At 68.0% G+C, this 43,375-nt stretch carries 42 protein-coding genes, 1 pseudogene and 1 riboswitch; of the genes and pseudogenes, 26 read left to right on the top strand and 17 right to left on the bottom strand.

Annotated elements, in window-relative coordinates:
* The 3 genes from pglX (IE250_RS21970) to pglW form a co-directional block, all read right to left on the bottom strand.
* On the bottom strand, window positions 1–3,084 hold a 3,084-nt coding region (gene pglX / locus IE250_RS21970), incomplete at its 3' end, for a BREX-2 system adenine-specific DNA-methyltransferase PglX (protein WP_189671457.1).
* A gap of 73 nt (window positions 3,085–3,157) precedes the next feature.
* A complete protein-coding gene (gene pglX / locus IE250_RS21975) occupies window positions 3,158–6,826 on the bottom strand; it encodes a BREX-2 system adenine-specific DNA-methyltransferase PglX (protein WP_189671458.1) in 3,669 nt (1,222 codons plus the stop codon).
* Window positions 6,823–11,037 carry a BREX system serine/threonine kinase PglW gene (gene pglW / locus IE250_RS21980; RefSeq protein ID WP_189671459.1) on the bottom strand — a complete coding sequence of 1,405 codons (4,215 nt, stop codon included), beginning with the start codon at window positions 11,035–11,037 and terminating at the stop codon, window positions 6,823–6,825. The genes pglX (IE250_RS21975) and pglW overlap by 4 nt, the downstream gene beginning before the upstream one ends.
* A gap of 197 nt (window positions 11,038–11,234) precedes the next feature.
* On the opposite strand from pglW, the gene IE250_RS21985 reads away from it, so the two are divergent.
* Window positions 11,235–11,339, top strand: a complete 105-nt coding sequence (locus tag IE250_RS21985) for an HAD family hydrolase (protein ID WP_189671460.1) — start codon at window positions 11,235–11,237, stop codon at window positions 11,337–11,339.
* Between the two features lie 137 nt (window positions 11,340–11,476).
* On the opposite strand, the gene IE250_RS21990 is transcribed toward IE250_RS21985, so the two are convergent.
* The gene (locus IE250_RS21990) at window positions 11,477–13,684 is read right to left on the bottom strand and encodes a DUF262 domain-containing protein (RefSeq protein WP_189671461.1); all 2,208 of its coding nucleotides are present in this window, start codon (window positions 13,682–13,684) and stop codon (window positions 11,477–11,479) included.
* 183 nt (window positions 13,685–13,867) lie between these two features.
* Between IE250_RS21990 and IE250_RS21995 the strand changes: the two genes are divergently transcribed.
* Both IE250_RS21995 and IE250_RS22000 read left to right on the top strand, forming a co-directional pair.
* On the top strand, window positions 13,868–14,896 hold the full coding sequence (locus IE250_RS21995; protein WP_189671462.1) for a TRAFAC clade GTPase domain-containing protein: 1,029 nt from the start codon (window positions 13,868–13,870) through the stop codon (window positions 14,894–14,896).
* A complete protein-coding gene (locus tag IE250_RS22000; RefSeq protein WP_189671463.1) occupies window positions 14,893–15,297 on the top strand; it encodes a hypothetical protein in 405 nt (134 codons plus the stop codon). The genes IE250_RS21995 and IE250_RS22000 overlap by 4 nt, the downstream gene beginning before the upstream one ends.
* A gap of 22 nt (window positions 15,298–15,319) precedes the next feature.
* Here IE250_RS22000 and IE250_RS22005 read toward each other — a convergent pair whose 3' ends face one another.
* Both IE250_RS22005 and IE250_RS22010 read right to left on the bottom strand, forming a co-directional pair.
* Entirely contained in the window at window positions 15,320–15,994 is a 675-nt protein-coding gene (locus IE250_RS22005; RefSeq protein WP_189671464.1) for a YdcF family protein, read from the bottom strand.
* Window positions 15,991–17,430 (bottom strand): hypothetical protein, encoded by a 1,440-nt coding sequence (locus IE250_RS22010; protein ID WP_189671465.1) that lies wholly within the window; start codon window positions 17,428–17,430, stop codon window positions 15,991–15,993. The genes IE250_RS22005 and IE250_RS22010 overlap by 4 nt, the downstream gene beginning before the upstream one ends.
* Window positions 17,431–17,706: 276 nt before the next feature.
* Here IE250_RS22010 and IE250_RS22015 point away from each other — a divergent pair, with 276 nt between their 5' ends.
* From IE250_RS22015 to IE250_RS24705, 7 genes and pseudogenes are all read left to right on the top strand, one after another.
* The gene (locus tag IE250_RS22015; protein ID WP_189671466.1) at window positions 17,707–18,546 is read left to right on the top strand and encodes an HAD family hydrolase; all 840 of its coding nucleotides are present in this window, start codon (window positions 17,707–17,709) and stop codon (window positions 18,544–18,546) included.
* A gap of 201 nt (window positions 18,547–18,747) precedes the next feature.
* Entirely contained in the window at window positions 18,748–18,948 is a 201-nt protein-coding gene (locus tag IE250_RS22020; RefSeq protein WP_189671467.1) for a hypothetical protein, read from the top strand.
* On the top strand, window positions 18,935–20,539 hold the full coding sequence (locus IE250_RS22025) for a polymorphic toxin-type HINT domain-containing protein (protein ID WP_189671468.1): 1,605 nt from the start codon (window positions 18,935–18,937) through the stop codon (window positions 20,537–20,539). Before IE250_RS22020 ends, IE250_RS22025 begins: the two co-directional genes overlap by 14 nt.
* Window positions 20,540–20,562: 23 nt before the next feature.
* The gene (locus IE250_RS22030) at window positions 20,563–20,943 is read left to right on the top strand and encodes a hypothetical protein (RefSeq protein ID WP_189671469.1); all 381 of its coding nucleotides are present in this window, start codon (window positions 20,563–20,565) and stop codon (window positions 20,941–20,943) included.
* 257 nt (window positions 20,944–21,200) lie between these two features.
* Window positions 21,201–21,371 carry a hypothetical protein gene (locus IE250_RS22035; protein WP_189671470.1) on the top strand — a complete coding sequence of 57 codons (171 nt, stop codon included), beginning with the start codon at window positions 21,201–21,203 and terminating at the stop codon, window positions 21,369–21,371.
* Window positions 21,368–21,688 (top strand): hypothetical protein, encoded by a 321-nt coding sequence (locus IE250_RS22040; protein WP_189671471.1) that lies wholly within the window; start codon window positions 21,368–21,370, stop codon window positions 21,686–21,688. The genes IE250_RS22035 and IE250_RS22040 overlap by 4 nt, the downstream gene beginning before the upstream one ends.
* Before the next feature lie 92 nt (window positions 21,689–21,780).
* A pseudogene (locus IE250_RS24705) lies at window positions 21,781–21,921 on the top strand (DALR anticodon-binding domain-containing protein); the annotation flags it as partial.
* A 43-nt stretch (window positions 21,922–21,964) separates the two neighbouring features.
* Here IE250_RS24705 and IE250_RS22050 read toward each other — a convergent pair.
* The 4 genes from IE250_RS22050 to thiO form a co-directional block, all read right to left on the bottom strand.
* Complete coding sequence (locus IE250_RS22050) at window positions 21,965–23,188, bottom strand: ThiF family adenylyltransferase (protein WP_189671472.1); 1,224 nt, start codon at window positions 23,186–23,188, stop codon at window positions 21,965–21,967.
* Window positions 23,185–24,009 (bottom strand): thiazole synthase, encoded by an 825-nt coding sequence (locus IE250_RS22055; RefSeq protein ID WP_189671473.1) that lies wholly within the window; start codon window positions 24,007–24,009, stop codon window positions 23,185–23,187. The genes IE250_RS22050 and IE250_RS22055 overlap by 4 nt, the downstream gene beginning before the upstream one ends.
* Before the next feature lie 2 nt (window positions 24,010–24,011).
* Window positions 24,012–24,257 (bottom strand): sulfur carrier protein ThiS, encoded by a 246-nt coding sequence (gene thiS / locus IE250_RS22060; RefSeq protein WP_189671474.1) that lies wholly within the window; start codon window positions 24,255–24,257, stop codon window positions 24,012–24,014.
* Window positions 24,254–25,492, bottom strand: a complete 1,239-nt coding sequence (gene thiO / locus IE250_RS22065; protein WP_229872691.1) for a glycine oxidase ThiO — start codon at window positions 25,490–25,492, stop codon at window positions 24,254–24,256. The genes thiS and thiO overlap by 4 nt, the downstream gene beginning before the upstream one ends.
* Window positions 25,484–25,587: riboswitch (TPP riboswitch) on the bottom strand. (Overlaps the previous gene by 9 nt.)
* Before the next feature lie 85 nt (window positions 25,588–25,672).
* On the opposite strand from thiO, the gene thiE reads away from it, so the two are divergent.
* Entirely contained in the window at window positions 25,673–26,344 is a 672-nt protein-coding gene (gene thiE / locus IE250_RS22070) for a thiamine phosphate synthase (RefSeq protein WP_189671475.1), read from the top strand.
* Window positions 26,345–26,417: 73 nt separating this feature from the next.
* Here the strand turns inward: thiE and IE250_RS22075 are convergent, their stop codons facing one another.
* Window positions 26,418–26,996 carry a hypothetical protein gene (locus IE250_RS22075; protein WP_189671476.1) on the bottom strand — a complete coding sequence of 193 codons (579 nt, stop codon included), beginning with the start codon at window positions 26,994–26,996 and terminating at the stop codon, window positions 26,418–26,420.
* A gap of 174 nt (window positions 26,997–27,170) precedes the next feature.
* Here IE250_RS22075 and IE250_RS22080 point away from each other — a divergent pair, with 174 nt between their 5' ends.
* Together IE250_RS22080 and cuyB are read left to right on the top strand one after the other, a co-directional pair.
* Window positions 27,171–28,433 carry a carboxylate--amine ligase gene (locus IE250_RS22080; protein ID WP_189671477.1) on the top strand — a complete coding sequence of 421 codons (1,263 nt, stop codon included), beginning with the start codon at window positions 27,171–27,173 and terminating at the stop codon, window positions 28,431–28,433.
* Window positions 28,426–29,319 carry a cysteate racemase gene (gene cuyB / locus IE250_RS22085; protein ID WP_189671478.1) on the top strand — a complete coding sequence of 298 codons (894 nt, stop codon included), beginning with the start codon at window positions 28,426–28,428 and terminating at the stop codon, window positions 29,317–29,319. Before IE250_RS22080 ends, cuyB begins: the two co-directional genes overlap by 8 nt.
* Here cuyB and IE250_RS22090 read toward each other — a convergent pair.
* Both IE250_RS22090 and IE250_RS22095 read right to left on the bottom strand, forming a co-directional pair.
* On the bottom strand, window positions 29,226–29,663 hold the full coding sequence (locus IE250_RS22090) for a nuclear transport factor 2 family protein (RefSeq protein ID WP_189671479.1): 438 nt from the start codon (window positions 29,661–29,663) through the stop codon (window positions 29,226–29,228). The genes cuyB and IE250_RS22090 overlap by 94 nt on opposite strands.
* A gap of 141 nt (window positions 29,664–29,804) precedes the next feature.
* Window positions 29,805–31,487, bottom strand: coding sequence for a glycoside hydrolase family 27 protein (locus tag IE250_RS22095; RefSeq protein WP_229872692.1), 1,683 nt, complete (start codon window positions 31,485–31,487; stop codon window positions 29,805–29,807).
* Window positions 31,488–32,239: 752 nt separating this feature from the next.
* On the opposite strand from IE250_RS22095, the gene IE250_RS22100 reads away from it, so the two are divergent.
* Window positions 32,240–33,724 (top strand): RICIN domain-containing protein, encoded by a 1,485-nt coding sequence (locus IE250_RS22100; RefSeq protein ID WP_189671480.1) that lies wholly within the window; start codon window positions 32,240–32,242, stop codon window positions 33,722–33,724.
* A 76-nt stretch (window positions 33,725–33,800) separates the two neighbouring features.
* Window positions 33,801–35,045 carry an RICIN domain-containing protein gene (locus IE250_RS22105; RefSeq protein WP_189671481.1) on the top strand — a complete coding sequence of 415 codons (1,245 nt, stop codon included), beginning with the start codon at window positions 33,801–33,803 and terminating at the stop codon, window positions 35,043–35,045.
* Window positions 35,046–35,088: 43 nt separating this feature from the next.
* Here the strand turns inward: IE250_RS22105 and IE250_RS22110 are convergent, their stop codons facing one another.
* A complete protein-coding gene (locus IE250_RS22110) occupies window positions 35,089–35,586 on the bottom strand; it encodes a GNAT family N-acetyltransferase (protein ID WP_189671482.1) in 498 nt (165 codons plus the stop codon).
* Window positions 35,587–35,738: 152 nt separating this feature from the next.
* Between IE250_RS22110 and IE250_RS22115 the strand changes: the two genes are divergently transcribed.
* Genes IE250_RS22115 through IE250_RS22125 form a run of 3 tightly spaced genes read left to right on the top strand, consistent with a single transcriptional unit; the run spans window position 35,739 to window position 37,014 of the window.
* Window positions 35,739–36,110 carry an ArsR/SmtB family transcription factor gene (locus tag IE250_RS22115; protein ID WP_189671483.1) on the top strand — a complete coding sequence of 124 codons (372 nt, stop codon included), beginning with the start codon at window positions 35,739–35,741 and terminating at the stop codon, window positions 36,108–36,110.
* Window positions 36,107–36,610 (top strand): SRPBCC family protein, encoded by a 504-nt coding sequence (locus IE250_RS22120; protein ID WP_229872693.1) that lies wholly within the window; start codon window positions 36,107–36,109, stop codon window positions 36,608–36,610. Before IE250_RS22115 ends, IE250_RS22120 begins: the two co-directional genes overlap by 4 nt.
* Window positions 36,607–37,014, top strand: coding sequence for a VOC family protein (locus IE250_RS22125; protein ID WP_189671484.1), 408 nt, complete (start codon window positions 36,607–36,609; stop codon window positions 37,012–37,014). The genes IE250_RS22120 and IE250_RS22125 overlap by 4 nt, the downstream gene beginning before the upstream one ends.
* Window positions 37,015–37,061: 47 nt before the next feature.
* On the opposite strand, the gene IE250_RS22130 is transcribed toward IE250_RS22125, so the two are convergent.
* Window positions 37,062–37,781 (bottom strand): ASCH domain-containing protein, encoded by a 720-nt coding sequence (locus IE250_RS22130; RefSeq protein ID WP_189671485.1) that lies wholly within the window; start codon window positions 37,779–37,781, stop codon window positions 37,062–37,064.
* Window positions 37,782–37,805: 24 nt separating this feature from the next.
* The gene (locus IE250_RS22135; RefSeq protein WP_189671486.1) at window positions 37,806–38,291 is read right to left on the bottom strand and encodes a DUF402 domain-containing protein; all 486 of its coding nucleotides are present in this window, start codon (window positions 38,289–38,291) and stop codon (window positions 37,806–37,808) included.
* 285 nt (window positions 38,292–38,576) lie between these two features.
* On the opposite strand from IE250_RS22135, the gene IE250_RS22140 reads away from it, so the two are divergent.
* Both IE250_RS22140 and IE250_RS22145 read left to right on the top strand, forming a co-directional pair.
* Window positions 38,577–39,038 carry an NUDIX hydrolase gene (locus tag IE250_RS22140; protein WP_229872694.1) on the top strand — a complete coding sequence of 154 codons (462 nt, stop codon included), beginning with the start codon at window positions 38,577–38,579 and terminating at the stop codon, window positions 39,036–39,038.
* A 174-nt stretch (window positions 39,039–39,212) separates the two neighbouring features.
* Window positions 39,213–40,493 carry an AAA family ATPase gene (locus tag IE250_RS22145; RefSeq protein ID WP_189671487.1) on the top strand — a complete coding sequence of 427 codons (1,281 nt, stop codon included), beginning with the start codon at window positions 39,213–39,215 and terminating at the stop codon, window positions 40,491–40,493.
* Between the two features lie 22 nt (window positions 40,494–40,515).
* Here IE250_RS22145 and IE250_RS22150 read toward each other — a convergent pair whose 3' ends face one another.
* Window positions 40,516–41,703: a GTP-binding protein gene (locus IE250_RS22150; protein WP_189671488.1), complete on the bottom strand. Its 1,188-nt coding sequence runs from the start codon at window positions 41,701–41,703 to the stop codon at window positions 40,516–40,518.
* Between the two features lie 127 nt (window positions 41,704–41,830).
* Here IE250_RS22150 and rpmB point away from each other — a divergent pair, with 127 nt between their 5' ends.
* The 6 genes from rpmB (at window position 41,831) to rpmF (ending at window position 43,301) form a co-directional block, all read left to right on the top strand.
* A complete protein-coding gene (gene rpmB / locus IE250_RS22155; RefSeq protein ID WP_108496538.1) occupies window positions 41,831–42,067 on the top strand; it encodes a 50S ribosomal protein L28 in 237 nt (78 codons plus the stop codon).
* A complete protein-coding gene (gene rpsN / locus IE250_RS22160) occupies window positions 42,067–42,372 on the top strand; it encodes a 30S ribosomal protein S14 (protein ID WP_189671489.1) in 306 nt (101 codons plus the stop codon). The genes rpmB and rpsN overlap by 1 nt, the downstream gene beginning before the upstream one ends.
* A 49-nt stretch (window positions 42,373–42,421) precedes the next feature.
* Window positions 42,422–42,544, top strand: coding sequence for a type B 50S ribosomal protein L36 (ykgO, locus tag IE250_RS22165; protein WP_189671490.1), 123 nt, complete (start codon window positions 42,422–42,424; stop codon window positions 42,542–42,544).
* 16 nt (window positions 42,545–42,560) lie between these two features.
* On the top strand, window positions 42,561–42,854 hold the full coding sequence (locus IE250_RS22170; RefSeq protein ID WP_189671491.1) for a type B 50S ribosomal protein L31: 294 nt from the start codon (window positions 42,561–42,563) through the stop codon (window positions 42,852–42,854).
* Window positions 42,854–43,021: a 50S ribosomal protein L33 gene (gene rpmG, locus IE250_RS22175; protein WP_189671492.1), complete on the top strand. Its 168-nt coding sequence runs from the start codon at window positions 42,854–42,856 to the stop codon at window positions 43,019–43,021. Before IE250_RS22170 ends, rpmG begins: the two co-directional genes overlap by 1 nt.
* A 109-nt stretch (window positions 43,022–43,130) precedes the next feature.
* Window positions 43,131–43,301 (top strand): 50S ribosomal protein L32, encoded by a 171-nt coding sequence (rpmF, locus tag IE250_RS22180; protein WP_189671493.1) that lies wholly within the window; start codon window positions 43,131–43,133, stop codon window positions 43,299–43,301.
* Window positions 43,302–43,375: the final 74 nt, after the last annotated feature.

Here is a 43,375-nt window from a genome sequence, read left to right on the forward strand (position 1 = left end):
CACCGACACGAGTTCGCGCAGCACCACGTCGTCACGCAGCGCGTCCGCCAGGTCCTGCACCGTCCGCGTTACCGGACCCTGCGCGTCCTGCCACAGCTCAGGCCCTTCCAGCCGGTCCAAGATCGCCGACCGCACGGCCTCATCCTGCTGCTTCGCCCACGGCGTCCGCGCCCACCGCCGCTTGTACTCCGGCTTCTCCAGCAAACGGATCGTCTTGTCCGACTCGATCAAATTCAACCGCCGCTGCACGACCTCGGCATATGCACTTGGCCAAGACGCTGGCAGATCTGTAATCGGCTGGAACTTGTGATTGTGGTGGGTAAACCACTTTGTGGCCGTGCCCCCAGCTTCAATCTCACGTGCGAGGCAAATCGCGAATGCCCGCTCTGACGGACCGAGCTCAATCACACCCTGATAGTTCAACTCTTCGTCGATCAGGCCATACAGGCGGTACACCTCCCAATCTAGCTCTTCCTGCTCAAAGACCATTTGGGCACCGATCTCCTCCGACCTGCGATGAGCGCTCTGCAGGCGGTCCACCAGTCCTCCGGTTGCCCCGGTGGTCGATCCAGTCGCGGCCTCATCCAGCCACCCACGCACGACGGTGGCCGGACTCACCTTCCCGAGCGCCGTCGCTGCTAGGTCGAGTCGACGCCCCCGCTCCAGCGGAAGGGCCCCCGGAAGAGGAAACTCCAGAAGTTTCGTACCAGTGAATTCCCAGTTCCAGGACCATGGCTGGTCGGGGATCCCGCTCGACGCGGTCGCGTTTCCCTTGCTATGACTGACCTGTTTGAGCCAGAAGCATGCCGTCGAGCTATTCAATACCCCTAGCATTTCCAGGTACTGCTCCTCGGACGACCCTTCAGGCAGCATGATTACCGGGGCATGCCGGTTGAAGACCTTTCCACCGCGACTGAGCGCAGCATGGAAGTGTGTTCCGATCGACGCAAAAGCCAGCAGTAGTGGGGATTGATACCTTTCAACGATCCACCGATACCACGTCCACCAATCATCACCGGCTTCCTTGCGAGTAATCCCCCCGAATCCGGTCGTCAACTCAAGAACGGCACGGAAACGCCATAGATGGCGCCCCCATGCAGACGACCCATCATATGGCACTGGCATAAATTCCGCGTCATACGGCGCGAGGGCCATTTCTCCATCCCGAAACGACCAATCACGGACGAGGTCGCCAGTAACATAGGGCCTGCCGAGGCTATCTCCATTTCTAAAGCGCCTAAACCAACTGGGACCGATCACGAACGGCTCGTCGCTTCCTGGAAAACTCGCCGGCCCAATATCTCTCGATATCCCGTCTCGCAAACGCCGCCGACCGCTCGAGTTGACCAACTCGAACACGTCGCCTGCTCCGCCACCAGTCAGTGACCAAGGAAACTTCCTCAGCACGTCCCGGCTCACGTCAGCGACCGACACATAGAGCCCGTCGAAGCCTGGCTCTGCCAGGTGCTCGACGATCTCGGTCCAGACCGCCCCCCTTGCCGGATCATCGGGCTGGCCTGGTTCACCGCGCACGCCCAAGACTGTTCGAACAGTCTCTTCCACCGGGCGTCGCCGCCGGCCCACAAGGATCACGGTGGGCGTGCTGTGGCCAGGAATGTACGCACCTGAGGTGTCGATGACCTCGGTAAGGTCCACCGGGTTGTCCTGGTGATACCCCGCAAATAGGTCTTCGATGAGCCTTTTGCCGAACTCGCGCTTCATGAACGAGTTGCTCGTGATCTGCCCAACATGGCCCGCAGGTCTGCCCTGGAAGCCCTTGGCGGCCAGACGGAAGAACAGCTCCATAAACGGGACGCTCAACGCGTACTTGCCCGCAGTCGTCGAGTACGCCGCTCGATACGCTGCATTGAGAGCCTTGTCCTTGACCGTGATGTACGGCGGGTTGCCGACGACCACGTGGTACTGGCCCGGCGTCAGGATTCCCCCGTACTCTGAGAGGTCCTCCGTGTGCTTCTGGAAGGCCGCACCGACAGGCTCGGCCTCCGGTGAGCCAGCCGTCGGCTCAAAGGTGTGCCCCAGGTCCAGCTGCCCGAAGATGACCTCGTCGGCCGTGCCCTGCTTGCCCTGCTCGCCCAGGAGGGAGTCGCCGATCGCCAGGTGGAAGCCCAGCGCAGGCACGTCAACCAGGGACTTCTCGCCCATCGCCAGGAGGCCCGCCACCGTGAGGCGGAAGCGGGCGATGGCCACCGCGAACGGGTTGACGTCCACGCCGTGGATCGAGTTCAGCGCTTTGCGGACCCGCTCCTTGGCGTCCATCGCAGGCGCCTTCTCGCGCCACGCCGCATCGATCCGCGCGAACGCACCCAGCAGGAAGTGACCTGACCCGCAGGTTGGGTCGATGAGCTTCAGGTCTTCCAGCGCCGTCTCGCGCAGCGCCGGTGTCAGCGTGCGGTCGAGGATGAATTCCTCAACGAAGTCCGGAGTCTGGAGCAGCGCGTAGGTCTTCTTCGCATGGTCGGACAGGTCCTGGTACAGGTCACCCAGGAAGCGGGTGCCGAGCTCCGGGTCGTTGAAGTCGTGCACCAGGTTCCCAGAGTCGTCCGTCCGGCGCCAGAACGCGATCAGGTCGGACGCCGCCTCCGGAGAGATCTCCGCCGACCAAACCGGGTTGTGCCGGCGGTCCACCAACGCCGCCCCCACGGGCTGGGCAGCGAGCACCGTGAACGACTGCTGCAGCCAGTGTCGACGGTTGTGTAGTGGGTTGGCGCGGAAGTACGCGTCCAGGTTCTCCTGAGCGCGCTGGGTCCGATCCCCCGGGCCCGCGATCCAACCCACGGCGACCTGCCTGCCGTCCAGCCACGCCCCTGCCAGGAGGTCGTTGTCCTCGCAGAACCGCACGAATGTCGTCGCGATCAACCATGCGACAGCGGCCTGGTCCACCTCGTCGTCGCGCCACGTGACCCACGACCGGGCGGTCCGCTCGGTGCGCAGCGCCTCAGCATGCTCGGACCGGAGCTCCTTGCCCCAGACGTTGTCCGCTTCGTCCGCCCGCTCGCGCAGGTCGGCCTGGAGGCGCTTGAGCTGACCCTGCAGGTCCTTCAGCAGGACGGGCGAGTTGATCACTGGGGTGCTCCGGGAATCTCGAGGCTTGCAAGTGTTTGGACAACAGCCTTGACACCAAGGAAGCGCCGCAAGGTCATCGCTTCATTCGCCTCACCGGTTCGGGCGTCCACGCCGTGACCTGGTCGCGTGTCATCTCCAACCGCGCCAAGTGCTGGTCGATCGTCCCAGACACCACGGCGGCCGCGCTCGTGCCGAACGCCGGCTCGATCTCGGAGTGCCACTGCGCCACCCACGGCTCCAGCTCCACGAGCCCGGCCACTAGCGGCACCACAGCCTCGTCCGACGCCCCCCGCGACTGCTGCGCCAGGATCTCCCGCGCCAACGCCAGCGCCTGGTCGCGGTGCGGCCAGCCCGCCCACCCGAGCAACACCGTGGGGTCGCCATCGTGCCGCACGTCCGGGTACGCGACGAACCGCTCCTTGGGCACGTCGAGCTTGCCGCGCGCCTTCCAGTACTCGACCTTCCGGAAGTCCGGCGTCGAGTACTTCGGCGGCACCGGAATCGTGACCTTCTCCCCCGCGTCCTCCCGACGCTGCAGATCCCACACCTGCTGCCACGTGCGGAACTTCTCCAGGCCCGACGGCTTGTACCGCTGCGCCGCCAGGTACGGCACGGCCTGTTCAGCAACCAGGCCTGACAGCACCGTCGCCAGGTTCGGCTCCGCATGCCCCGACAACACCGACACGAGTTCGCGCAGCACCACGTCGTCACGCAGCGCGTCCGCCAGGTCCTGCACCGTCCGCGTCACTGGACCCTGCGCGTCCTGCCACAGCTCAGGCCCTTCCAGCCGGTCCAAGATCGCCGACCGCACAGCCTCATCCTGCTGCTTCGCCCACGGCGTCCGCGCCCAGCGGCGCTTGTACTCGGGCTTTTCCAGCAGACGGATCGTCTTGTCAGACTCGATCAGGTCCAGCCGCCGCTGCACGACGTCGGCATACCCGCCCGGCCACGAAACCGAGAGCTCAGTGAGGGGCTGGGACCCGTGGCGTTCGAACCAGACAGTTTCCTCGGACCCGTCGGCCACATGCCGCGCGAGTGCGATCTCGAACGCCCGCTCCCCCAGCGCCAGCAGCGGTACGTCGCCCGTCGGAGCGGTCAGGTCCTCGTCGATCAGCCCGTAGAGCCGATAGACCTCCCAGTCCAGCTCCTCCTGCTCGCGAACCATCTGCCCACGGATCGCACCGACAGAGTACGCAGCAGCGGCCAACCGCTCCGCCAGCGAGTCGCTCCCGGTGGTCGAGCCCGTCGAGACCCCGTCCACCCACTCCTGCACAACGACGCCCGGGCTCACCATCGCGAGCTCCGTCGCCAACGCATCGAGCCGCCGCCCACGCTCGAGCGGCAGTGTCGCCGGAAGCGGGAACTGGCTGACCTTTGTGCTGTTGAACTGGTAGAACACCTCCCACTCGTCCTGCATGAACCCGCCGGTACCTGACTGGCTGCCCTTGTCGTGGCTGACCTGTTTGAGCCAGAAGCACGCCGTCGAGCTGTTCAGCACCGCGAGCAGCTCCAGGTGCCGCTCCTCCGGAGCACTCTCGGGCAACGTGATCACAGGCGCAGTCTGCTTGAATACCTTCCCACCCCGGTCCAGCACGAAGTGGTTATGCGTGGCAACCTCCGCAAACGTAATGGACAGCGAAGTCAAGTAACGTTCCCGTACCCAGCGATACCAGGTCCACCAGTCTTCCCCGCTCTCTGCACGAGTCTGGCCACCAAATCCAGTTGTCCCACCGAGGGTCGTTCGGAACCGCCACAGATGGCGACCCCAGGATTTCGAAGACTCGTAGGGCAGAGGTCGATAATCAGGCCCGTATGGCGCCAGCGCATATTCGTCAGGGCGCACATCCCAGTCGCGAACAACTTCACCCACAACAAGATCGCGCCCGAGATTGCGAGAATCCGGGAAGCGCTTGAACCATGGCAGCCCCAAGAAGAATGGCTCATCGTTTCCCGGGAAACTTGCGAATCCAATTTCCATAGCAAGGCGTTCACGAAGACTGCCAATCTGCACCGTCCGCATGGCTTCGAACACGTCGGCAGCGCCACCACCACTCAGGGACCACGGGAACTTCGTTAGCGTGGCACGGTCGAGGTCTGCAACAGAAATGTAGTTCCCGTCATACCCCGCTTCGCCGAGATGACCAACGATCTCAGTCCACACGAGCCCCTTCGCAGGGTCAACAGGCTGACCCGGTTCTCCACGCACGCCCAGGACCGCACGGACGGAGGCCGTGACCGGGCGACGCCTGCGGCCAACCAGGATGACGGTCGGCGTCCCATGACCAGGGATGTAGGCGCCTGAGGTGTCGATCACCTCGGTCAGGTCTACCGGGTTGTCACCGTGATAACCAGCGAACAGTTCTTCGATCACTTTCTTGCCGAACTCGCGCTTCATGAACGAGTTGGACGTGATCTGGCCGACGTGTCCTGCCGCCTGGCCCTGCTCGCCGCGCATAGCCAGGCGGAAAAAGAGTTCCATAAAGGGCACAGACAGCGCGTACTTGCCAGAAGTAGTCGAGTACGCCGCTCGATACGCCGCGTTCAGTGCCTTGTCCTTGACCGTGATGTACGGCGGGTTTCCCACCACGACGTGGTACTGGCCCGGGGTCAGGATTCCTGAATACTCGGAGAGGTCTTCGGTGTGCTTACGGTAGGGGGTATCGACAGGCTCGACCGTCGATCCGAGCGTGTCTCCCATGTCGAGCTGTCCGAAGAGGAGCTCGTCGGCCGTGCCCTGCCTGCCCTGCTCGCCCAGGAGGGAGTCGCCGATCGCCAGGTGGAAGCCGAGCGCCGGCACTCCAACGAGGGACTTTTCGCCCATCGCCAACAGACCCACGACCGTCAGTCGGAAGCGCGCGATGGCCACCGCGAACGGGTTCACGTCCACCCCGTGGATCGAGTTCAGCACCATCCGGACCCGCTCCTTGGCGTCCATGGCCGGCGCCTGCTCACGCCACGCCGCATCGATCCGACCGAACGCACCCAGCAGGAAGTGGCCTGACCCGCACGTAGGGTCGATTAGCTTCAGGTCTTCCAGAGCCGTCTCGCGCAGCGCTGGCGTCAGCGTGCGATCGAGGATGAACTCCTCGACGAACTCGGGCGTTTGCAGCAGCGCGTACGTCTTCTTCGCGTGGTCGGACAAGTCCTGGTACAGGTCGCCCAGGAACCGGGTCCCGAGGTCCGGGTCGGTGAAGTCATGCACCAGGTTCCCTGCGTCGTCCGTCCGACGCCAGAACGCGATCAGCTCAGACCCCGCCTCCGGAGAGATCTCCGCCGACCACACCGGGTTATGTCGCCGGTCCACAAGCGACGCACCGGCAGGCTGGGCGGCGAGCACCGTGAACGACTGCTGCAGCCAGTGTCGACGGTTGTGCAGCGGATTGGCGCGGAAGTACGCGTCCAGGTTCTCCTGGGCGCGTTGGGTCCGATCGCCCGGGCCGGCGATCCAGCCCACCGGGACCTGCGTGCCGTTCAAGGTGGCGCCGGCGAGCAGGTCGTTGTCCTCGCAGAAGCGCACGAACGTCGTCGCGATCAACCATGCGACAGCAGCTTGGTCCACCTCGTCGTCGCGCCACGCAACCCACGAACGAGCAGTCCGGTCGGTACGCACCGCCTCTGAATGCTCGGACCGGAGTTCCTTGCCCCAGACATTGTCCGCGTCGTCGGCCCGTTCCCGCAGGTCTGCCTGGAGACGCTTGAGCTGACCCTGCAGGTCCTTCAGCAGCGCGGGCGAGTTGATCACTGGGGTGCTCCAGGAATCTCGAGGGGTGCAACGGCGGCGAGCGCCGCAGGGTCAGACGGAAAAGTGAGCCAACCGCTCGGCCCCACAGGCACGGAGGCGCCTTCGAGGACCGGTGCTGGCTGGTCTGCGGACTTGGCAACGAGCAGCCAGCGGGTGGCGGGCCGCGGCGTGCCGACGTCAAGGAACTGCGCGAGCAGCGGGGTCATGCCGTAGCGGACGAGCGGGCCGGCATTGGTTACCAATAGTGGAACCGGACGCGCCAGCTCGTCCTCCCAACGCGGCCGCACGGCGTCACGTACGAGGGCAGCGAGCATGTTCCAGTCCGCACTGCCTCGGTCCAGTCCGTCGACTCCGACGACGAAGGACCAGTCGATTCCCTCGCGCTCAGCAAGTGTCTTTGTGGCCTGGACAAGCAGGCTGCCCACGTCGAGCAATTCCAAGCCCCGGGCGGCATAGCCGGAGGCAATGATGTGCGTCGCCCGCACATACCGGCGCGGGTCCACCGCCAGCGTCAGCGCAGCATGACGGGAGAATGAGTCGGCAAGCTTCCGAGCGACGTCGACATCGGGCGTCCCGGCGCCACCGTGTGTCGTCAGGCTGGTGCCAGTGGCCGTGGAGGCACGGTTGGAACCGGGCGTCTCGTACCGGCCGTCCACGTTTCGCACGCCTGGCAGGACCTTCGCGACCAGTTCGTCGAGGCGGACCTGGGTACCCGGCAGCCGTACCTCGGGGAACCTCGCCGATACACTGCGCCGCACTGCCTCGACGCTCAGGCTCCGCCCCGGCTTGCCGCGCAATGCATGCTCAAGCGCGATACGAACCTCAAGGTTGCGGGGGTAGAGCTCCTCGAAGCCGGAGACCGCTGCGTTGTCGCTCGCCGAGGCTGCCAAGCGCAGCAACCGATGGTCGGGTAGGTACGCGTCGCCCAGTGTCTCGCCGAGCACCGCGCGCAAAGCGCGTGCCGCGGGAACGTGCCCGATCACGCCGTCTCGGACGAGGTCGTCGGCCTGGCGGCCGAGATCGATCGCTAGGTCGCCCAGCTCGTCGGCTGTGGGCGCCGGCGCATCGAGATCCTCGGCGAGCACCGACTCGGTCAGGGCGAGCAGCGGGTCACGGCCTTGGGAGCGGCGGCGCAGGTTGAGCGCCGGGTTCGGCATCCGCAGGTCCAGCTCGTAGACAGCACGCAGCAGCGCGCGGCCCTGGCCGACGCGGGCCGGGCCTTCGAGCAGCGAGCCTCGCTGTGCGGCCAGAGCCGTGGCGAGCTCTGGGACGGTCATGATGCGGCCGGCGTCCGCGAGGATGCGCAGCACTTCGGCGTGTACTGCGTCGAGGACGCTGCCCTGCCCGGCAGGGGTGCTGGTCCACATCATGACGGCGGCTTCGATCTCGCTGTTGACCTGCTCGCGACTCAGGCCGAGCTGCTGGCCGGCCTCCGCGGGAGTAGGCCAGGTCAGAGTGAATTTCGGTGCCTTGTCGGACAGGCCGACCACTGTGCGAATGACAGTGGTGTCGCCATCGAGGCGGCCCAACAGGCCTTCAACCACGCGCTCGGTGCCCGACGCGTCGTCGTCGTTCGTCCGCGCGGGCGTGCTGAGCCGTTCGCGCCATTGGCGGATGCGGCCCTGGATCTCCTTGCGGTACTTCTCGCCGAGTCCCCGGATCGAGTTGACACGCATGGGGTGGATGCCGAGCAGGTCGCCGACTGTGACCGCTTCGTCAAGGCGCGCGAGGGCGGACAGGGCGCGGGCCGAGAGACCGGACTGTTCCAGGAGTGTCTCGACGGTCGCCCGTGCAGCGCGGGCGTCATCGGCCCCGGTGGTGTCGTCGTCGGCGTCGAGGGAGGCAAATGCCTCGTGCCAAGCGACGGCAAGCTCGTCGACCGTGCCGAAGCGGTCCTTGGCGTCGGGCGACAGGGCGCGGCGGAAGAGTGCGGTGAGCGGGACTGCAACGGCCTGCTCGAAGCCGCCGGGGTCGACGACGGGGGCGTCAGTGGCGTGGGCCGGGACGCCCGCGCCCTGGCCCCACCAGGGGAGTTGGCCGGTGGCCATCTCGAACAAAGTCGCCGAGACGGCGTAGATCTCAGCCGCACGGTCATAGACCGTACGGCGGCCGCGGCCAAGGTACGGGTCGAGATAGCCGGTTGTACCGGACCGCAGGTTCTCCACGGGTTCGGTGGCAAGCGAGAAGTCGAAGAGAACGAGGGTCGGGCGACGCGTGCCCGGGTCCTCGCGGATACCGAGGTTCGCCGGCTTGATATCCCGATGGAACACGCCCTTGCCGTCGAGATAGCTCATCGCTTCCAGCAGTTCGGAGCCAAAGCGTTCGAGCTGCCCCAGGGTGGCGCGCCCCTCGGTGGTGAGACGTGCAGCAAGAGTCTCCGGTCCGGCGTCGGACAGCAGGAGACCACGGCGGCCATCGAGGTCGAGCGGGCCTTCGAGGAGCCGAACGACGCGCTTATGGTCCAGCCCCTTCAGAATCTGCGCCTCGTTGTCGAGCGCGCGCGCCGCGACGTCAGTGCGGGCGATCTTCAGAATCAGCTCACGGTCACGACCTGCGTCATCGCCCACCGTGTCGTCGAGCACGGCGAGCGCGACGCCGCTGGAACCTTCGCCGCGGCGCCGTGAGACCAGAAAGCGGTCGGCGATCATGTCTGCGGTCTGAGCGTCGAGGGGGTCGGCAACAGGCGTCCGGACCTCGTCAACCGCTTGGCGCCGAACCTCGTCCCAGGCATCCCGGACCAGACCAAGAACCTCGTCGATCGTGGCCGGCCGGTCGGACTCGACCACGCTGGTGGCCAGCGTGACAGCCACGGCCAGGTCGTCGGGAACGCCCTGTGCCGCGCGTCGGGGGTCAAGCCCGCCGAGCTCTGCGTGAACCTGCTCCAGCTCGGCAAACGTGGCCGCGGGGGCGGTGCCGGTAAGGATGAGGTAGGCAAGTGCCCCGAAGCCATACACGTCCAGGGGGACGCCGGGCAGTTCCGTCGCGTTCTGCCGCGCCTCGGGCGCCAGGTAAAGCCAGTCCTCCTGGTTGGACGCGCCCATCAGGTCGGCGAGGCCCCCACTGATGGCGGTCCAACGAGAGGTCGCGTCCGTCGAGCGGTCCTTCTGGCCGAAGTACCAGTCTCGGATTGTCACGCGCGGCAGGCCACGCTTGCGCGGGGTCACCCAGATGCGCGCCGGCGCCAGCGCGCGGTGCAGGAGGTGACGCTGGTGTGCGTACCGCAGGATCTCGCCGAGCCGGGTGATCAGACCAACGCGCTCCTCCATCGTGAGGTTCGCGCCATCCGCCGCAAGGTAGTCCGACAGTGGTGTGGAGGCGTCGTCGTGGTCGAAGACTAGGGCCGGACCATCGTCGGTCTTCTTGAAGTCGACCGGAGCCGCAATGCCGTCGTTACTGATGCCGTAGGTCAGCTGGAACTCCCGCTGAGCCAACTGCTCGATCCGGGTGCGTTCGCTCGTCGGCGCCTTGGGCGGCACGTCGTACAGGCGCAGACGACGCTTGATGCTCGGCATCGCAGGCAGCTGGACCAACACGTCGTGCCAGTCAGGTCCCTCTGCGATCGGCGTCGAAGAGGCGACCTCGAAGTCGCCGACCATGCGGACCTTCGGCGTCTTGCGGAAGCCCGCCTTGTCACACAGGGCGCGCACCTGCTTGGCCTGTACCCCGTCAATGCGATGATGCGGATTGCTCGGCAGCGCGCCAACGAACTGACTCAATGTCTGGAGCGGCTTCTGCGGCTTCTGCGTCTTGACGTCGTAGTCGTCCAGGCGAAGAACGTTGGACAGCCCGAGCTCGTCGACCTTGACCATGCTTCCATGACCGTGCAGCACCACGAGAGCCTTCACGAACGGCAGCGTCTTGGCCGCTGCCGGACTCGGCGCATACGACTTCAAGAGGCTCGACAACCGCTTGGCCTTACGATCCGTCAGCAGCCACGGATTCTCGACGTTGCGAGTCCCGTGGTACCAACGCTGTGCCGTGCCACTTATGGTGCCGTGCCACCCCTTGAGCTCCACCACGAAGAAGCCGGCCGGCGAGAGCAGGAGGACATCGATCTCTGCGCTCCGGCCGTTGCTGTCGATGAACGTCAGGTTCGCCCAAGCCGTGGTGACGCCGTCGTCAGGAAGGACCTCGCGGACCTTCTGGAGCGCCTTGTCTTCGGCAGGCGTCACTGGCTCGCCCATGACGATCCAGCGGGAGTCAGGCAGCATTCGGACAGAACCTCAAGACATCGGTGGCGGGACTGTACTCAGCGTCGCATGCGAGGCGGTGTACAGCCTGGTGACGCTGGTGAAACGGTACCTGCCGTCAGGCCAGCGACGCGGGTTAAAACGGGTGAGCCGCGGGTGACTCTGGCCAAGTAACTGTTGGTTCAACCAACTGGCGCTGCTAGCTGACCAACGACGGCATGAACGACGTCGAACTGCTGACCTGGGCTGCACGCGGAGTCGCGATGGGGCACGCACTCCAGCAGCTCAAACCCGTCGCGGACGAGGTCACCCGCACCACATAAGAGCACGGCGTCGTCGATGCCTCCGGTCGATCACTGCGCGGGACGTAGCCGGTCGCTAGCCATTTCGGGCCCCGGGCCGCCTCCGAGAGGACCGCAGCTCCCGGGGCCCTCCGCCATTGCGTGAGAGTCAGAACGTCTCAGCGCAACCAGATGCGCAGGTAGCTCCCTCGCTCCTCTCCCAAGCCGGCGGCAGCCCAATTGGCTGTCTGCCCGGGCTCGTCGCTCCGCACGTCGACATTGGTGCGGTTGAGATAGGCGCTACCTCCGACGCACTTCACGACGAACCCCCAGCCCGGCCATGAGGCATCGGGGTCTGCCAATTGCATGCCAACGGATGCGAGCGCGGCGACCAAGGGCGCCAGGGAGCCCACCGGTTGTCCAGGCACGGGCTCCACCAATGCTGCCGCGACGTGCTCGGCTGGCGCCCGCACCGGTACGGCCGGTTCAGGCGCGGAGGAAGCCTCTCGGCTCCGCCCACCGAGCGTGTTCGGACTTGGCCACACGCGAGTTGCCACTGCTGCGAGGAATGCCCCTCGCGCGTCGATCTCGGACTCACTCCATTGCTCGACAGCAGCGATTCCCTTGTTGATCACCAGGGCGCCCTGCTTCGCAAACTCCGGCCGCTTCGCGGTCCACCCCAAGTTCGAGACGTCAAGATTGAACGCCTGAGTGACGAGGGTCAGGTTGCCAAGTCGGTCGAGCGCCTGCCCACGCAGCAGAACGCGTTGGACAGCCTCGGTGTCACCGGCGTCGGGGTCAGCGTCGACAAGATTGCCGGCAGCATCGCGCAGTGGCCAATGCGCCTTCCAGCTGCGCGGCAGCACGTGCTCGATCTGCAGTCCGTCGAATCCGATCGCCGCGGGCGGCTCATGTGGGTCGTCACGTCGGAGCTGGTCGTCAATCGCCTCGAACAGCGTGCGGATCCGGTACTGCGCCACGTTCTTGTAGAACGGCCGCGTCATGAACGCATCGCGGACTTCGTTGTCAGTAGGCCATGCAAGCGTGCCACCCTGCAGTGCGTCGACGACGGCATCCGCAACGTTCTCGCCTGATGCGGCGGCACTCTTCGCCTCCCGCAGAACCCGGGTGAGGTGCGTGCCGTAGCCACGCGTCTGCCAACCAACGTAGACCCGGCGCAGCGCCCACGATTCGACCGAGCGCACGGCGCGTACCTCGTCCTCCAGACTCACTACCTGCGGTGACGCGATGCGTAACCAGGCGAGGAGGGGCACCGACGTCGTGATCTCGAACGCGTTGAGCCGGTCGTACGACGTGCGCAGGCGCGGATCCACGGCTTCGGCGCCGTAGATTGCCCGGTACGCCTTGGCATAGTGACTGAGCTCGCGCAGGACATGCTCGGTATCAGGAGCGCCGGGCCCATTCAGGTACTCCCGCGCCTCGCGATACAGGTGGCTTACGTTCGCCTCGGAGCCTGAGATGCCGGTAAGCCAGACCGACAGCAGGACGTCGCGACGGCCGCGCGCCGCGTGGCCACGGCCAACGATGACCTTCCACCAGTCATCGTCGAAGTGCGCCCAGTACGCGTCGTAGAGCCGATCGACATCCTCGTCAGCAAGTTCGCCCCGAAGGAAGAGAAGGTTCTTGACGAGATCAATCGCCGCGAGCGGAGTCTGACGACCGTTGAGCACCTCGAAGATGACCTGAGCGTCGTCGTTGTCCTCGAGGTCGATGACGACCAGCTTGAAAAGGCTCGACAACGCGTCTGCCAGCGCCTGTAGACGGACGGGGTCCAGTTCGCCGGCGTCGTTGCGTGCACTCTCGCGCACGGCCTCGGAGAAGTACCGGCGCGCTCTGAGGTAGAGGTGGTCCTTGTCCCCGGCATAGGCAGGCACCGTGTCGGCCATCGCGGCGGGCCACACTTCGCGATCTCGTCGCCGTGGCCAGAGCTTGTGAACCTCCTCAGGCGAGTCCACGACGTCGTCCGGGTTGAAGAGCATGCGGCGGACGGACTTGCGACGATCCGACCCAACATCCTGGAGAACGTCAAGCAGACCGCGCACGAGGAGCTGAATCGTCGTGAGCCGCTGCTGACCGTCGATGACCGAGCGCAGAGCAATCCCGCCCGTGGCGAACGGAAGGCTCGCGCACACGACCGCGCCAAGAAAGTGCGGCGTGACGCCCTGCTCCTTGTTCTTCAGGCCTACCGCCTTCTCGTCCTCGTCCGAGCGAACTTCGAGGAGCTTGTCCGCTGTGCTCTCCAGGTCTTCGAATAGGAGTTTCCACTGACCGTCGAGGGTCCACTCGTAGTCCCGCTGGAACGTCGGGATGATGTACCGCCGCTCCGGCTTGAGGATGTCCTGCAGCGGGTAGGTCTTTGCGTCCACGGGGCTCCTTTGCATCTGCGACGTCGTTCATGATGTCAGGCCCGGGCGTACTACTGCCTACCGGCACGGGTGATCCTGGGCCCAGTCCATCGACTTGGCTGCTGGAACACCGTCGATCATCGCCCGGGTGACTTTGGTGAGTTCCCGGTTCCGACAGCACAGGTCCGGGGTAGCGTCACCGCCGTGGCAGCAATCCGAGTGCGGGAACAACACATCGCCGTATTCGGCGGGGCCGGCAGCGGCAAGACCGTCCTGGTCTCGTCCTTCTACGGCGGGGCACAGGAGCACGCGTTCCTCAAGGAGAGCCTGTTCCACGTCATCGCTGATGACACCAGCCAGGGCACCCGCCTCCACCAGAACTACCTCGGCATGAAGAACAGCGCTCGGGTGCCTGCGCTGACACGCTTCGCAGCGACGCCATACTCCTTCACGATCAAGTTGAAGGATCAGGGTGACGCCAAGGCCACCAGAGCGAGGCCCTTCGACGCGCTACGCGTCGTCTGGCACGACTACCCGGGCGAGTGGTTCGCGGAGGAGCCGAGCGGCGAGACGGAAGCAGAGCGCCGTCTCCACACGTTCCGGTCGCTGCTGCGGTCCGACGTCGCCCTCGTCCTGGTCGACGGCCAGAAGCTTCGCGACAGCGCTGGTGAGGAGGAGAAGTACCTCAAGTCCCTGTTCTGGGGTTTGGTCGTCGAGAAGGCCGGCGGTGACGTCACCGCACTCCACGAAGTACTCAAGGGCATGGTCCAGGTCCCGGATGCGCTGTCGATGGGCGAGGACTTCATGCTGCTCTCGTCGGCCCGGTTCACGCCGGACAAGATCGAGGTGACCGAACGGGTCGGCCTCGACCTTCTGCTGCCAGTCGCTTCCCTTCTGCCCCTGGAGCGGCTCATCCAGTGGTCCGAGCGGTTCGATATCCCGCGCAAGTGGATGGACCAGCTCGCGGACAACGCCGACGCACTGGCGACCGCCCTCGCCGGGGCGAGCGTCGTCACCGCCGTCCTGAACAAGGTGCCCAAGATCGGTCCAGCGCTGGGCAAGGTCGCACTCCCCGCGCTCGCCGAGGCGATCAAGCTCGGCCTGCCGAAGATCAAGGAGGCGAACGCCCAGGCCCGGGCGAACAAGGACCAACTGAGGACTGTCCTGACCCAGTTCCGGCTCGACCTCGAACAGGGCGTCGAGGACGGACTCCTCGTGAAGAGCCTCAGGTGAACTTCGTCTGGGCGACACGCGGAAGGTCCTGGGGCTTTCGGTTCCTCCGCGACGGAGGGTTCCCCGACCCACTCCCGGTCTATGACCATGCATTTGCGGGCACCGAGGACGAGCCGACGACGTACCGGCGCGTCGGCACGCAGGTTGCCTTGCGTTTCCCTGACCCCGATGGTCGATCGGACGAGGCGGGGCGCGTCATCCCCCACGACATCGTCGTCCTGCCGCCGCTGGCAGACGACATCCGCTCCGTCGATGACGGTCAGCGGATCGTCTGGCCGCTGATTGCGGATGCCTTCAAGAGCTTGTGGGACCTGAAGCGGCCACTGTCGGCTACCGACATCAGGAGAGCCTTCGGTGACGATCCGGCCAGTCTCGGCAGCGACGAAGAGCACCGACCGTGACCCACTTCGGGCCACTCGGCCCCTACCGCCAACGAGCAGCGAACGCTCCGTTCATCCGCTTGAGCGAGACGAAGCTGCCGTCGGCGATGCGTCGGCGGGTTTCCTGCCACTCGCGGATCACGCGTCGCCGGCCGTCGGGATGCTCGGGCCAGTTGTCCCGTGTGATGGGAACACCCGAGTAGACCGGCTCGTAACTGAACCCGTGCAATGGCGCGGCTTTCGGATGCACGGTGGCGAGAATCTGGATCGCGCGACGGTGGTACCACTTGGACACCGCCGCGACGGGTAGTCCGACGTGGACGGCCTCATCGAGGAACGTGGTCGAGTTCTGCACGTTCTGCCAGGTGTCTGCCGACTCGGCCTCGACACGAATCACGTCCATGGGGACACCCCGCTCGATGAGCAGGTTACGCAGCACGTGCCCTTCGACGATGCCGTTGTGCCTGTTGACCCCGCCGGTCACGATGATCAGCGGAGCCAGACCTTGCTGGTAGCGATCGGCAACAAGGTCTGCGGGCAGCGTCTGATTGGTGCCGAACACGAAGTAGGCCGCCGGGCCGGTCGGGGGCGCCTCGATGTCCACGAACGCCGTGATCTGCGGGACTAGTTCAGGGCTGATTTCGGCGACGCTGAAGTCGATCCCGGCGTACGCCGAAGCTCCGCCACTGGGCACCGGTGCTTCCCCCTGGTCGGTCACGTCCTGCTCCCTGCTGCTGCGAGGTCCCGTGCGGCGTCACGGTACAGGCCGGCAAACTCCGATACCTCGGCTGTGTCGCTGATGCCAGCACCAGCGAGGGCGCGGTCGAGCTTGCCTGCTAGGACGACGGTGGGCCACACGGTGCCCGGCACACTCAGCGCGGCGGCTCCGGTCGCGGCAGCCTCATCCAGCTCTCCGAGCCCGGCCTGTGCCAGGGCCAGCACGAGGAGGGTTCGGGCGTAGCTCGATGTCTCGCGGGCTCGGCCCTCAGGGTACGCCGTCGTGATCAGGCCCTCGGTGACCGCCGAAGCCTCTGCATACTCGCCGACCAGTAGCAGCGAAGCGGCCGTGTACGGAGGCTCGGCGGAACGCGCGATCGAGTGCACACCGGCGTTGGCGTCATCGTCGAGAGCGGAAATCGCAGTCTGCGCCCGGAGGCGAGCGGTCTGCATGCCCTGCGTGTTGCCGAGCGAGGCATGCGAGCGCATCTGCTGGCAGATCAGCTTCGCGAACGCCACAGTGCCGACAGGTGCCATGGCCGCGCCCTGACGAGCCAAGTCCAGTGAACGGGCTCCGCGTCCTTGGTAGTGCGAGATCGTGGCACGGGTCAGCAGCGCCCAGCCCGAGATCACCGGGTGGCCCGCCGCTTGGCCACGATTCTGCGCGTCGAGCGCCCAGACCAGTGCTGAGGTGTGGTCGCTCTGGTAGGAGGACGCGACGGCCAAGATGCTGGACAGCCACGCAGCGGCCGCTTGGATGTCAGCTGCCCGAGCCCCGATGGGCTTGTACCTGTCGAGAAGTGACCGTGCGAACTGCCGGGCCGCTAGAAGGTCGGCCAGGACCGGTGCCGGGCCGGCGGTCGCGAGCCTGTCGGAGGTGAAGGCGATGACCTCTTCCAGAGCGTCGATCGCCGCGCCAAGACTGTCGGGCTGTCCGGACTCCACCATGCCCAAGGCGTACGTCAGGCTGGACGAGCCGTACTCAGATGCGGGGCTGACTCGCGCCGCTTCCTGGGCCACTCCTGGATACGACGCCGACCGAGCCTGCCCGGTGTCAATCTGTCTCGTCGCCACAAGTCGACGTTCGGCATCCGACATCCGGTCGAGGTCGGCCTCGTCGAGGAGGTCGGCAACCACGCAGCCGTGTCCAAATGCGGACGCCAGCGCGGCGAGGACCTCCAGCGAAGGACGTGTTCCGCCGAACGGCCAGGACTCCCACTCGGAGACGCGGCTCTCACCGATGGCCAGGTGTGGGTTGGCGGAGCGGAACTCCTGAACGAGCTTCCACTGCGGCCATCCCATCGCGTACCGCCAGGCGACCCGCGGCCGCACGTGCAGCCGCGCAGCCAGCTCGACCGCGACGTCCTTGGTGGACATGCCCCTGCGGAACAGCTCCTGTCGGATCTGCTCGCGCAAAGCCTTCGCACTCTTGGCCACAACCTGCCCCTCCAGGTTCCGGCGATCCGTCGTGAGGCTCGCCTCTAGGCAGCCTAGTGACGGCAGCGGACTGCGGCCCTTCGCGCGACGGAAGTTTCCAGCCTCTGGAAGTTGTCGGGCCTCGGGATCGCGTCTCCGCTGCACCTAGACTCTGATCGCGTTCTTCCTTGGACAGGCGGATTTCCCACCTGCGGGCAGCAGCAGGGTGGTTCTGCCTGACGGCGACGGCTCCCCGCCGACGTCGGGCACCCCGACCCTGACCCATCGGAGATCACCGTGACCACACACGACAACGTCGACATTGCTTCGCCAAGGCTGATCGCCCTCGACATCGACGGCACCCTGATGCACGCCAACGGCCATATCACCGACGTCGTCCACCAGGCGATCGACCAGGCCCAAGCTGCCGGGCACCACCTGGTGCTCGCCACCGGTCGAGGCCTCGACGGGCTCCTACCCGTCGCCGAGCGGCTCGGGCTGACCGACGGATTTGCGGTGGCCGCCAACGGCGGGCTGACGATCCGTCTGGATCCCGCCGCACCGGACGGTTTCCGGTTCGCGAACGCGCGGATGTTCGACCCGGCAGACGTGATCGAGGCTGCCCTCTCACTCATCCCGGATGTCCTCGTCGGGGTCCAGGAGCTCGTCAGGGGCTGGAAGGTGAACCGCCCTTTCGACCCGAAGCTGCTCAACGGTGAGCAGACGCAGGCCGACGTGGTGGATCTTTGCGCGGCACCTGCCTGCCGGGTCTCGTTGTCCGCCCCTGAGATCCGCCTGCACCTGGAACCTCTGCGCGCGACAGGGGTAACGGTCACGCCCGCGGGACCGGACTGGCTCGACGTGACCGGCCCGCGTGTATCGAAGGCGACGACGCTGGAGCGGCTTCGGGCCAAGCTCGGAGTTTCGATCGAGCACACCGTCGCGATCGGCGACGGGCCCAACGACATCGAAGCCCTGACCTGGGCCGGCCGAGGCGTTGCGATGGGTCACGCTGCTGCGGCAGTGCGCGAGGCGGCCGACGAGGTCACCGGCACGATCCACGAGGACGGCTCCGCAACGGTTCTGGCTTCGCTGGTACAGCCGACGACCGAGCAACCGTCCGAGGAGTCAGCCTGACAGGGGCGCTATCGATCTCGAGACCGGCCGAACGGCAGGAGCGTCCCATCCACATCGAGGAACAGGATCGGGCGCGAGACACCGGTCATCCCGCACGATATCGACGACACACGGTAAGCGACGCGCCGTCTTCGCGGGTCCCCGCGCAGCGTGCGAGATTCGCGACGTCGTCATGGATCGGGCGGGTGCAGAGGGACGAACGTGCCCAAGTACCTGCGCCGCATGATCGAAGGCGCCCCTCTCGTCTCCCTTATCTTCGACAGCGAGGAGTCGCCGAGGGTGCCCACCTGGTGTTTCAGGCTGGCCGAACGCACTTTCATGGTTCTGGTGGCGCCCAGTGGGTACTCTCGCAGCGTCGTCGTCGTTGCTGCTCAGGGGTGGGATGCGCATGAGGCCGTCTGATTGGTCGCCGGTGGGGTTGGATGCCGATCCGACGCCGGGTGATCCGGTGCTGGTGCTCTCGGGTGGGCAGGAGTATCTGGACGTCGCGGACTCGATCGACAACGCCGCCTCGGCGATGAGTCGTCTCGATGTGGAGGGGACCATCTCGCAGGCGGTGGATGCGTTGATGGCGACCAAGGAAGACACCATCGGCGAGATCCGTAAGGCGCATGGCCGGTATGTGGCCGCGGGTGAGGCCCTGGTCGGGTACGCGTCGTCTCTGGAGCGGGTGCAGGCGGAGACGTTGGCGGCGTTGGAGCAGGCGCGGACCGCTCAGGATGAGGCGCAGTCGGCGTCGGGTTCGCAGGATCGGTGGCAGGAGCTGGCCGACTCGGCGAAGGACGAGTCGGAGAAGGCGGAGTATCAGCGGCAGGCTGATCAGGCTGGTACAGACGCGAACCAGGCTTCCTCCACGATCTCCAGCGCGACGAGCGCGGTGGAGTCCGCGGTCTCGGACCGCAACCGCGCCGCGGACCATGCGATCGACCGGATCGAGGAGATCACCTCCTCGGATGATCTGAACGACGGCTGGTGGGAGGACTGGGGTTCCAAGCTCGTCGCCGCGATCGCTGACATCGCCGACATGATCTCCACCATCGCCGGGATCCTCGCGATCATCGTCGCGTTCATCCCGATCGTCGGCACCGCCCTGGCGGGTGTGCTCCTCGTGATCGCCGCTGTCGCGGCGATAGTCAGTGCGGTCGCGAACATCACGCTGGCCGCCACCGGTGAACGGTCGTGGGCGGAGGCGGGTCTCGCGATCGCGGGTGCTGCGTTGTCGTTGATCGGTCTGGGTGGTGCGGCGAAGGCTGCGATGGGGCTGTCCAAGGCGATCGTCAAGGGCGGTGGCCTCAAGCAGGTGCTGAGCAAGGGGTGGTGCAAGTTCGGGTTCGGCAAGTGCTTCGTGGCGGGCACCCTGATCCATACCCCGGACGGCCCGCGCCCGATCGAGGACATCAAGGTCGGGGACAAGGTCTGGGCCCACGACCTGGCCACGGGCGCTGATGAGCTGCAGGTGGTCCTGGAGACGTTCGTGCGGCACACGACGGAGCTGTTCCACCTCACCATCAACGGCGCGGTCATCTCGACTACGGCCGAGCACCCGTTCATGGTCTCCGGGCGTGGCTGGCTGGATGCCGCTTTCCTGAAGGTCGGCGACCTGCTGGTCACACCGGACGGGGCCACGGTCCCGATCGAGGCGATCGAGACCGAGCAGCGCGACGACGCCGAGGCGGAGTCGGTCTACAACTTCCACGTCTCCACCCACCACAACTACTACGTCCACGCCGGCGACATCGCCGTCCTCGTTCACAACGGCCTCCACACCAGACCTGGCTCGCTCGCGCAGTTCTACGGCGTGTCGACAAAGAAGGTGAAAGATGCGATTCACATGGTAAAGAACCAGGGTGGATGGCGAGGCGATGGTGCCCGACGAAACCCGGATGTCATAGTCGATGATGCAACCGGAGAGGTGTACCCTCAACTCCCAGGCGGAAAGCCTGCGGACGAGAGCATCGGCAATATTCTCGACTACCTTGATCTTCCGGAATGACTGGTGATCGCATGATAAGCAGCGTGGCGGTTCGTATCGAGTCGGCAGAGTTGACGGGCGAGGAGTTGAGTGAGCTGCTCGGCCCGAGTACCTGGCACGCCGACCGTGACTCACTCGTCAGCGCACGGCGACCGGACGGTCCCAGGCGGCAAATGACGACGTGGATCAAAGAATCATCCGTCAGCTCGGACGAAATCTCCGTTCACGTAGATTCGCTGCAAGATGTTATGCGCGCGGCGAATCACGCGCGTACCCAGGGTGTCGACATTACTATTGACCTCACATTCATGGTTGAAGCACGTGAGATGGGGTTCATCGTCGCACTGGAAGTGGGGCTATTGAAACGGCTCGCCGAGCTGGGGTGTGGACTGGTCGCCGACGTATACAACTCAAGCACCGACTGACCTCGACCAGACGCGGCAGGACCCTGCCCGGCCCGCAGACTCGCGACCGCGGTTCCATCGAGATGCTTGCGGCCTACTGGAAGTGGCCCGCTCGACGGCCTGGCGGATCGCCGTCTTGTAGTCCCCTGGCATGTTCAGGGCGTAGACCTCGTCGGGCGTGACGAGGCCCAGAGGTAACGGCTGGCAGATGGCTGGTTAGATGACGCCACGTCGTGCTGGGCCGAGTGCCGCTCAACGGAGAAGTTCGTGGAGCGGGTGTGCACCATTTCCTCAACGGGCAGGACATCGTGGAGAACCTCGAGGTGATCAATCAGGTCGGGCTCACGCGGCTGGGTGAGCCCGGCACGCCCGAGGACGTTCAGTCGGCCTGGAAGGGGACATTCGAACTGCCCTGGTTCCACGTCCGCACCGCTGGGCGTCTCCCATGACAGCACTGATCGCCTTCGGCTCCGACCGCGTACAGGACGACTATGTCAACTCGTCGTGGTGGTTCGACTTTCTCGAACGCCACGTGGAGCCCGAAGCGGGAGAGCTCCGCAGGGTCCTCGACGAGAACGTCAGCGTCATCGGTGTGAACTTCTCGACGATGACCGCCGAGGAACGTACCGTCGTCGCTGACTGGCTCGCCGACGCGATAGGAGCCGACATTGCCGCGTCCTTGCTGACAGGGCAGTCGCTCGAGCACCTCACCGACCTCAGAGAAAAGCTGGTCGTCGTCGCGTCGCGAGAGGACCAGGGCTCATGACGAGACGCGGAGCGCTCTCTCTTCCCAACACGAACGAGACGACCGAGCGCGCACCGAGGCCTGTCGATTCGTAACTTGGGCCCACGTACACCGAGTTCTACGACCAGTGCCCCGTCCTCCGCGCCGAGGACCCAGCCCTACGCGCCAACCGCCTCGCACTGTGCGAGTTCACCGGCCGCACCCTGGCAACCGGACTCGACCTGCTCGGCATCGCCGCACCCGAACGCATGTGACTGGGCCCGGCCCTGCGGGCCAGGTCACAACACGAATGGCGCCCTAATACACCGCCATCGCCCCGTCCACCTCGCGCGCCCACGCAACGATCCCGCCCTCGACCGACCGCGCATCGATCCCAGCGGCACGCAGCCGCCGGGCCACACGGGCCGACCGGACCCCCGACTTGCACAGCACGTGCACCGGCCGCCCCGCCGCCCAGACCGCGACGTCGTCCACCGCCGCGTCCGCGCCGTCCCCTGCGAAGGCGCCCGAGGGAACCACCCGTGCGCCCGGCAGGGCGGCGAGCTCGACCTCCCACGGCTCGCGCACGTCGAGCACCACCGGCTCGGAGCCGTCGGCGCGCAGCGCCGCCAGCTCCCGCACCGAGACCGCCGCTTCGTCGGACGACGGCGCCGGCCCGGAGCCGTCCGCCGGCGCCAGCCCGCAGAAAACCGCGTACGGGTCGACGTCGCCGGTCCCGGTCAGCAACGCGGTGACGGGCAACCGGGCAGGGTCGCGCCGGACGGCGAGCTGCCGCCAGGTGAGGGCCAGCGCGTCGTACACGGCGAGCCGGCCGAGCAGGGTGTCCCCCGCCCCGGTGAGGAGCTTGACCGCCTCGGTCGCCATGACCGAGCCCACGGTGCCGCACATCGCGCCGAGCACGCCGCCCGTAGCGCAGTCCGGCGACGCGCCGGGCGGTGGCGGTACCGGGAACACGTCCCGGTACGTCACGCCGTCAACTCCGTCCGGGGGCGCCCCCCAGAACGTGGCGACCTGCCCGGTGAACCGGTAGATCGCACCCCAGACGCACGGGATGCCCAGCACCTCGGCGGCATCCGACACGAGGTAGCGGGTGGCGAAGGCGTCGGTCCCGTCCAGCACCAGGTCGTAGCCGGACAGCACGTCCAGCGCGTTCGCCGTCGTGAGCCGTTCTCGGTGCTCGACCACCTGGACGTGCGGGTTGACCTCCGCGATCGCGGCCCGCGCCGACGCCGTCTTGGGCAGCCCCAGGTCCGAGACGCCGTGGATCACCTGGCGCTGCAGGTTCGACGCCTCGACGACGTCGTCGTCCACGATCCCTAGCGTGCCCACGCCCGCCGCGGCGAGGTAGAGCAGGGCCGGGCTGCCCAGGCCGCCGGCGCCCACCACCAGCACGCGCGCGTTCGCCAGCCGGCGTTGCCCCTCCGGGCCTACTCCGGGCAGCGGGAGGTGCCGGGCGTACCGGGCGAGCTCGTCGCGGCCTAGCTCTCGTCCGGGCTCGACCAGCGGCGGCAGCGCAGTCACAGTGCCAGGTCCAGGTTGTTGCCGACCGCGACCAGTCCGTCGACCGGGGACGAGGCGAGCGCCCGCTCCCGGCGCGGCGGCCGGCCGGCGCGCGCGGCGTCGTACCCTGCCGCGACGGCGAGCCGCATGGCACGGGCCATGCGCACCGGGTCGGCGGCGCGCGTCACGGCCGTGGCGAGCAGCACGCCGTCGCACCCGAGCTCCATGGCCAGCGCGGCGTCCGACGCCGTGCCGATGCCCGCGTCCAGGATCACCGGGACCGACGACGCCGAGGCGATCGCCTCGATGTTGCGCGGGTTGGCGATGCCGAGCCCGGAGCCGATGGGCGAGCCCAGCGGCATGACCGCGGCGCAACCCACGTCCTGAAGGCGGCGCGCGATGATCGGGTCGTCGTTCGTGTACGGAAGCACGGTGAAGCCGTCCTCGACCAGGGTCTTGGCCGCCTCGACCAGGCCGATCGGGTCGGGCAGCAGCGTCACGTCGTCGGCGATGACCTCCAGCTTGACCCAGTCGGTCTCGCACGCCTCCCGCGCGAGCTGCGCGGTGAGCACCGCCTCGCGCACGGAGAAGCAGCCCGCGGTGTTGGGCAGGGCGCGGATGCCCAGGCGCGCGAGCAGCCCCCACACCGACTGATCGCCGGCGCGGGCCGGGTCGTCCGACGGCCGGGGCCGGGACACGCGTCGCATCGCGACGGTGGTCAGCTCCGTGCCTGACTCCACGAGCGCGTCCTCCAGGGCGAGCAGGCTCGCCGCTCCCCCGGTGCCCATGACCAGGCGCGATCCCAGCGGCGTGCCCGCGATGGTGAGCGGTGCGTCCTCCATGTTCAGCCTCCCTGCACTGCGGTGACGACCTCGACACGGTCGCCGGGCCGGACGGTCGTGGTGCCCCAGACACTGCGCGGCACGACGGCGTCGTCCAGCGCTACGGCGACACCCTGCGGCGCGCCGTCGACCACGAGGCCGGGCAGGAGCCGGGCGACCAGGTCGGCGATGGGCAGCGGGCCGTCGAGCGGATACGGCTCGCCGTTGACGACGGCGGTGCCCGACGCCCTGGACGGTGGGATGGTCATGACGTGCCTCCTCGGATCGCGCCGTGCGGGATGCCCGCCGCGCTCAGTACGGGGTCGGCGAACCTCCGCGGGTTCGCGAACCGGGTCGCGGCCTCGACGGCCGCCTCGACGCTCGCGGGCGCAACGCCGCTCGGTCGCGGCTCGGCGGAGCGGGCCACGCCCAGCGCCCGGTCGACGGCGGCCGCCGTCAGCGGCGTGAGCAGGATGCCGTTGCGGTGGTGCCCGGTGGCCAGGTACAGGCCGTCGGCCGCCCACCCCAGCAGTGGCGCGTTGTCGGGGCTGCCGGGCCGGGAACGGGTGGTGGCCCCGAGAAGGACGGCGTCGTCGAGCCCGGGCAGCAGGGCGCGGGCGTCGCGCAGCAGGGCGAAGACGTCGCCGGCGCGGGTCAGGTGGTCGTCCTCGCGCTCGTCCGACGTCGCGCCCACGACCACCTCGCGCCGCCCGTCGGGCCGCACCCGACGGGGCACCGCGTAGACGGGGCGTCCTTGCACGGTGCCGCGCACCACGACTGCGGGCGCCCGGTCGGCGTCGGCGTCCAGGCGCAGCGTCGTACCGGGCACGGGCCGGGTGGGCGCGCCCGCGAACAGGGACGCGCTCGCGTGGCCGGCGGCCAGGACCACGGTCCCGGCCGCGTACGCGGTGCCCGCGTCGTCGATCGCGCCGACGACCGCGCCGTCCGCCCAGGTCAGCGAGATCGCGGCGCGGGGCACAAGGGTCCTCCGCGCGGCGATCGCAGCGAGCGCCGCGCGCACCGCACGCGGGTCCACCCGGTGGTCGCCAGGGACCCAGGCCGCGCCCGCCACCCGGAGCCCGACGCCGGGTTCGCGCCGCCGCGCCTCGTCGGGCGAGATCTCCACCGAGCCGAGGTCCCACTCGTGGTGCAGGGCGAGCATCCGGCGCAGTGCGACCAGGTCGTCGCCGTCGTAGGCGAGGGCGATGGTGCCGGTCGTCTCCAGGCCGACGGCGCCCGGCGGCAGCCCTGCCGCACGTTCGAGCGCGTCGGCGAACGCCGGCCAGAGGGCGAGCGAGGCGGTGCCCAGCCGCGCCTGCCCCTCTTCCCCGAAGCCCGCCTCCATGACGGGCGCGAGCATGCCGGCGGCGGCGTGGGTGGCTCCGTCGCCGGGCGACGGATCAAGGACGACGACGCTCGCCCCGGCCTCCAGCGCACGCCAGGCCGCGGTGAGGCCGATGATGCCCCCGCCAATGACGAGGACGTCGCACACATGACTGCTCAAGGGTGTTCTCCCTTCGCTGGCATGACCCAGATCAGGTTCGACGGTCGGCGCCCTGCGCCCTCTCAGCCCCGTCCGGGGCTCCCGTGCACGCGACAACCATAGCCCGGCCCGCAGGAGTTCCAGGACCGTGTCTCGGGCACCCTCCGAAGGACGCCGCGGCGTCGGCCTACACTCGCGCTCGTGGACCCCCGCACCCGGCTCGCCGACGCCCGCCTGTACCTCTGCACGGACGCCCGTCAGGACACGAACGACCTCGAACCGTTCCTGCACGCGGCGCTCGAGGGCGGCGTCGACGTCGTCCAGCTCCGGGACAAGTCCCTGGAGGCCGCCCGCGAGGTCGAGCTGCACGCGCTCGTCGCCCGCGTGGCCGCCGAGCACGGTGCGCTGTGGGCGGTCAACGACCGGGCCGACATCGCGCGCCTCGCCGGTGCGCCGGTGGTGCACATGGGCCAGGGCGACCTGCCGCCGGGCGCCGTGCGGACCGTGCTGGGCGACGGCCCAGTTCTCGGCCGCTCCACCCACTCCCTCGACCAGGCGCTGGCCGCCGAGGCCGACCCGCGCGTCGACTACTTCTGCGTCGGGCCCCTGTGGGCCACACCGACCAAACCGGGCCGCCCCGCCGTCGGCCTCGACCTGCTGCGCGACGTCGCCGCCCGGGAGCCGTCCACGCCCTGGTTCGCCATCGGCGGCATCGATTCCGCACGTCTCGACCAGGTGCTCGACGCCGGGGCGCGCCGCGTCGTCGTCGTCCGCGCCATCACCCAGGCAGACGACCCCCGGGCTGCGGCGGCCGAGCTACGCCGCCGGATCACGAGCCGCGCACGCGAAGGGCATGTCGCCGGGCGATCCTGAGCCTCCTGCTGTCTGGGCGTCGATCCAGGTCAGAACACTGCTGCGGCGTCGAGCACGAGGGAGCGCAAGAGCCTCACGCCCGCGCCGCAGCGATGAGGAGCATCGTTCCCGGCAGCAGGGTCACCAGGTAGTAGACCGCGGGCACCATGTCGCCGGCGATGAGGGTGGCGACGATGGTGGCCGCCATGGTGCCGATCATGGTCCAGCCGACCCAGGCCGCGAGCAGCCCGCTCGCTAGGAGCGCGGCCCCGAAGAGCGCGATCGCCAAGGGCGTGAGGATGAAGTAGGTCCAGAGCCACCACGACGGAAGGTCGCCCCGGGCGAAGGCTGCCGGGTCCGTCACGCGTGCAGACAGGTGCACGATCCACGGCACCAGGCCTGCGAGCGCGAGCACTCCGCTGACGAGGGCCATGACTCGTGCGGCAAGTCCGTCCACGCCGAGCGCGAAGAGGACGATGCCGCCGGCGACGGCCGCGGCCCCGACGCCGAACAGCACGTTCGCGAGGGTCCACTGCGTCGCCGACGCCAGGATGTGCTCCAGCTTCTTGTCGGAGGACGGCTCGGGGAAGACCCGCCAGGAGATCGGCAGCATCGCCCCGACGATGAACGAGGCACCCGCCAGCAGCGCGATCGCGCTCAGCCGAAGCAGCATCGTTGCACCTCCTCGTTGCCACTCTGGCACGGGAGTCGTGCCGTCGCAGGGCTGTCCCGCGGTGGACCTGTCGGCGAGGTAGGCGAGCTGCGCCGCCACCGTCCTGCGCCCGATTTTTCCAGTTCATCCGCTCCGTGACTCAACGTTTCTCGTGCCCCGCCCGTCTCCTGTGACATGGGGAACCTCGCAGCGGTACATCCGGTAATCCTCGGCGGCGACGCCGGCGCATACAGCCTCGCTCGTGCCTTCCACGAGGGCTACGGCGTCACGTCGACCGTCGTGTCCATCCGCCCGACGCCCAACGTCGCGCACTCCAACATCATCCAGAACGTCGTCGAACCGCGCCTCGACGACCCCGCCGTCATGGTCGAGCTGGTTCGCCGGATCGCCGCGACCGCTCCGGGCCCGGTCATCGCGGTCACGTGCGTGGACTGGTACGTGCGGGCGCTCGCGGAGCACCGCGCGCGCCTGGAGGACGTGGCGGTCGTCCCGTACCCGTCGGTCGGTCTGCTCGACAGGGTCATGGACAAGCAGCGGTTCTCCGAGCTCTGCCACGAGCTCGGCGTGCCGCACCCACGGACGGAGGTGCGCGACGGCGGGGAGCCGGTGGGCGACCTCGACCTGCGCTTTCCGGTGATCGCCAAGCCCGGTGACAACACGGCGTGGCACCAGGTGTCGTTCCCCGGCAAGGCGAAGGTGCACCTGGTACGGGACCGCGCCGAGCTGGCCGCACTCCTGAAGGCGGCCGGGGACGCGGGCTACCGGCGGCCGATGATCGTTCAGGAGTACGTGCCCGGCGACGACTCGCAGATGCGGATCATGACCACCTACTCCGATCTCGAGGGCACGGTTCGCATGGCGTGGGGCGGTCGCGTGCTGCTCGAGGAGCACACGCCCGGGACCCTGGGGAACCCGGCGGCGATCCTCACCGGGAGTCTCCCCCAGGTCGAGGCGGACGCCCGCCGGCTCGTGGAGCACCTGGGCTGGACGGGGTTCGCGAACTTCGACGTGAAGGTGGACCCGCGTACCGGCGTCGGGCACTTCTTCGAGCTGAACCCGCGCACCGGGCGGTCCAACTACTACCTGACCGCGAGCGGTCTGAACCCTGCCGCCTACTGGATGGCGGACCACCTCACCGGGCACTGGCCGCACCACGCGGAGCCGCTGGAGGTGCTGTACCGGATAGTCCCGGGCTTCCTCCTGGACAAGTACGTGCACGACGAGTCGGTCCGTGCAGCCGTGCGCCGTGCCCCCGTGGTGCACCCGCTGAAGTACAGGCGCGACCTGTCGCCGCGCCGCGACGCCTGGGTGCGTCTCGCCGAGCTGAACCAGGTGCGCAAGTTCTCGCAGCACCACCCGCTGCAGGAGACCGGCGGGGCGTCCGGGCAGCCCGGTTTCGGGGAGCCTCTCCCGTCCTCGGAGCGCGAGGTTGCCTGACGTCGGCGCGCCGGGCGCCGGAACGCTCGTCGGCGTGCTGGGCGGGGTCGGTCCGCTCGCGACGGTCCTGTTCATGGAACGCGTCGTCCGGCTGACCGACGCGGCACGCGACCAGGACCACGTCGACATGGTGGTGCTGCAGCACGCGACCGTCCCGGACCGGACGGCGTTCGTGCTGGGGCGCTCCAGCGACGATCCGGGGCCCGTGCTCGCCGCCGACGCGCGGCGGCTCGCCGGGGCCGGGGCCGGCTTCCTCGTGCTGCCGTGCAACACGGCACACGCGTTCGCCGGCGCGATCGCCGCGGCGACGTCGGTCCCGCTGCTGTCCGCGGTGGACGTGACGGTGGCCGCGGTGCTGTCGTGCGACGCCTGGACCGGTCGCCTCAGCGGGCCGCGGCCCGAGGCCGTCGGGCTCCTCGCGACCGAGGGGACGATCGCGTCGGGCGTCTACACGGACGCCTTCGGCGCCCGCGGCATCAAGACCCTGGTGCCCGACGTCGCCGGTCAGGCGACCGTGACGTCGCTGATCTACGACAGCGTGAAGGCGGGCCGTGGCGGTGACCTGACCGCGCTGGACGGCGTCGTCGCCAACCTGCGCCTCCGTGGGGCCGAGGCGATCGTGCTGGGGTGCACCGAGCTGTCTGTCGCGGCGGAGGCGACCCCTCCGGGCCTCCTGCCCGACGTCGTGCTCGTGGACGCCCTCGACGAGCTAGCCCGGGCAACGGTGCTGCGCTCGGGACGCCGGCTGCGCGCAGAAGGAGGCTCTAGTACTACAGCCGTAGATCGTGATACTCACGCGCTGTCCGGGTGCCCAGAGCGCGCCTGGCGCCACGAGGGCCGCCCGACCTCAGCCTCGAAGGCAGGTCGGACATCGACCGTGTCGTAGATGATGTGGAGCTCGCTGATCTTCCCGTCCGATCCGAGCGTGGCCACGTCGACGACGTCGAACGGCGCCGCCGCGCCAGAGGGAAGGCGCCAGTCGAAGTGGAACCAGAAGCTCACCGTCGTCTGGCCGTCCTGGTTCTTGCCGCTCATCACAGACTTCAAAGTCAGGTTCGCCTGACTGGTGTCCGCGAACAGCTCCGAGTAGAAGTCCTGGGCTGGTCGGGGGCCGTAGAGCGGTGAGGGGACCACGCCATCGGCCGTGAAGAGACTGACCGCCAGCCCCACATCCGCGGCGCCGAGAGCGCGAAGGTAGGTGGCTACAAGCTCATCCGCTGCCGTTTGCACGTCCACAAGGTACCGATTTCTTCGTCGCGGGTGCGACGCGACCGACTACCTCGGCATCGGCCGAGGTAGTCGGTTGCGTCGCGGAGCGACTACCCCGGCGGGGTAGTCGCAGTTTCTCCTGGAGGAGGGAGTGCTACCGGGCTACCGGCGCGTCCAGACCTGGTTCGCCGCGCCGTGGCACGTCCAGAGCTGCACCGCGGTGTTGTTGGCGGTGAGGTTGCGGTCGACGTCCAGGCACAGGCCGGACCGCACGCCGCGGATCGTGCCGTCGCCCTGGAACGTCCACTGCTGGTTGTTGCCGCCGTTGCAGTCCCAGAGCTGGACCCGGGTGCCCGCCGTGGCGTCGAGCGGGGCGTCGAGGCACTTGCCCAGCGACCGCAGCGTGCCGTCCGTCGCGGTCCACGTCTGGTTCGCTCCCGAGTGGCAGTCCCAGATCACCAGGCCGGCGCCGTTCGCCGTGGCGTTGTCGTACACGTCGAGGCAGCGGCCCGATGCAGAGCTGACGAGCGTCGTGCCTGTCGGCGGCTGGGACGTGCCGCCAGGGCTCACCTTGAACAGCGCGACGCCGTGCTCGGCGACCTGTGCGGTGATCTGCCCGGTGGTCGTGCCCGTGGCGCCGGTCCACAGCTCGCGGTACGAGTGCGTGCCGGAGCCGAGCCCGACCTGGCCGAGCGTGGTCGAGATCTGCCGGCTGCCGGAGCCGCGGTTGAGCAGGGCGACCGCCACGGAGCCGTCGGCGAGCGGCTTGGCCCAGACCTCGGCGTCACCGTCGTCACGCACCCGGTCCGCCTGACGCACCAGCGGGTCCTGGTCGATCGCGAGGACGTCACGATTGGTGAGGACCGCACGCACGTCGGCGCTCATGTTCCTCAGGTCGTTGCCGGCGATGAGCGGAGCGCTGAGCATCGCCCACATGCTCTGGTGCGCGCGGTTCTCCGTGGGCGTCAGCGTGTTCCGCACGCCGACCATGAGCATGTCGGGGTCGTTGTACCGCCCGGGCTGGGTCCACTCGCGCATCGGCTCGATGATGTCGAGGGCTTCCGTGATCCCGACGAAGCAGTCGGCCGACGGCGAGCAGCCCGTCGACCAGTCGTCGTCCAGGTCCTCGGACGTGCGCCACATATCCGAGAACTCGCCCCAACCGGAGTAGGTCGGGGCGGTGTTCGAGTGGGCGCTGTTCGGGTTGATCGAGTAGACGATGGGGCGGCCGGTGGCCTTCAGCGCGTCGCCGAACTTCTTGAACAGCGCGGCCTGCTCGGTCACGGTGCCGCGCGGGTCGCACCAGTCGTGCTTGACGTAGTCGACGCCCCACGAGGCGAACAGGTTCGCGTCCTGGGTCTCGAACCCGTTCGACGACGTCCCCGGGAGGTTCGCGAAGTACTGGTTGCAGGTCTTCTCCCGCGGCGCGTGGTAGATCCCGAACTTCAGGCCCTTGCCGTGGATGTAGTCGCCCAGCGCCTTCATCCCCGACGGGAAGCGGTCCGTCCGGGCGCGCAGGTTGCCGTTCGCGTCGCGGGTGTCCTGCATCCAGCAGTCGTCGACGACGACGTACTGGTACCCGGCGGCGGCCATGCCCGAGCTCACCATGGAGTCCGCCGTCTCGCGCACCATCTGCTCGTTGATGTCGCAGTAGAAGGTGTTCCAGCTGTTCCAGCCCAGGGGAGGCAACGGTGCCGGCTCCTCGACGGTCGGGTCGGCCGCAGCAGCGGTCGCGGTAGCAACCGGAGCAGCGGCACCGGCCGCCGGTCCGACGGCGAGCATAGACGTGGTCAGTGCGGTCGCGGCGAGCAACGAGAGCCAACGGCGACGAGACAGGTCTTTCACGAGCACTCCTTCGTGCGGCGGTGATGTGGGCGGTGGCGCACGGCCGCGCCGTCGTCCTGACGGCGTGACCGGTAGGAGGGACGGGAGATGCGAGACGGACGCCGGCGCCGCGGGCGGGGCCCGCGGCGACGGTAGGTGGTGCTCTATGGGGCGGTCAGGTCGAACCGCCGAACGCGGCGGTGCGACGCCAGAACCGAGCTGCACTTCGGGAAGGCATCCTTGACTTCCTCTCATCGATGAGCGGGCACTTGCGCAGGGCGCGAGACACAGGATCCGGAGGAGTCAGTGCGGGGCGCGAGGCCGCGTCAGGTCCGATCCGGGAGACTGTGTGAGCGCTAACATCAAGGACGATACTGGCAGGCGCTTACCTTGTGCGCAATGGTCCGACGAGGATTATTAAACGATTTCTTCTTGCCGCTCCGGCAGGCCGGCACTCAGACCGTGTCCGAGACGCTGGTGCTCGGAGATCTAAACGATTAGGTCATCCCAGGGGCTTGACCTGAACGGTGTGGGCGCTATCGTAAACGTTACAAACCAGACATTTGTATCGATTCACATGGTCCGATGACCTTGCGGATCGCCGGCACCGAGATCAGCGCCCGGTCTCGTGTACCGGAACCAACCTCCACTGGTCAGCAACGAAGCGACCAATTTCCTGCGAGGCCAAGGCCGGGGAGCGCTCCGCGCTCTGATCCGGCGACCGGTCGCTCGGAGCCGACGGACTCCGAACATCCCAAACGAAGGAGCATGCCTTGCACTCTCCCTCTCACCGGCGGAGAAACCGCCTGCGATGGATTGCCGCCTCTCTGGGCGCGATCCTCGTCGCGGCGATTCTGCCCGGATTCACCTCCACGGCCACCGCGGCCGTCACTCCCGGCACCTGGTACGCGATCACCAACGAGCACTCCGGGCTCGTCGTCGACATCGAGGCCCGTTCGACGGCGAACGGAGCCAAGGCACTGCTGTGGAACCGCACCGATGCGACCAACCAGCAGTTCCGTTTCGTCGACGCCGGAGGCGGGTACTACCGCATCGAAGCCCGGCACAGCGGCCAGGTGCTCGACGTCAACGCGAAGAGCACCGCGAACGGCGCCGACATCGTCCAGTACCCCAACAACGGCGGCACCAACCAGCAGTGGCAGCTCAACGAGCAGTCCAACGGCTCCTACGAGATCGTCAACCGCAACTCCGGCAAGGCCCTCGACAACTGGGAAGCGGCGACAGCGCCCGGCAGCCGTGTCTCGCAGTACGACCGCAACGGGTCGGCCGTGCAGCGCTGGCGGCTGGTCCCCGTGGGCGGCGCTCAGGCCGGCAACGGCTCGGTCTCGGACCCGAACCTCCAGTACTACGGCCGCTGGGCTCCCGACGGCTCGTGGCGCACCATGGGCTGGGCCGGTGGCTACGTCGAGGCCGCCTTCACCGGCTCCACGATCGGCGTCCACCTGCGGAACTCCATCGACATGTACTACTCGGTCGACGGCGCACCGGAGCAGTGGAGGCGAGGCGTCTCAGGAGACGTGACCATCGCGTCGGGTCTCGGCAGTGGCACGCACACAGTCCGCATCGGATTCCGGGAGCGGGCCGGGTCGTACACCGGCGACCCGGCGTTCGGCGGGTTCAACCTCGCCTCGGGCGGTTCGACGACGTCGATCGCGCGGCCGGCGAACTTCATCGAGTTCATCGGCGACTCGATCACTGTCGGCCAGCCCAACGGGAACCGGCCCTTCACGGCCTACCCCTACCTGGTCGGCGAGGACCTCGGCGCCGGCCACACCCAGGTCGCCCAGGGTGGCGCATGCCTGGTCAGCACCTCGGACGGCTGCTACGGGATGATGGACTGGTTCCGCCGCTCGTCGGCCTGGGTGAGCAACGACGACTGGAACTTCTCGACCTACCGGGCCACCGCCGTCGTGATCAACCTGGGCACCAACGACGTCGGGCACGGCGTCTCCACCACCGAGTTCAACCGGAACTACGTCGTGATGCTGGAGCGGGTCCGCCAGGCCTACCCGAACGCCGAGATCTTCGCGATGGGCGTCTTCAGGAACCGGTACGTGACCGAGACGCGGAACGCGGTCCAGGCACGGGTCGACGCCGGTGACACCCGGGTCCACTTCGTCGACACGACCGGTTGGGTCGACCCGGCAGTCGACACCCTCGACAACGTCCACCCGACCGACGCCGGACACCGGAAGATCGCCAACCTGCTGGCCCCGATCATCGACCGATACATCTAGGTACAGAGCGCCATTCCTCCTGGTGGGCCTCGGCGGCGGCGCCGAGGCCCACCACCCACAAAACCTTGGAGCACAGATGCGCACTCCCGAATCCTCTGGCCTGCTCGGGGCCGGAATCTCCCGCCGGTCCCTGTTCGGTCTGGCGGCCGGAGCCGCCGCGGCGACCACCGGCCTCCTCACCGCCTCACCGGCGCACGCCGCGTTCCGGACCGGCACCTGGTACGTCCTGCAATCGCGCCACTCCGGCCTGGTCCTCGACATCCAAGGGAGGTCGACCTCGACCGGCGCGCTGCTGGTGCAGTGGAACCGCAACGACGCGACCAACCAGCAGTTCCGCTTCGTCGACGCCGGCGGCGGCTACTACAAGATCCAGGCCCGCCACTCGAGCCTGCTGCTCGACGTCTACGCCAAGAGCACCGCGAACGGTGCCGACATCGTCCAGTGGAGCGACACCGGCGGCACCAACCAGCAGTGGCAGATCATCGACGACGGCACCTACCTGCGCTTCATCAACCGCAACTCCGGCAAGGCCCTCGATCTGTGGGAACGGTCCACCACCCCCGGAGCCCGCATATCGCAGAACGACTCCAACGGCGGCACCAACCAGCAGTGGCAGCCCCTGGCCGTAGGCGCGCCGGCGGACGGGACGCCGACGATCTACATAGCCTCGGACTCGACCGCCCAGACCTACAACTCGGGGTCCTACCCGCAGATGGGTTGGGGCCAGAAGCTCGCCAGCTACTTCGACGCGAACACAACGGTGGCCAACCACGCCATCGGCGGGCGCTCGTCGCGCTCGTTCATCGAGCAGGGGCGGCTGGACACGATTCTCAGCGCCATCCAGCCGGGCGACTACCTGTTCGTCCAGTTCGGACACAACGACGCCAGCTCGGGCAACCCCGAGCGGTACACCTCGCCCGACGACTACAAGCGGTACCTCCGCGACAACTACATGGCCGGAGCGACGGCACGCGGTGCCACACCGGTCCTGATCACCCCGGTCTCACGGCGCGACTACGACTCGAACGGCCAGTTCCGGGTCTCGTTCCCCGACTACGTCAACAAGGTTCACGAGCTGGTCAACGAGACCGGCGTCGCGATGATCGACCTGTCGGCACGCTCGCGGGCCTACCTCAACTCGATCGGCCCCGAGGCGGCCAAGGGGGTTTTCCTCCACCTGAGCGCGGGCCAGTACCCGGCCTTCCCGGACGGGGTCACCGACAACACGCACTTCCAGGAGTACGGAGCCGACCAGATGGCGCGCATCGTCTCCGAAGGCGCGGGTGCCCTGCCCCTGCCGATCGGGGACCACGTCCGGTAGCACCTGAGCCCCGGGCTCAGGTGAGACCTCCCCGGCGCCCGCTTCAGTGACCCCGCACCATGCGAATCTGTACGATCTCGTGGGCGTCGGTGAAGCGGGCGCCGTCTTGGGCAAATCCATGCTTCTCGTAGAACCGACGCGCCCGGGGATTGGCCTCGGCGACCCACAGCTCGGCCGGCCGCCGCGCAGGGAGCACCGCATCGAGAAGCAGCGCCCCGATGCCCGACCCGTGGTGCTCGGGGCGCACGTACAGCGACCACAGCTCGTCGGACTGGACCGGTGGGACGCCGTCCTTGCCGCGCGTGGACCCAGCCTGCGCGAAGCCCACCACCTGCTCGTCGACCACCGCGACCAGCGGGTGCCCGGGAACCCTCCTGGACAGCCGGTCCCGCCAGCGATGCCGGCGGCGCGCAACGGTGTCACTCGCCCAGTGCTCAGCCGGTAGCAGGTCGGAGTACGTCTGCACCCACGCCGAGTGGTGCGCGACGGCGATCGCGCCGGCGTCGTCGACGGTTGCGGGCCGCACGCTGAGTTCTGTCATGCACTCCACCGTCCCATGCAATTGCAATGGCGGCGACATGATTTCCCCATGCGAATTCGCCGTGACCCGGCGCCAGTCTTACAGGACCCGGAGTCTTGACAGGTCTGCCGGAACGCGCGAACATCACCACATGGTTATGAAACTGGTTGGTTATGGGCACCGTCACCGCTGAGCGGCTCGACGCGACGTTCGCAGCCCTCGCCGACCCCACGCGACGCGCCATCGTGGCCCGGCTCGCCGCAGGTGATGCGACGGTCACCGAGCTGGCCGCGCCCTTCAACATCAGCCAGCCCGCGATCTCGAAGCACGTGAAGGTGCTCGAGCGAGCGGGACTGGTGACGCGAAGCCGGCAGGCGCAACGCCGGCCATGCCGGCTCCAGGCGGGGCCGCTGCGGGACGTCACCGCGTGGCTGGCGAACTACCGCGACTACTGGGGCGAGAGCTATCAACGGCTCGATGCGCTGCTCGCCGAACTCACGGCCGACGACGCGTCCGCTACTCCCCCGCAGGACGGCCGGTCGTGAGTGCCGACGAGCGCCTGCACGTCGTCGCGCCGGGTGATCGCGACATCGTGATGTCGCGGACGTTCAACGCGCCTGCCAACCTCGTCTTCGACGCGTTGACCACACCACACCTGCTGACCCGCTGGTACGGCGCCCGCGGCTGGAGTCTCGTCGCCTGCACGGTCGACCTGCACGTCGGCGGGCGCTACCGGTTCGTCTCCCGCGGCCCGGACGACGCCGAGCTGGCCCAGTCCGGGACGTACCGGGAGATCGAGCGGCCGTCGCGGCTCGTCTTCACCGAGGTGTTCGACGACCAGTCCTACCCCGGCGAGACCTTGATCGCGCACGACCTCACCGAGCTGGCCGACACCACGACGCTGACCAGCACCTTGCACTACTCGTCTCCGGAGGCGCGCGAGATCGTGCTCCGCTACCCCATGACCCGAGGAGTCGGTCAGTCCTTCGACCGGCTCGACGCAGTCCTCACCGAACTCGCTCACGCACAGGAGAAGCAATCATGAAGTGGACCCTCGAAGTCGTCGTCGTACCGGTATCCGACGTCGACCGCGCCAAGGCCTTCTACAGCGACAAGCTCGGCTTCAACGTCGACCACGACACGAAGATCGGCGAGGGCCAACGCGTCGTACAGCTGACCCCGCCCGGATCGGGATGTTCGGTCGTCATCGGCGAAGGAGTCGTGCCGCCGATGCCGCCAGGATCGCTCAAGGGCCTGCAGCTCGTCGTCAACGACGTCACGAAGGCCCGGGCCGAGCTGGCCGAGCGGGGAGTGGAGGTGAGCGACGTCCAGGTCCTCGGCGAGAACCCGACGCCGATGCCGGAGCCGCTCGACAACGTGGGGTTCTGCTTCTTCAACGACCCCGACGGCAACGCCTGGGCAGTCCAGCAGATCTCGACCCGCCCGTGATCGGGCGCGGTCCTGCTCCACCGCGCTGGGTGGAGCCGGGCCGCGCCTCAGTTCCCATCGACTGTCCGGAACCGCACGAAGTCGACCACGTCGTCATCGACGATCCCGGGGTAGTAGTGGGTCCGTAGCGCCGTGCGCAGGTCGTCAGCCGTGGCGTTCTCCAGGGCTGCGTGGGCATCGGTGATGTCGGCGAACCGAACCTGCTCGACGGACTCGACCACCCCGGGCCGGGACCGGTACCGGTCGTCGAACTCGAACAGCAGGGTGGCCGGGCCTGGCACGGCAGGGTCGTTGAAGCGCGTGGTGGCCGTCTTGACGCCGTCGACCACGGTTGTCCAATGGCGCGGATTGAACCGCAGCAGGCGTGGCGGGTTCGCGTCGGGGTGCTGGAAGGGGTACGGAAGCAGGTCCCGGGCTGGGACCGGGATCAGGCCGTTGCCGTCAGGAACGATGACGTGGCAGTCCGGGTGCTGGTCCAGCAGGACCTGGCGGCATCGTCCGCACGGCGGCATGACGCCGCGGTTCTCGTCACCCACGGCGACGATCCCCGCGATCGGACCGGCGCCGGCGCCGGCCGCCGCCCCGAGCGCCACGAGCTCGGCGCACGGGCCTCCCGTGAAGTGGTAGACGTTCACGCCGGTGTAGATGTCGCCGTGGACGTCCATCACCGCAGACGCGACGGTGTTCAGGTAGGAGCCATCGGCGGGAAGGCGAGATGCGGTGTCGACTGCCGCGTCGAGGAGACGCCGTTCGGAGACGTTCAGCATGGACCTGACCCTAGGACCCGCGCCTCAGGGCTCGTCGGCCGGCCGCCCGCGGACCTCGGCGAGCAGCCGCCACCCGAGACCGTCGAACGCCTCCTGATATCCCGGGCACAGCGCACGATGCAGCTCGTCGGCGGCATCGCGGGCGACCTGGGCCGCGGCAACGTCGATCAGCCCGTCCGCCTCGGCGGCGTCGAGCTCGTCGACGTCGACGATTCCCGCGTCGTCGGCCGAGACCCAGAGATCCAGCTCAAGATCGAGGAACGAGAACGGCTCGTCGCGTGCCGCGGCGACGTCGACCGAGATCCAAGGGGACAGCCAGTGATCAGAGGGTGGCTCCGGAGCCGTCGCCCAGCACCACGCGACGAACCGCCCACCCGACTCCGGGAGCGCCAGCGTGGGGAAGAGCTGCACGCCGTCGGCCGGCTGCATCGACACGGAGCCGTCGGACCCGACGACCTCGGTGCCCGCCGGGCTGAACAGCCAGTCCCCCTCGGCCCCGCGACGAACCACCCGTGAAGCATGAGCCTTCTGGACACCGTCCAGCTTGACCTTGCGGCTGCGCACGGTCCGTCCGACCTGACTGCCGACGTTCAGCACCGGTTAGAAGTCATCGTTGTGGGCGCGATCGTTGCGCCTAAAACGGACGCGTAGTCGCAACGATCGCGCCCACAACAAAAGGTCGGCCGCCACAGTGTCACCGTCTCCATGGCGGGATCCTGGCACGGCCGCGCCGCTCACATCGAGGGCATTACCTGATCCCAGGAACCTCGCCCCGTCCACCACTACCGTCAAACGGTGAACCTGCTCCACACCCGCTCCCCCGAAGAGCCCTACCTGATCGAGCGCAACGCCGGCTACTTCGAGTACCAGCTCCCGATCTCCGTCAAGGCAGTCATCAGCTGGAGGGGCCAGCTCCCCCTCCTGCGCAACGAGCGTGACGAGTGGGAGCTCCCCGGCGGCAAGCTCGACCTCGACGAAGACCCAGCGGTGTGCCTCGCCCGCGAGATCCAGGAGGAGCTCGCCTGGGACGCCACGGTCGCCGAGCCCTACTACGCCTGGGTCTACCAGATCTTCCCGCACCGCCATGTCTTCGTCCTCACGTTCCTCGCCACGTACGACGGCGAAACCCCGCCCGCCTACAGCCACGAGCACAAGGAGCTCGTCCTCGTCACGCCAGGCGAGGTCGGTGCCCTCACCATGCCCGAGGACTACAAAGCGGCGATCGACCAGGCCGTCGAGCGCGGCCACTTTCGTTAGGCGCCACCTGCTTCTCAACAAAACCGCATCGGCAATGCCACCGGTTCGGCCGATTTGACCGACTCCGCGGCCAACGCTCAACCAAAATGTCCAGATACTGCAAGCTCAGAACCGATTTCGATGTATCCGCACGGTAATCCGTCTTTGATTGCACGGCTGCCCTAGCCTGGCCTCATGCTCGTTCGCTTCGAGGTCAAGAACTTCCGATCGATCTCAGACACAGTTGAACTCTCCATGGTGGCGGTCGACAAGGACCGCGCGGCCGCGCGCGACGTTCCCAACATCGGCGAGAGCGTCCTGACCCGGGCCGCGATCTACGGCCCGAACGCCTCGGGCAAATCGAACGTCCTTGCGGCCTTCGTGTGGCTGGTCGACGCGGTGCGCAATTCCCTGCGCATGTGGCAAGGCGCAGTCCCCGTCGAACCGTTCGCGTTCGCAGAAGGCCGCGACAAACCCACCGAGTTCACGGTCGATTTCGTGGTGGACGGAGTCCGCTTCGAGTACACGCTGGAGGTGACCAGCACCGCGATCCGGCGCGAGCGGCTGTACCACTACCCACAGAAGAAGCCCCGGAAGATCTTCGAACGTGCCGGTACAGATGTCACGATGAACCGGGCTCTTGGATCCGTGGGCCCATTTCTCGAGCTCTTAACACCTTCGACCTTGTTGGTCTCGCTGGCTCGACGTTTTGAGGTCCCCGAGGCTTCGGCATTCGCCGATGCGCTGACCGCGACGATGGCATTCGGCAAATTACCCAACCCTCGTCCCTGGCTCGGGCTCACGCGGATCGAGGTGCAACAAAGCCCTCGTTCGACAGTCCGGCTCTTCGACTCGGAACGAGACGAGCAGGATGCGGTGTCCGAGAGTGAGCTCGCCGACGAGCGCGCTCAGGCGTTGGCCCTCTTGAGACTGGCCGATCTTGGTGTCGACGACGTCGTCATCGAACGCGAGACCATCTGGGGTGACACACGTGTCGGTACGCCTGGGACGGAGCCCCGGCCACGCATGGTCCACCGGACGGCAACCGGCAACGCAATGCTCGACCTGCACCAGGAGTCCGAAGGCACGCAGACCTGGTTCGCGCTGATCGGCCCGGTGATCCAGTCGCTGCGCCAGGGATCGCCGATCATCTTCGACGAGCTCGACGCGAGCCTGCACCCGGTGCTGTCGGCGGAGCTGCTGCGCCTCTTCCAGGACACGTCGACGAACCCGAGAGGTGCCCAGCTCATCTTCACGTCGTACGACACGAGCCTCCTGAACCATCTGAACCGCGACGAGGTGTGGCTCACGCAGAAACGGCCGGACGGTTCGACGGAGCTCGGCGCCATCGCCGAGTTCGCGGGGGAGCGTGTACGCAGGTCCGCGAACATCGAGTCGGCGTATCTGCACGGCCAGTACGGAGCGCTCCCCGACATCGACCCCGCTGAGCTGCGCAATCTCGGACTGATCGGCTGATAGGACGGCGCCCTGAGGCGCCTCACGCCGACCGCGCCCCCAGCCACGGCTCCAGGTGGTCCTCGCGCCACAGCCATTCGACGCCGGCGGCCATCTCCTCCGGCGTGCACAGCGCCGCTTGGAACGCCTCGCGCAGCCGCTGCCGCTCGTCATGAAGGCCGCCCGCGCCGGTCCCACGGTCGTCCGCGACCCCCACAACGACGATCCGGGTGTGCGGCACCGTCCCCGCGCAGACCTCCGACCACGGCCCGAGGTCCGCGAAGGCGAGCTGCCCGCCCGCGCCGTCCCACAGGCACGCGAGACCGGGCCGGTCCGCGACGTGGAACACGCCGCGGGCCCGCAGGCCACCCGTGCTCAGGTCCTCGATGCGCTCCAGCAGCCGCTCGGGGTGGAACGGCAGCGGTGAGCTCAGCTCGAGCGTCCAGCTCCGGTCATCGGGCACGCCGCCGGAACCGGTGACGACCACCGCACCGAGCGGGTGCGCCCGGCGTTCGGCACGGGCCGTCGAGTGCCGCGCAGCGCCGAGATCCGCGGCGGACAGCGCGTGCAGCCCGTCCACACGCCGGGTTCCGGCGCCGCGCAGGCGGTCCAGCAGGCCCGACGTCGTCGCGGACATGGTCTCGACAGGCTCGACCAGCGAGGAAGGCTCGACCGCCGAGTAGCTGGCGACCACCAGGTCCGCCTGCTCGATCTGGGCCGCGAGCGCCTCCCCGACCGAGCGTTCGTCGTCGGCCGTGAGCTCGAGGCCGCGGTCGACGAGGGTGTCGTCGCCGAACAGGTCCTGCTGGAGCGTGTCGGCGTCGACGATCGCGAGGGAGGTGGCGACGCGGGTGTGCACGAGCTTTCCGCCGGGCGCGGTCTCGGCGGCGAGGGCGCGGGCGGCGGGCAGGGGCTCGGCGCTGACGGGGAGCGCGAGCAGGACGTCGGTCCAGCGGCCGTCCTGGGCGAGGCGCGCGATGGTGGGCACGGCGTCCTCGCGGACGGCGCAGGACAGGCAGGCGTGCTCCAGCGGGACGAGCACGTCCTCGACGACGCCGGTGGCGTCGAGCACGACCCGCCGGAGGTGGTCCTCGTGGATGTCGTGCCGCACCGCGACGACGCCCGGCCCGTCCATCAGCAGTCCGAACAGCGCGGAGTCGCGCAGCACGGGATCGCTGGTGGCCAGGACGCTCACCGGGATGATTCCGCGGCTGTCTCCGGTTCGGTACATGCTGCCTCCTCGCCCGGGGTCCACCCGGGAATTATTGATAACGGTTCTCAGTTCTGGTTCACTGTAGCGCGTTATGAGAACCGTTCTCACACGCGGCGGCCACGACGTCGCAACAGCAGGAGGTCATGTGTCAGCCAGATGCCAGGTGCTGGGCACCGTGCCAGGTTTCGGCCACTCGGTCTCGCACTCCCACGTGCGGACAAAGCGCCGGTTCAACCCCAACATCCAGAAGAAGCGCTACTGGGTTCCGTCGCTCGGCCGCAACGTCACGCTGCGCGTCAGCGCCAAGGGCATCAAGACCATCGATCGCAGGGGCATCGATGTGGTTGTCGCCCAGATCCTCGCCCGAGGGGAGAAGGTCTGATGGCCAAGAAGTCGAAGATCGCCGCCGATGCCCGACGCCGCGAGGTGGTCGCCCGGTACGCCGAGCGACGTGCCGCGCTGCTCCGCATCATCCGGAACCTGGACCTGCACCCCACGGTGCGCGCCGCCGCCGTCAGCGAGCTGTCGAGGCAGCCCCGCGACGCCAGCCCGACGAGGCTGCGCAACCGCGACATCGTCGACGGCCGGCCCAGGGCGTACTCGCGGAAGTTCGGGCTGTCCCGCATCCGCTTGCGCGACATGGCCCACCGGGGCGAGCTGCCCGGGGTGACGAAGTCCAGCTGGTGACCCCTGCCGGGCCGTTCGCGGCCCGGGCCCGACATCGAAGGAGTGGCACATGAAGGTTCGCGCATCCCTGCGTTCCCTGAAGAACAAGCCCGGCGCCAAGGTTGTGCGCCGGCACGGCAAGACGTTCGTGATCAACAAGCTCAACCCGCGCTGGAAGGCGCGCCAGGGCTGAGCGGAAGGAGCAAGTAATGAAGAACATCCACCCCACCTACGGCCCCGTCGTGTACCGCGACGCGAGCGCAGGCTTCACGTTCCTGACCCGCTCCACGCTCGCGGGCGACACGGACGCCGGCCCCGGCCGCCCGACGGCCACCATCGAGTGGTCCGACGGCAACACCTACCCCGTCGTCGACATCGAGATCAGCAGCGCCAGCCACCCGTTCTGGACCGGATCGGCCCGCGTGGTCGACACCGCCGGACGCGTCGAGAAGTTCCGGCAGCGCTACGGCAACCGCACCAACAACAGCAAGGGTGGTAACTGATGGCCTCGCGCGTAGACCTCCGGCCCGTCATCAAGCTGCGCTCCACGGCAGGCACCGGCTTCACCTACGTGACCCGCAAGAACCGGCGCAACGACCCCGACCGGCTCGTGCTGCGCAAGTTCGACCCCGTCGTCCGCAAGCACGTGGACTTCCGCGAGGAGCGCTGACCCGACCCCCGTCGGTCGAGCTTGTCGAGACCTGAGGTCTCGACAGGCTCGACCAGCGAGTAGCTCGACCACCGAGTAACTCGACAGCAAGTACAGAGAGGAGGCCGCCGTGGCGGTCCCCAAGAGAAAGATGTCCCGGTCGAACACGCGGTCCCGGCGCTCGCAGTGGAAGGCCCAGGTGCCCGAGCTCGTCCCCGTGACCACCGTGGACGGACGCCAGGTCAAGGTCCCGGCCCGCCTGGTCCCCGCCGTCCGCCGAGGCCTGGTCGTCCCGGACTGACGCAGCCCGCACACCCGCGGAACGACGACGCCCCGGCGCAGAAAGCGCCGGGGCGTTCGTTGTGGGCGCGACCG

Source organism: Promicromonospora soli (assembly GCF_014653785.1).
GTDB lineage: Bacteria > Actinomycetota > Actinomycetes > Actinomycetales > Cellulomonadaceae > Promicromonospora > Promicromonospora soli.

Excerpts from the sequence above, each read along its gene's own strand:
- pglW (WP_189671459.1), bottom strand. The coding sequence starts at position 11,037 with ATGCTGCCTGACTCCCGCTGGATCGTCATGGGCGAGCCAGTGACGCCT.
- IE250_RS21985 (WP_189671460.1), top strand. The coding sequence starts at position 11,235 with ATGAACGACGTCGAACTGCTGACCTGGGCTGCACGCGGAGTCGCGATG.
- IE250_RS22025 (WP_189671468.1), top strand. The coding sequence starts at position 18,935 with ATGAGGCCGTCTGATTGGTCGCCGGTGGGGTTGGATGCCGATCCGACG.
- IE250_RS22040 (WP_189671471.1), top strand. The coding sequence starts at position 21,368 with ATGACAGCACTGATCGCCTTCGGCTCCGACCGCGTACAGGACGACTAT.
- IE250_RS22055 (WP_189671473.1), bottom strand. The coding sequence starts at position 24,009 with ATGGAGGACGCACCGCTCACCATCGCGGGCACGCCGCTGGGATCGCGC.
- thiS (WP_189671474.1), bottom strand. The coding sequence starts at position 24,257 with ATGACCATCCCACCGTCCAGGGCGTCGGGCACCGCCGTCGTCAACGGC.
- IE250_RS22075 (WP_189671476.1), bottom strand. The coding sequence starts at position 26,996 with ATGCTGCTTCGGCTGAGCGCGATCGCGCTGCTGGCGGGTGCCTCGTTC.
- IE250_RS22080 (WP_189671477.1), top strand. The coding sequence starts at position 27,171 with ATGGGGAACCTCGCAGCGGTACATCCGGTAATCCTCGGCGGCGACGCC.
- IE250_RS22105 (WP_189671481.1), top strand. The coding sequence starts at position 33,801 with ATGCGCACTCCCGAATCCTCTGGCCTGCTCGGGGCCGGAATCTCCCGC.
- IE250_RS22110 (WP_189671482.1), bottom strand. The coding sequence starts at position 35,586 with ATGACAGAACTCAGCGTGCGGCCCGCAACCGTCGACGACGCCGGCGCG.
- IE250_RS22115 (WP_189671483.1), top strand. The coding sequence starts at position 35,739 with ATGGGCACCGTCACCGCTGAGCGGCTCGACGCGACGTTCGCAGCCCTC.
- IE250_RS22125 (WP_189671484.1), top strand. The coding sequence starts at position 36,607 with ATGAAGTGGACCCTCGAAGTCGTCGTCGTACCGGTATCCGACGTCGAC.
- IE250_RS22130 (WP_189671485.1), bottom strand. The coding sequence starts at position 37,781 with ATGCTGAACGTCTCCGAACGGCGTCTCCTCGACGCGGCAGTCGACACC.
- IE250_RS22145 (WP_189671487.1), top strand. The coding sequence starts at position 39,213 with ATGCTCGTTCGCTTCGAGGTCAAGAACTTCCGATCGATCTCAGACACA.
- IE250_RS22150 (WP_189671488.1), bottom strand. The coding sequence starts at position 41,703 with ATGTACCGAACCGGAGACAGCCGCGGAATCATCCCGGTGAGCGTCCTG.
- rpsN (WP_189671489.1), top strand. The coding sequence starts at position 42,067 with ATGGCCAAGAAGTCGAAGATCGCCGCCGATGCCCGACGCCGCGAGGTG.
- ykgO (WP_189671490.1), top strand. The coding sequence starts at position 42,422 with ATGAAGGTTCGCGCATCCCTGCGTTCCCTGAAGAACAAGCCCGGCGCC.
- IE250_RS22170 (WP_189671491.1), top strand. The coding sequence starts at position 42,561 with ATGAAGAACATCCACCCCACCTACGGCCCCGTCGTGTACCGCGACGCG.
- rpmG (WP_189671492.1), top strand. The coding sequence starts at position 42,854 with ATGGCCTCGCGCGTAGACCTCCGGCCCGTCATCAAGCTGCGCTCCACG.